This window comes from Shewanella sp. 8A (assembly GCF_023475945.1).
GTDB classification, from domain to species: domain Bacteria; phylum Pseudomonadota; class Gammaproteobacteria; order Enterobacterales; family Shewanellaceae; genus Shewanella; species Shewanella xiamenensis.
In genome coordinates, this window is record NZ_JAMDJP010000003.1 from 115,344 (window position 1) to 173,014 (window position 57,671).

Here is a 57,671-nt window from a genome sequence, read left to right on the forward strand (position 1 = left end):
ACACCAATGCCAATGGCGGAGTGCCGGCTTGCGGGAGTCCATTAGGCAGTAGTTGCTCGGCCGTCTTAGGGCCAGAGGCGGGAGAGGGACGCAACGATTTTAACGATGTGGATGACTATCACGGCTTAACCCAACACGCCACAATGCTCAATTCCAGCCAAACTTATGCAGAGGCCTATCCCAACTATCAACTAAGTGTCACTGTCGCCTTTGGGCCAGCGTCTAATACCAAGTTAGTGACCATTAATGTCACCACGCCAGATAACGAAGTGATCACTTACAATTTGGTAAGGAGCAATTACTAATGCGCTCTTTATCAATGAAGCGTAAGCATTTATGCGCAAAGGGTTTTACCTTAGTTGAAATGGTCACTGTGATCCTGATCTTAGGCATTCTAGTGGTCGGGGTGAGTAGCTTTATTATTTTCGGCACGCGGATTTTTGTGGAGTCGAGTTCGGTCGATCAAGTGCTAAGCCAAAGCCGCTTTGCCATTGAGCGTATGACCCGCGAGCTGCGTAGCGCAGTGCCTAATAGTGTGCGACTCAATGGTAATGGCTTAACCTATCAGTGTGTTGAATTTGTCCCTATTGAGACGAGTACCACCTATTTAGCAATGCCGATTGCGCCGAGTACAGCAGCGCTAACGGGCACTGTGATTTTAGATAATCTGACCAGTAAGATTGCAGCGAACCAATATGTGTGGATTTATCCTTTAACCGATAGTGATGTGTATAACAGCGCGAGACAAAAACGCGCACAGATTAACACCGTTAGCAGCGCCGCAAACCAAGTGACCTTAACCTTTACGGCCAATACGAGGTTTGCCGAAGCCTCTCCGCGGCAGCGGATCTATTTTGCTTCAGCACCTGTGAGTTATTGCTTTGAGAAAGCCTCATCGGGCAATGAGTTAACCTTAACGCGTTATACTGGCTATGGGTTGAATGCCAGCCAGCCAACACCTTCGGATATGAGTTCGGGCGTGCTAATGGCACAGAGCGTGGCTAATGTGTTGAGTAATAACGCCGATTTACCGTTGATTTTAACGCCGTCGAGCCTAGTTAATAATGCGATGGTGCACCTACAACCACGGTTTAATGTCAACGGCGAGACATTTCAATATCGACATCAAGTGCAGGTGATCAATGTCCCCTAACTTAGTTAGCCTATCGCGCTCAGAGTATTGTCAGTCTTCGGTTCGGCGCCAAGCAGGTAGCGCCTTAGTCATCGGTATTTTTGTTATTACCGTGATGTTTCTATTGGCCGCCGCCTTAATCAACATAGTCGAAGATGCCGATAGCGGATTAACTCAAGAGGTGTGGGGAACCCGGGCTTTAGCCGCGGCGAATAGCGGTGCCGATGCCGCATTAGCGCAATTATTCCCATTGAATGCGCCTGCCAACGCTACGGCGACTTGTACCAGTGTTGCAAACTCTTGGACGCCGCCCGATGTGGTGGGCTTTCATGCCTGTAGCGTCAGTTTAAGCTGCACATCCTATGCAGTTGGCGCTGTCACTCAATATCGGATCAATAGTAAAGCGGTGTGTGAGAGTGGTGATACTCGTGTGAGCCGTCAAGTAGAGGTAGAAGCCCGTGGTTAGACTTTTGATGATATTAAACTTGGCACTACGTTTTCAAACTCATTATATGCGTGGCTTATCGTCTAATTTACTGCTTATATTTTTTATTCTTACCTCATCGCCAACTTATGCTGCAATTGATTGCAATAGTGTATTTCCTGGGCCAATACAGAGTTTTAGTAGTACCGGCGAACTCTATATGCAAAGCGGTGCGCTCATTGAAAATTATAATGTTTTAGATGTTTGCTTTAAAACGGTAAAAAATTACCATGAAATGAATGCGAATGCTTGTGGTATAGGGAGGTGTCAGATTTCGGGGACTCCCAGTTTGGCAAGGGCAGCACCCACTTTTGTCAGTAGCTCTACCTCTGCAACCAATACTGTAGCCAATTGGACAACGCCTTCTGTAGAGCTTGGAACGACAGCGGGTTATGGTCAACGATTTAATAGTAGTCGTTGGGATATAGGTACATTAACGATTAATACAGGCGGTAATGTCACCGTATCTGATGCTTATTCAACATATGTTATAAAAGATCTGACGTTTTATAATGCAGCGACCATGACCTTAAAGGCTGGTAAAACTTATATTATTGATGGCGATCTTAACCTGAATTCAGGTACGTTAAATATAGTGGGTACAGGCGATACCAAACTGTATATTAAAGGTAATTTTACCATTGCTCTCTCATCAGTTTTTAATGCGCCCACCTCTGTTGATGTATACGTAGGCAATAGGCTAGAAGTACAAAGTAACGCTCAGATTCAAGGTAGCTACTATGTCGCCGATAATGCGACGTTACTCAATAGTGCGGTATTGGTAGGTAGACTCAGTGCTAAAAACGTCACCCTAGGCAGCAATAGTAAGGTGATTTATGATGCCGGTGCACCTGTCTTACAATGCTTTAATGATACTTTTTCCCAAAGTGCATTAAGCAGTGACTGGGTCGTTTCCCGCAGTAGCGGCACTTTTACGCCATCGATTCGTAGTGGCCGTTTACGCTTAACTGAAGCTTCATCTAATCAATCCACCGCATCGACCTATCAACGATTATTCCCTGCCGCGGCAAACTTAGTGGAGATCCAGTTTGATCATTATGCCTATGGTGGCAATGGTGCCGACGGTATTGCGTTAGTGTTATCTGATGCCGCGATCACTCCCCAGCCTGGTGCCTTTGGTGGTCCCTTAGGTTATGGATTCAAGCCCGGTATTAGCGGATTTGCGGGGGGCTGGCTAGGTATTGGGATCGATGAGTTTGGCAACTTTTCCGGTGAAGGCGGGAGCATAAATCTTTCGGGACAACGGCGTCAGTCAGTTGCTGTTCGCGGTTCTGGTTCAGGCACATCCGGTTACCGTTATTTGCGTGGGACTTGTAATAATGGCACGACCAATACCAGTGGTAACTGTTTATCTCCCACGGTCGATGGCAACAATGTGTCACCAGCACATAGATATAAAATCACTATCGACTCGCAGGTATCCGGTCAGTCGATGGTGAAGATTGAACGTAATACGGGTTCGGGATTTGTCACCTTAATTCCCGCTTTTAATGCCATCGCGCAAACGGGACAAGCGGCAACACCGAGTGATTTCTTACTCTCGCTTACAGGGTCAACCGGTGGCTCGAATAACAACCATGAAATTGATAACGTTCAGATTTGTGCGTTGAAATCTAATCCTATTGGCGCGCAAATCGATCATTTTGAGTTTGACCATACGGGTCAGGGGTTAACCTGTAATCCCGAAACTGTGACAATTCGAGCCTGTGCAAACGCCAGTTGTAGCCAGCTTTTTACTGACCCTTTGACGGCGACCTTGCTACCTGAATTCGCCTCCGAAGGCGTATGGATTGGTGGTAATCAGGTGAGCTTTAGTGGGGGTACTACGCAATTACAATTACGGCGCAATACTGCTGGCATTGTGACTTTAGGTGTAAAAGGTTCGAGCCCGACAACCAAACCTTTAAGTAAAACCCTTTGCCGTATCGGAAATGGTGGCCTGAGTGAAAACAACTGTTCACTCACCTTTGCCGACAGTGGTTTTGTCTTCGATGTGCCTGATAAGCGTGCGAATCGCCCCGAGCAGGTAGTAGTTAAGGCTGTGAAAAAATCTGATGTGACTCAGCAGTGTGTTCCAAGCTTCCAAAGTCAGACTAAGACGCTGAATTTCTGGAGCAGTTATCAGACCCCAAGTGCGCCTATCTCGCCGAAAGCCGTCACGATCAACAATACGGCAATTAGTAGCTCGAGCGCCTCGCCAACGGCGCTGAGTCTGTTATTTGATACGAACGGACAAGCAAATATTGCGGTGAATTATCCCGATGCGGGTAAATTACAGCTCGATGCGCAATATATTGGTAGTGGTAATGAACAAGGTCTAGTCATGACAGGCTCCGATCAGTTTGTCAGTGTGCCGGCAGGATTATGTGTCAAAGCCGTGGATGCCAGTGCTAGCTGTCCAAGTGCGGATATGAGCTGTAATGCTTACCGTAAAGCGGGGCAGAATTTCGGTATGACAATACAAGCTATGGCTTGGGAAAAAGATGGCGATACGGATTTTTGTTCGGGCAACTTATCAACTCCTAACTTTAGCGACCAAGCCATGAAGCTTATCAGTAAAGTTGTGGCACCAAGTATCGCCAGTGGTGGCCATGATGGGGTGTTAGGCGTCACTTCCTATAGCCATACCGCGCAAACTAATAATCTCAACACCATCAGTAATCAAAGTATTAGCGAAGTTGGCGTATTTCAAATTACGGCGCAGGCGAGTCCTAATTATCTTGGCTCAGCCAGTAGTTTGAATATTCCGATTGGCTATTCAGCCAATATTGGTCGCTTTGTGCCCGATAGATTTTTAGTGGGAGACGTTTCTGTCTTACCTGCCTGTGGCAGTTTTAGTTATATGGATCAACCTTTTCCCATGTCAATGAGCATCAAAGCCTTGAATATCGGCGGCGCGGTGACACAAAACTATTTCCCACCATTCTCCCTCGCAACCGCGAAATTGGTCGGAGAAAACAATAACAATGGTGTCGATTTACAGAGTCGCTTAAGTGCCTTGCCTGTAAAGATTGATAGTTGGAGTCAGGGTGTGGCGATGGTCGATGGTACTTATCGCGCTTATTTAAACCGAGTAACCCCAAATGTGACGACGAATCTTTATCAAGACGGTCCCTTCGAGCTGCTCGATATTGGCGTGCAGTTGATGGATAACGATCCTCGGCCAAATGGACTTTACAGCTATGTGGCCTCGCCCGATATGGATGCGGCAACCACGGGTAATTGCACTAACTGTAATGCTAAGAAAATCACCACTCAAACCCTACGCCACGGCCGAGTGGTGATGGATAACACCTATGGCCCAGAGACTGAAATCCTTAAAATGCCGACAAGAGCTGAGTATTGGAATGGCACTAGTTGGGTTATAAATGGGAATGATAGCTGCACGATTGCCACCTATGGCCTAGGTTCGCAGGTGGATAATACAGGGCTGGGTTATAACTTTGACCCGGATTTAGCCACGGGGCAGAGTATTACTCGCACTGGCGCTACTTCAGCATTTCAAGTGGGGCAATTTGATTTGCTGTGGCGAGCCCTCACCTCTAGTGGCAACTTATATCGCGGTCAAGTGACCGCACCTTTAGAGGTACCGACTTGGTTAGAATGGTATTGGAACTGGAATGGGGTGTCTCCAACCAGCTTATCCGATCCCCGTGCGAGTGCATTTTTTGGGCGTTACCGTGGTCATGACAGAATCATCTACTGGCGAGAAGTTAATTAGTGGGGTAGATCGATTTTGCTGAATTGGAATTAGTCCGTAGTGATTTATCGTTATGCGATGCGTTTTGTTGCATGAACTCAAAGCATCATGCTAAGGCTAAAATGCAAGATACAGGTTTTACGCATGTTGCCAGCTTGTATTAAATGGGGTTTTGGGTTGTTTGATTTTTGTTCAATAAGGCGCGTTTATCGATTAAATAGTGTTTTTGAGTGGTCTATTTGAAAAAAAATCACTCCATTAGCGATTGTTAACCTCAACGGTCTTGTGGAATCAGGGTGGCATTGATAAAGTTAGCTGATTTTTCTTTTCTTCTGACTCCACAGAATACAGGCTAGTTACATGTTCAAGAAGCTGCGTGGCATTTTTTCTAATGATCTATCGATCGATTTGGGTACAGCTAACACCTTAATTTATGTTCGTGATGAAGGCATCGTCCTCAATGAGCCTTCAGTTGTTGCTATACGTGGCGAGCGTAACAGCTCTGGTCAGAAATCTGTAGCGGCTGTAGGTACAGAAGCTAAACAGATGTTAGGCCGTACTCCTGGCAATATTCAAGCAATCCGTCCAATGAAAGACGGTGTGATTGCAGACTTTTATGTGACAGAGAAAATGTTGCAGCACTTTATTAAGCAAGTGCATAACAACAGCTTTTTTCGCCCAAGCCCACGTGTTTTAGTCTGTGTTCCCGTTGGCGCAACGCAAGTTGAACGCCGTGCGATCCGCGAGTCAGCCATGGGCGCGGGTGCCCGTGAAGTGTATTTGATTGAAGAACCAATGGCCGCGGCTATCGGTGCTGGTTTACCTGTGTCTGAAGCCACAGGTTCAATGGTTGTTGATATCGGTGGTGGTACCACTGAAGTTGCCATTATCTCCTTGAATGGTGTGGTATATTCTTCTTCTGTGCGTATTGGCGGTGACAAGTTTGATGATGCCATCATCAATTATGTTCGCCGTAATTACGGTAGTTTGATTGGTGAAGCGACCGCTGAGCGTATCAAACACACTATCGGTACTGCTTATCCAGGTGATGAAGTATTAGAGATTGAAGTCCGTGGTCGTAATTTGGCCGAAGGTGTACCTCGTAGCTTTACGCTCAACAGCAACGAAATTTTAGAAGCGTTGCAAGAACCATTATCGGGCATTGTGAGTGCGGTTATGGTGGCACTAGAGCAATCACCACCAGAATTAGCTTCTGATATCTCTGAGCGCGGCATGGTGTTAACCGGTGGTGGCGCCTTATTGCGTGATTTAGACCGTTTATTGATGCAAGAAACGGGAATTCCAGTCATGGTGGCAGATGATCCATTGACCTGCGTAGCGCGCGGTGGTGGTAAAGCCCTTGAAATGATTGATATGCACGGCGGCGATCTGTTCTCCGAAGAAACCTAATCTAACTTCGGTATAGGGCGGCTAATCACCGCCTTAGCTTTCCTATGAAGCCAATTTTTGTTCGTGGTATTTCGAACCAGTTCCGTTTAACACTGGCAATTATTCTGTCGGTGATTTTGCTTGCGGCAAATCACCGCCTTGAGCCTGCCCGTGAATCCCTTTCATCCGCTTTAAGCCCTATTCAATACCTCGCGAGTGTCCCCAGTGCGATCCTCGATTGGTCTTCTGAGAGTTTTGCGACCCGCAATATGTTGGCATTGCAAAATAAAGAGCTGTTAAGGCAACAATTATTAATGAGTGAACGCTTACAGCGTTTCGAGCATTTACGTCAGGAAAACGAACGTTTACGCGCCTTGCTAGGTTCGCCTGCCTATCAGGATTCTCTCAAGATGGTTGCAGAGGTCATGGAGGTTGCCAGCGATCCTTCCCATCATTATGTGGTTTTAAACCGAGGTTCCCGCAGTGGCGTCTTTGTTGGTCAGCCTGTTGTGGATGCGCAAGGTGTGGTGGGGCAAGTTGTGCAGGTCAGTGAGATGACTAGCCGAGTGTTACTACTGTCTGATGTGTCCCATGGCTTACCCGTTCGGATTACCCGTAATGATGTGCGCCTTGTCGCCAACGGGACGGGGGAACTTGATGAAATTGAGTTACGCCATGTTGCCAAGAGTACCGATATTCGTGTGGGCGACCTACTGGTCACTTCTGGCTTAGGTAACCGCTTCCCTGAAGGGTATCCGGTTGCGCGGGTAGTGGAAGTCTTTACCGAAGATGGCCAAAGTTATGCGCGAGTCACGGCTCAGCCACTGGCGGCACTCGACCGTATTCGTTATCTCCTGTTAATTTGGCCATCGCCAGATTCGGGTGTGACACTGCCTAATCAAGTGCCAGTACCGGCCGCAGATCATCCTGCACAAGACGTTAAGCCTGATACCAGTAATGGAACGCCAACGACTCAAGGCGGTACTCAGGGCACAAATGTCAATGTGGTACCCAGTAATCCCAATGCAGCATCCAGTAACGCTAATGGGGCATCTAACGCTGCTACTACCCAACCGCCAGCAGAGGTGCACTAATGAGTTTACAAGCTGCTAATGGACGCATCGCGGTTTGGCTAACCCTATTTGTTGGGCTCTTAAGCCAAATTATGCCACTGCCAGTAATTGTTGAGGCCTGGCGTCCTGATTGGTTACTGATGATTTTGATCTATTGGTCCATTGCGTTGCCCCACAGATATAACATTCTGACGGCTTGGGTTATGGGCTTAGCCCTTGATATTCTCTTGGGCGCGACTTTAGGTGTTCGCTCTTTGGCAATGTCGTTGGTGATTTATATTGCTATTTTACATTGTCAGCGTTTACGTAACTTCCCGAAATGGCAACAGTCGCTGGTCATAATGCTGTTAATTGCTATCTATCACCTCATTGTTTATTGGGTTGAGTTTGTGATGGATGGTGCAACATTCCACTCTGAACTGTTTTTGCCTGCACTATCGGGCCTCGTTTTTTGGCCTTGGATTTTTTGGATTTTACGTCGCATTCGACGTCATTATAAGGTTCGTTAGTTGTGAATTTAGTTTTAGCCTCGACATCGCCGCGCCGGAAAGAATTACTGACTCATATTGGATTCGGACGGGCTGATTTTACGTTTGCGCAAGTAGCACCAGATATTGACGAAACTCCGAAGACAGGAGAGTTACCACGGGATTATGTTCAGCGCCTTGCGGCTGAAAAGGCCCAGGCTGGGCTTGCATTATGCTCAGGTATGTCACAGCCTGCTGTATTAGGTTCTGATACTATCGTGGTGCTTGAAAATGAAATATTAGGTAAGCCAGTTGATGAGGCCGATGCCAAGCGGGTACTGCGTGCGCTTTCTGGCAAGGTGCACACAGTAATGACTGCCGTCGCCTTAGCAAGTGTCAATCATACCGCAGTGCGTTTAGTTGAAACCTTAGTGCGTTTTTGTGTGCTTTCTGATGCAGATATCGATGCCTATGTTGCCTCACTAGAGCCCATGGATAAAGCGGGCAGCTATGGGATCCAAGGATTAGGTGGCTGTTTTGTCGAGTCAATTGATGGTAGTTACTCCTGTGTTGTCGGTTTGCCATTAGTCGAAACTCGCCAACTCTTATCTGAGGCGGGCATTATCTAGTCTGCGGTATTGGTTTTCAGGCTTAGAACATACTGAGATTAATTTAATTTCCCTAATGGGGTGAGTCGTGAATACCAGTCGCTTAAATCCGAATAAAATTCAGCGCAAGATGGGTTCAGAATTACTGATTAATGTAACCCCCTCTGAGGCGCGCGTTGCCTTAGTCGAGCACGGCGTGCTGCAAGAAGTTCATATTGAACGGCGCATGAAGCGTGGTCTGGTGGGCAATATTTACAAGGGCAAAATCAGCCGTGTGTTGCCTGGCATGCAAGCCGCCTTTGTGGATATTGGCTTAGATAAAGCCGCGTTTTTACATGCCTCCGACATTGTGCCGCACACTGAATGCGTCGCCGATGTGGAGAAGGGCCATTTTGTGGTCCGTGATATCGCCGAGCTGGTTCGCCAAGGGCAAGATATTATGGTGCAAGTGGTGAAAGACCCTCTGGGCACTAAAGGTGCGCGCCTAACCACAGATATCACACTGCCTTCCCGTTATTTGGTGTTTATGCCTGGCTCGAGCCATGTTGGGGTGTCCCAGCGGATTGAGCAGGAAGAAGAGCGCAGTCGTCTTAAAAAAATCACTCTGCCATTCGTCGATGAAGACGGCGGCTTTATTATCCGCACCGCCGCCGAGGGCGTAGGTGAGGACGAACTTGCCCAAGATGCGGCTTTTTTGCGCCGAGTATGGTCTAAGGTCTCCGAGCGGCGTCAGCGCCGTGGCGTAGCATTACTCTATCAAGATCTCGCCCTGCCGGTGCGCATTGTGCGCGACTTTGTCGGCACCGAATTAGACCGAATTCAAGTCGATTCGCGCCGCACCTTTGCCGAGCTGCAAGCCTTCGCCCAAGAGTTTATGCCGGAAATCGCCGACAAGATTGAGCACTATTCTGGCCCAGCGCCGATTTTCGATTTGTACGATGTCGAAAATGAAATCCAGCGTGCGCTGGGACGTAAGGTGGAGCTTAAATCTGGTGGCTATCTGATTATCGATCAGACTGAAGCTATGACTACGGTCGATATCAACACTGGTGCCTTTGTGGGCCACCGTAATCTTGAAGAAACCATCTTTAACACTAACCTTGAAGCTACCCAAGCGATTGCACGGCAACTGCGGCTGCGAAATCTCGGCGGCATCATCATTATCGACTTTATCGATATGCTGAGCGACGAGCATAAAACGCGGGTACTCAATAGCTTAAATAGTGCGCTCGCCAAGGACAGAGTTAAGACTAATGTCAGTGGTTTCTCTGGGTTGGGTCTAGTTGAAATGACCCGTAAGCGCACCCGCGAGAGCCTAGAGCATGTGCTATGCAGTGAGTGTCCAGCCTGTCAGGGCACGGGTAGCATGAAGACGGTAGAAACTGTTTCTTATGAAATCTTCCGCGAAATTATTCGCTTGAATCGGGCCTATGACGCCGACGAGTTTTTGCTTTACTGCTCGCCCGCTGTCTATAACAGCTTAAGTGGAGATGAAAGTCATTTGGTCGCCGAGCTTGAAGTTTATATAGGTAAGCGTATTCGCCTGCAAAATGAGCCTATGTATTCCCAGCATAAATACGACGTGGTGATGATGTAGTGGCAACGCTTTTTACTGCTAAAAAACTAAGCCGTTTTTGCTGGCAATTACTGGCACTGATCTTAGTCTTGTTTGCCTTGACGGTAAGCTTGATCCGTGGATTATTGCCTCAGGTCGATGAAGTACGCCAGCAGTTAGTTGAGTATGTAAAAAGCGAATATCAAATTGATATCCAAGTTGGCGAGTTATCCGCCCAGTGGCAGGCCTTTGGCCCAGCGGTAACGGTTGATAATCTAGTGATCCCTACGCAGGACAAGCTCCCTGTTACCGTGTTGGTGAAGCATGTCCAAATCAAATTGGATTTTTGGCAATCGCTACTGACCACCAGTCCACGCATTGAAGATGTCAATTTCGATGGTGTTCATATTGCCCTCGATATCGATAAATTATCGGGTAATAAGGCGCAGGGGAGGTCCAATCAAACGGCGCAAACCGATTGGTTGTATAAATTACTCTTAAAGCAGCTCGAGCGTTTCTCGCTGACGGATGCTTCGGTGCAACTGCTTAGCTTGCAACATGAATATCGACCCATTCATATTCGTCACCTCAATTGGCGTAATAGTGGTGAGCGCCACCGCGGCGCGGGGGAAATTTACCTCGATAACAATACCTTGGTTAAGGAATCGCTCAGCCTGCAACTCGATATTAACGGCGATGCTACAGCGCCCGAGAGTTTAACCGGACAAGTTTATCTGGCGGCTCAGTCCTTAGATTTGGGCGAATGGGCATCACGCCAACCTAATCCCTATGATCCAAGCAAAAAACTGCCCTTAGAAGGGATAGTCAATCTTAAGGCGTGGTTTGATTTTGCCCATCGAAGTTTACGTTCTGGACTCGTGCAGTTTGAGCCCAGTTGGTTGCAGTGGTCGATGCAAGGACAGCCACAAAAGTTTGAAATCCAATCCGGTAGTATCCGTTGGGAGCCCAAGGCGACAGGTTGGGAGATCAGTAGCGCCGATTTAGATTTTGTCACTAATGGTGAGCATTGGCCTGAACTAAAATTAGCGGCGAAACAACAAGATGATGCTTTGTATGCCTATGTGAGCCGTGTAGATTTACCGACCTTATTTCCATTGTTGCCGCTTTTCCCCGATGTCGATTTAGCCGTACTTGAGCAATGGTTCCATCTCGCGCCCGAGGGCAGTATTGGGCCTATTCGCCTCTATCAAGCTGCCGATCAATCTTTGCTAGCAAGTACTAGCGTCAAGCAATTACACTGGCAGAAAGTGGAGGGAATACCCAATACCCAGCCCTTAGATCTTAAGTTGCAATGGCAGGATGAAACGTTAGTTTTTTCGCTCCCCGAGCAAACTTATACCCTCGATTTTGGCGATGAATTTTCAGCTCCCTTAGTGTTCCAAGGCGCTGAATTAACTGGTGCATTTGATACTAAGCGTGCGACTTTATCTATGCCCCATGTTCAGCTTGCAAACGATGACCTTGGCCTCTCTGCCGCCCTAAAACTGGATTTTAGCACTGCAGCCAGTTTGTCCCTCGCTGCTAATGTTGCAGTCAAAAATGCCGCTAATGCAGATAAATACTTCCCGATCAAAGCCATGGGTGAGTCACTGGCCGAGTATCTTGATGGCGCGATAAAAGCGGGACAGAGTCAAAATGCGCAAGTATTGTGGCAGGGGGCGTTATCGAGCTTCCCCTTTGAGGATAATAGTGGCGTGTTCCAAGCGGCATTTACCTTAAACAATGCCGAATACCAATTCCAACCTGATTGGCCTGCGGTCACAGATCTTTCCCTTGATGCGTTATTTGAAAATGCCCGCATGGATATCTGGGTTAACCAAGGTAAGTTGATGAATGTGGTTGCCGATGGTGCCCACGTGTTTATTCCCGAGTTAGGCGAGCATTCGCTGTTAAAAATTCAGGCCGATCTTGCGACCCAAGGCAGTGCTGCGACTCAAGTGCTACAGGCTTCTCCCCTTGCCGATACTGTGGGCAAAACCTTAAAGGTTGTGCAAGTGCAGGGCGCGGTAACGGGCAGCTTAGATATTAGTATTCCCTTGTATGAGGGTGAGGCTGAGGATATCCGCGGTCAAATTATGTTTGATAACACGCCGGTGTTTATTGCGCAGCCAGGTTTACAACTCAAGGCGGTGACGGGCACAGTGCAATTTGCCAACGAGATAGTCGAAGGCAAAGGGATTAAGTCTCGCCTGTTTGAGCAGCCCTTGGAGTTTAGTTTTGCCACTCAACCCGAAGGTAAAGATTTTGCGCTGAATGTGGATATGAAGAGTCGTTGGGATCTCAGTCGTTTACCCTTAGAGTTACAAAATCCCTTAAGTAAGTTTTACCAAGGTAAAGTCGCTTGGGGCGGTAACTTGAGCATGATATTCGATGAGCAAGGCTATCAAATTCAAGCCAATTTAGGTTCCGATCTGGTCGGTGCCACCTTAACATTACCTGGCATTTTCGCAAAACCTGCTGACGAGCCTAGGCCTTTAATGGCCGAGTTTTCTGGTGATCAGCAGACTTCAACCCTGAGGGTAAAACTCGATAAACAAGCTGAGTTTATTGGCGGCTTTGAGGCTGAAAAAGGTACGCAATTCAGTTATTTTGATCTGCTATTAGGGCGACTCTTCGAGGCTACCGAGGTGCCCAATACCGAGCTTGGACATATTAAGATTGATGTAACCAGTGGCAAGTTAGCTAATTGGTTACCCGTAATTAATGCCTTTGTTGCTTCAGATAACAAACCGACTCGCACTGGTATTTTGGTGGAAGAGGTAAATAACGCTAACTTATTCCCTTCAGTGGCTGGGATTGATGCAAATATCGGCAAGTTTGATTTATTAGGGCAAGGGCTTACAGAGTTGAGACTCAGCGCCAAACCCAATGAAAATGGTTGGCGCTTCGATGCCAAAGCCAGTGAGTTTGAAGGAACGGTAGATTTTTACCCTAATTGGTTGACGCAAGGCTTAAAAGTGACTGCCAGTAAGTTCTATTTTTCACCCAATGTGAAGCCTGAAGGTGAAGCGGATTTTGCGGCGGAGCAGGTGCTCACTAATTTGCCGCCCGTTGCGGTGAATGTAGAGGATTTTCGTTTTTTCGATAAGCCATTTGGCCAGTTAGTGGTGCAAGCAAGTCCGCAAGCCTCGGGTTACCGCATTCAGACGTTATCTTTAACCACTCCAGAGGTGTCTTTGCAGGGGAATGGGATTTGGCAACAGCAGAATGGTCAAAATCAAACCGAGTTATCCGTCAGTTTGAATGCTAGTCAGTTTAGCTATTTGAGTCACCAACTTGGGATCGATCCCGGTGTAAATGAAGCTCCATTGAAGGTGAATGCCGAGCTAGCTTGGCAAGGTGCACCCTATGCGTTTTCCCTTGAAACCTTGAATGGTAAAGTTAAATTTGAATTGGGCAAAGGCCATTTATCCCAAGTGAGCGATAAGGGCGCACGGATTTTCTCACTGTTTAGCCTCGATTCATTAGTACGTAAATTGTCCTTAGATTTCAGTGATGTATTTGGTCAAGGCATGTACTTCAACTCCTTTACCGGTAATCTGCAAATCGATAATGGTGTAGTGAAAACTACGGACACTGAAATGGATGCGATTGCAGGTAATATGAAGGTGCGCGGCTATACGGATCTCACCAGCGAAAGCTTAAATTACGATATTCGTTTTGTGCCGCAATTGGCGTCGAGTGTGCCGACCGTGGTGCTGCTGAGTACCAGTGCGTGGACGTTGGGGCTTGGTGCATTTGCACTGACCAAAGTGCTCGAGCCTGTGATTGAGGTGATCTCTGAGATCCGTTTCCGAGTAACGGGCACTATGTCTGAGCCTGTGGTAGAGGAACTGGAACGTAAGAGTAAAGAGATTGAAATCCCCGAGTCTATTCTGCCTATGGTGGGGGGCGAATTGCCAGCACCAACCGAGGGTGCAGAGCCGAATGATGCGCCACCCCTCAAGAATAGCGCCCCGACCAAGACAGACGCTAAGCCGCCCGTCGAGCCTGAAAAAAACAACGAGCAACCTGCGCTAGATGCTGATAAAGCTAAAGAGAAACCTGTAAAAGCTGTTAAGGAAGAGACATCGCCGCAAGCGCCGATTCTGCCCAAGGTCGAACCTGCAGAGCCGCCTAAAGCCGAACCAGAACAACCTAAGCCTGTGAGCCCCAAGGTGGTATTGTCGATAAACACAATTCAAGGAGATAGTCATGCGCATCAGCCTGTTGCAATGTCAGAGCAGTCGCGACGTCAGCGCGAATCTGTTGTTTATCGAATCGCAGCTTGAGGAATTAACCTGTGATCGCCTGCAATGGGACAAAGATGCCCCGCATTTAGTGGTGCTGCCAGAATGCAGCTTGCTGTTTGGTGGCCATGAGAGTCAACAACTCGCCTATGCGGGTGATAGCCATCTTAGCCCGTTAAAATCCGCCTTAAGTGCCTTAGCCGCCCGTTACTGCGTGTATATGGTGGCGGGAACCATCCCCGCGCTGGCGGCGGATGGGCGCGTCTACTGCCGCTGTTATCTGTTTGATGATAAAGGTGATACCTTAGGGCAATACGATAAACTGCATCTGTTTGATGTGGATGTCGCCGATGGCACTAAGCAATACCGCGAGAGTGAAACCTTCTGCCCCGGCAATCATATCAGTGTCATCGACACCCCTTTTGGCAAAATTGGCTTGACCATCTGTTATGATTTACGCTTTCCGGACTTATTTAGGGCGCTGCGCCTTGCGGGAGCCGAGATTATTACCGTGCCTTCGGCTTTTACTAAGGTCACGGGAGAAGCCCATTGGCAGGTGTTATTACAGGCCAGAGCCATTGAAACCCAATGCTTTATTTTGGCCGCAGCCCAATGGGGCGCTCATAACGAAGGCAGCCGCGAGACCTGGGGGCAGAGCATGGTGATAGGCCCTTGGGGCGAGGTAATTGCCGAGCAGAAAACCGGTACAGGTTGGGTGCATGCCGATATCGATGTGGCCGAGGTGCACAGCATACGCAGTAAAATGCCCGTGGCGCAACATAATCGCTTTACTGCACCGAACCTTAAACCTTGAACAGATTAAGCCTTCAACAGATTTAGATGAAATAGACTCACAGCGAATTTAAGTTATTTAAAAATGAGTGAGTTGCCAATTTTAGCCAAGCTTTCAGAGAGAACCGCGATGCCTTTTTTAGCACAAGTAGAGCAAAGTTTATTAAAGGGTGGCTTAGCCCTAGATGGGTTACAAAGTTATTTAAACACCATACATCAACATAAAGTCGATTTTTCCGATCTCTATTTCCAAGGCAGTCGCCACGAATCTTGGGTGCTCGAAGATGGCATTATTAAAGATGGTAGCTTCCATATCGAACGTGGTGTCGGTGTGCGTGCTATCAGCGGCGAGAAAACCGGTTTTGCCTATGCCGATGATATTACGCCAGCGGCCTTAAGCGCTGCGGCCGAGGCAGCGCGCGGTATTGCGGGAGCGGGTGAGCAGGCCAAGGTTCAGGCCTTCAAACGCCGACAAGCCTTGGCGCTGTACGATAGTCTTGACCCTATCGCCGCCATGGAGGAAGTGAAAAAAATCAACCTGCTGAAAGAGGCCGATGCTTATGTTCGTAGCCTCGATAGCCGCATTATTCAAGTGGTGATTAGCCTCGCGGGTGTGCACGAAGAAATCTTGGTCGCTGCTAGCGATGGCACCTTGGCTGCCGATATTCGTCCCTTAGTGCGCTTTAATTGCAGCGTGATTTTAGAAGAACATGGCAAGCGTGAACGTGGCAGTGCCGGTGGCGGTGGGCGTCACGATTACGGCGTGTTTATGGTGAATGATGAAACCGGTTTACCTATGTGCTTTGCCTTCGCCCGTGAAGCGGTGCGTCAGGCACAAGTTAACCTCAATGCTATCGATGCGCCAGCCGGAGAGATGCCTGTGGTGCTGGGTAATGGTTGGCCGGGCGTGTTATTGCACGAGGCCGTGGGGCATGGTCTGGAAGGCGACTTTAACCGCAAGGGCAGCAGCGCCTTTAGTGGTATGGTCGGCGAGCAAGTGGCTTCGAAACTGGTGACTGTGGTGGACGATGGCACGCTTGCGAATCGTCGTGGCTCATTGAGCATCGACGATGAAGGCGAACAAACCCAGAGAACCGTGTTAATCGAAGACGGTATTCTCAAAGGTTACATACAAGATAAATTAAATGCGCGCCTGATGGGCGTAGCACCAACGGGCAATGGTCGCCGTGAATCTTATGCGCATCTGCCGATGCCGCGGATGACCAACACTTATATGACGGCGGGCGAGTCTGATCCGAGTGAGATCATCAAGTCGGTGAAGAAGGGCATCTATGCGCCTAACTTTGGTGGTGGTCAGGTCGATATCACCTCGGGCAAGTTTGTGTTCTCGGCCTCTGAAGCCTATTTGATTGAAAATGGAGAAGTGACTCAAGCGATTAAGGGCGCAACCCTGATCGGTAATGGCCCTGAAGCCATGAGTCAGATTTCCATGGTGGGTAACGACATGGCGCTGGATAAGGGCGTTGGTGTATGTGGTAAGGATGGTCAAAGCGTGCCTGTGGGTGTCGGTCAACCGACCCTTAAGCTCGACAAGCTGACCGTAGGCGGTACTGCGTAAAGCTAGAAGCTAGAAGCTAGAAGCTCCTACGTTGATTGGCTAAGTGCTTATTTTAGAACCCATCTTACACTTCCAGCGGTGGGTTCTAGCCGCCTTCCATGATGGATGTTATCATTTGCAAAGGAAATTAGAGTAACTACTCTAGAGGTGTTAATGAAACTATCACGTTTGGCATGGCTGTGTTTATTGCCTTTGCCCTCACTATTGCCGTTAGCGGCCTATGCCCAGCCCAGTAGCTTTACTGAGGCTTGGCAGCAAGTGCTTAAGGTGAGCGATAAACTCCAGGCTCAATCCCAAGAGGTGAATCGCGCCAAGGGCGAGCAAGAGGCGGGCGAAAGTTTAAATCTGCCGTCCCTCAGTCTGAATGGCAGTTATACCCACCTCGAAAAACCAATTGAATTAGATTTAAGGGATCTCAATCCCTTAGCCTCGCTTGACCCCGCGACCTTGCCACCCGCACTTGGCGGTGCACTGGCGAGTATTCCGGGTTCATTATTTGTCACGCCCTTTACCGAGCAAGATATTTTCCGCGCCAGCTTACAGGCGATGTGGCCGATTTATACCGGCGGCCAGATCACCGCGGCTCAAGGCATTCATGCCGCTATGGTGGCCGAGAAACAACAGGAATTACAGTTAGCAACCCGCGACTTATTCACTCAGTTGGTTGACCGTTATTATGCCGTCGATGTGACTCAATCCCTTGTCAGCACCCAAACTGAGCTGGTGGCCTCCTTAACTAAGCACGTTGACCATGCGCTGGCGCTGGAGCGCGAAGGGCAAATCGCTAAGGTCGAGCGCCTGAATGCTCAAGTGGCTTTAGACAACGCGAAGGTCAATTTAGGCAGCGCCCGCCGCCAGCATGAAATGGCCGTTATCGCCCTATCGCGTATGTTGCAACGAAGTGATGTCAGTACTAACTCGCCGCTATTTGTGCTGCCACAGGCGCCGTCATTGGGGGACTTGACCCAAATGACCTTAAATCAACACCCGGCGCTTAAGCTACTTGAGGCTAAAGAGGCGCAGGCGAATGGTTTGGTTTCCTTAGAGAAAGGTAAATATCACCCGACTGTGTTTCTCTTTGGTAATTACACCTTATACGAAGATGACAGCTTGTTTTCTAAGGTAGAACCGGACTGGATGGTCGGTGTCGGTGTAAAAGTGCCCTTGCTGAGCCGCGATGGCCGCAGCGGTAAAGTGGAAGCGGCTAAGAGTGCCTTGCTGCAAGCCCGTTACACTAAGGCGCAGACACGCCAAGACTTAAGTTTGCTGCTCGACCAAAGTTACCGCCAGTTATTACAGGCCGAAGAAGAGTTCAAGGCCCTGAATACCTCACTCGAACTGGCCACTGAGAACCTGCGTTTAAGGGAAATCGCCTTTAATCAAGGGCTTTCAACGTCTATTGATAGGGTCGATGCCGAATTAAAACTGAGCGCCGTTAAAACTCAGCAGCTTGGTGCCAGTTATCGCTATGTGCAAGCCTATGCCAGATTAATGGCCATCAGTGGTCAATTAGATGAATTTATCGGTCGCAGTGCCACAGGCACTCAATCGCAGGAGACTATCAATGCGCGCTAACAGAATTCTTGCTCTCACGGCGTTGGTCGCATTAGGCCTTATTTTAGCCTATGGGCTCAAACTGGCTTATAGCCCAAAGCCGAGTGTGTTGCAGGGGCAGATTGAAGCCCGCGAATATAACGTATCCTCTAAGGTGCCAGGACGGGTCGAGCAAGTGCTTGTGCGCCGTGGTGATAGTGTCAATGAAGGTGATTTGTTATTTGCTATCCACAGCCCTGAGCTAGATGCCAAGTTGATGCAGGCCGAAGGTGGCCGTGATGCAGCCAAGGCCTTGCAACAAGAGGCAAATAATGGTGCCCGTAGCCAAGAAGTGATGGCGGCTAAGGAACAATGGCTCAAGGCGCAAGCGGCGGCAACACTGGCAAAAACTACCTATACCCGCGTAGAAAACTTATTTGCCGAAGGTGTTGCCGCACGGCAAAAACGCGATGAAGCCTTTACCCAGTGGCAAGCGACAAAATACACAGAACAAGCGGCGTTAGCCATGTATCAAATGGCTGAAGAAGGCGCGCGGGTCGAAACCAAAGCTGCTGCTGCGGGGAATGCGCGTATGGCCGAAGGCGCGGTGAAAGAAGTCAGTGCCATTATGGCTGATAGCCAAATGCGTGCGCCTAAATCTGGGGAAATTAGCGAAGTATTATTGCAAGCAGGTGAACTGGCGCCGAGTGGTTTCCCTGTGGTGAGTCTGATTGATATGCAGGACGCTTGGGCGGTACTCCAAGTACGTGAAGATCAACTAAAGCGTTTTAAAAAGGGCGATAAACTGCAATTAACACTGCCAGCGCTGGATAAAACGGTAGAGTTTACTGTCTCCCATATCAGTGTGATGGGGGATTTTGCGACTTGGCGTTCGACCGAAAGCGGCCACGATTTTGATATGCGCACCTTTGAGGTTGAATTACGCCCAACGGCGCCAATTGCTGATCTGCGCGTCGGTATGTCTGTGCTGCTTAGTGCAGAGTAACGACTGTGACCAAGTTATCGAGCGAGCCTAAGCCATTGAGCGAGCATGGCACTAACGCCAATGCGACAGAGTCTGCCTCCGTAGGCTTTATGGCGTTGTTCATGGCATTGGTGCGCCGCGAGCTTAAGGCGCTATGGCGCGATCCTTGGCAACTAGCCCTTATCAGTTACATTCCGCTGCTGGGGATTTTGTGCCTGTGGTGGTTATTTAGTGCGGGTTTACCGCGGCAGTTACCCGTGGCGATTGTTGATCAAGACCATAGCCAACTCAGCCGGATGCTGACCCGTCAACTCAAAGCCAATCCTGTGACCGATCCCCAGAGTTTTACCGATCTCTCCTCGGCCGTCGAGGCTATGCAGCAGGCGCAGGTCTATGCGGTGGTAGTATTTCCCTATGATATGAAAAAGGATTTGCTTACCGGCCATACACCCACAATCGATGTGCGCTACAACAGCCAGTTTTTGCTGGTGGGTAAGCTGTTGTCGAGTCAAATTCAGTTGAGTCTCGGCGATGGGTTGTTGCAGGTCGCAGGCCTTAAGCAACTGATGACGGGCACGCCAAAATCACAAGTGGCGGTGAATTTAAGCCCGGTCAAAAGCCAGACCACGGCATTGTTTAATCGTAACAATAACTATATTGGCTTTTTAGTGCCGCCGGTATTGGTAGCCCTTTGGCAGTTGTTATCTATGCTGGTGATGGCTAACAGCTTAAATCGCGAGTTACACCTTAATGCCGCGCAGTCAGAGGAGGGGATCTCCAATCAATTGACCGAGCATTTTTGGCCTAAGGTGTTGGCTAAGATCCTGTTGTTTACCCCTATCTTGATGTTACAGGGTGGGTTTATCCTCGCTTGGTTGTATTTGTATCTGGCCCTGCCTTTTGCGGGTAGTATAGCGCTGCTGCTGTTTGCCCAGTTGATCATGTTGTTGGCGGTTTGGAGTTTGGTGTTACTGGTGTTTGTGCTGATGCGTGATAGCGCGCGGGTCATCAGTTTTTGTACCGCATTATTCGCACCAGCCTTTGCCTTTATGGGGATCACTTTCCCTACCCACGAAATGCCACAACTTGCCCAGTGGTGGCGGCTCATTATGCCATCGAGCCATTATATTGAGTCCCATGTGAGTGTGGTCAGTTACGGTGCTACTTGGTCAACGATGGCGCAGCAATTGAGTAGTTATTGGGGATTTATTTGCCTGCTCCCCGTGATTTATGCCTTGGCGAGCAAACTACTGCCGATAACGGTAACCCCCAATTCGGTAGCGGCTGACACCGATGCATCTCTATCAGTGAAGGGGCAATAACATGAATTTATGGCAGTTAGTGCTCACTGAATTAAAGGCGATTGTTAGCGATAAGGCTATCGCTGTGACCCTATTTGGCGGTGTGCTGTTTTATTCGGTGCTCTATCCCTTGCCTTATTTGCACCAAGTCCCAACAGAACAGCAGCTTATCGTGGTGGATTTAGACCATTCTTCCCTGAGTCGTCAACTTATTCGCCATGCGGATGCCAGTGCAAAAATCCAAGTGATAGGCCAAGTCGGCTCTATCTCCGAGGCGAAACGCTTTATCGAAACCGGTAAGGCGCACGGTTTATTGGTGATCCCCGAAGGATTTCGCCGCGATTTGTTGCTCGGTAAGGGCGTAACCTTAAGCTACGGCGGTGATGCCAGTTACTTCTTGATTTACTCTGCTGTGGCCGAAGGTCTTGTCAGTGCGGGGATGGATGCCGGTAAACAAATTCAATGGATTGGCATGCTCGCCCAGGGGAAAAATCCTAAAGAGGCCGAGCAGAACCTCAACTCGCTGCACTTAAATAGTGTTCCTGCGTTTAACCCAAGCCTAGGTTATACACCTTATGTCGTCCCGGGATTATTTTTACTGATCCTGCATCAAACACTGCTGATCGGTACTGGCATTTTAGGTGCAGGCCAGTGGCGTCATCAGGGTTATTGGCAGCAGGTGTCGCCACTGCAATTGGTTTGTGGTCGAATTTTAGCCTTTATGCTGATTTATACTCTGTTTACCAGCTTTTATGTGGGCTATTGCTACCACTGGTATAACGTCAGTATTCAAGCGCGCTTTGGCCTGGTCGCACTGTGGCTATTACCGTTTTTACTGGCGACGGCGGCGGCTGGAGTCGCAATGAGCACCTTGTTTACCCGCCGCGATTTGCCTACTCAAGTATTGCTATTAATTTCAATGCCAATCCTGTTTGTCTCAGGCTTTGTCTGGCCGATTGCCTTAATCCCTGAGCCGCTTGTGCTGGGCTCGCAGATGATCCCTGCCGTTCCGGCCATTATGGGCATGTTAGAACTCAATCAAATGGGCGCTAGCTGGGCGAGCGTGTTACCAAAGTGGTTACAGCTTTGGGGCTTGTTTGCGGTATTTTTTGGCTTAGCTCTCTTAGGTATTCACCGCCGGGCGCGGGCTTGGGTTTAGCTTGTGAACTGGTGGCGAGAGTGTGCTTAGGAAGATTTTTAAGGGCGAAATTTTACTTTGGTATTGAATTGCTTGTGAGATGAATCCAAAGATTTGCCCTTTGGCATCACAAGATGCCGCAGGGCTTGTTGTCAAAGTAATATGACCGCAACGCGAGTATTAATGCTTAGTCCACGCATCTTGCCAAGCGCTGCCAGTGCCTGGGGCATAGTAAGGCGCTGAGCCGCTACACCATCCGCTGTTTGGCCAAGGTCGGCATTGGTAAACGCCACCTGCGTTGGTAACAATATCACCGGCTTGGTATTGGGTACCTGCACTGTATGCTGGGCATTCTCCGGGCTCGATACCGCCGTCATCTGCAACTAAGGACAGGGCAAACTGTTGTTTGAGGCTGTTATCTTTGTTGCTGATGATGAGCTGATAAGCTCCTGCGTCGAGTGATGCTCCCTGCAATACCATGGCGCCATTACCATTAATGTTAGCTGTGCTGCTCGCGTGGATGCGCTCATCCTGCACAAGGCTAGCCGTTAATTCCATCGCTTGATTGGTATTGACGTTAAAGTTAATGCTAACTTGCCCTTGGGTGAGTGGGTAGCTCGAGGCTAAACCGCTTATCGTAAAGTTCGGCGTGATAACCGGAGGCAAGCCTGAATCGCAATCACTGTCACCTTGGGATTTCCACACGCCCCATTGACCAGCTAAGTCTGGTTGCTCACCTTGAGTCCACCAACCCGCTAACCAGATTTTGCCTGCGTAGCTAACCGTATCACCGCCTAAGTAAATCTTGCTTGGATTCCATAAATTTTCGCACACTGCACCTTGCTCTTTGACGGTTACGATACGCACTGCGCGGGATTGCTCGCCAGCACTGTCAGTTACGCTGTAGACCAGCTCATATTGGCCGATACGGTCGCTATTGACTTCACCTTCAATACGGATGCTATGGGTCAGATCGCCATCTTCGGCATCGGTGGCGCTAACGCCTGCCATTGGATCGAAGGGGGCTGAGACTGTGATGCTAGTATTATGGATGCCACTCAACTCAGGTTTAGTGTTATACACCTCAACAGTGCGTACTTGCTCCGTAGTGTTGTTATCTGAATCGGTGACTTTATACGTTAGTGGATAAAGGCCAAGTTGCTGAGTATTCACATCACCAGTCACTTGGATGTCGGCCGTCAGATCTTTATCTTCGGCATCATAGGCGCTAACGCCATCCAGTGGATTAAATACGCCACCTAATTTGACCCGAACATGGCCTAGGCCGCTGAAAATGGGTTTGCCGTTTTCTGGTTCTGGTGGGGTAATGTCTTGATTGTGGATGAAGGGCCCGTACGCCTTAATAAATGATTCATTATAGGCTTGGCCTGCAGCATTTTTCCCCATATCCCAGTTGATCGACCATGTCATTACGCCACGGAGTGGCTGCCCTTGATTTTTTAATTGTTCGAATGCGGCAAACAGTTTTTGTGGATCGCTCACATAGCCTGTGGCTGCCGCATCAATATTAGTCGGGATGCCAAAGACCAGTTTGTCATGGGGAATTTTTGTGAACCCATGGCTGCCATTGGCGAGTGCATTAGCGATATGGTAGATAAACTCTTGTTTTAAATTGTCATTATTTTGCGCAATCCAGCCTATACCATCGATATAAATACCATCGCCACCTTGGTTATAAAATTGCGGGTTAATCCAATCGTAATAGCCCTCAAGGGCGTTGATATAAGGTACATATTTCCCGCCGGTGGTGAGGTAGGGGAATTCAGGCGCCATAGTGATTAAAAAGTTTTTCTGCTGCTTACGGTAATGATCTTTAACGATCCTTAGCGCCGCGGGAATGACGATTTGATTGTCTGCAGCGGTGACTGCGGCTTGTTCGAGGTCGATATCAAGCCCATCAAAGCCATATTTTTCAACTAACCGAATGATTTCATTTGCCAGATCTTGCTCTTGGCCATTGCGCAGTTCAATGTGAGCATCCGCGCCACCTAAGGCGATTAATACTGCTCGGCCTTGACGATTGAGCTCACTAATTTGATCAATAAATTGTGCCTCAGTTAACCCAATTGCGGGGTCGAGTTTGAAGGTCGGAATGCTGCCGTTGGCACCATAGCTTTTCATAAATGAAACATCGACAACATTATATTGAGGGTTCACCTGCGCCAAGCTAACACATGGAGCTACGCCACCTTTATAACCTGCGCCATCACACCAGTTATGCCAGTATCCCACGACGACGCCAGCTTGAGGGTTAACCATCATTGAACCCTGTGCACTTGCAGGGGAGGCTAATACTGCGGTGGTGAGTGCTATGCAACCAAACAGGGTATTGAATTTAAAAGATTTCATTGAGTCTTGCCTTTTTTAACGATAAAAAATTAACCAAAATAATCTAAAGTCTTAATTTCTGTTTAGATGGGTAAAAATCAGTATTAACTTTGACATATTGGTGGTTTAAGTGAACTTTTATTGATTTATTATATTTGCTTACCTTATGGTTATTATGCATAAAATCTTTAAAGTTTATATAAAAAATGATTTTGTAGTTTATTTTATTTGAAGCTCGCATTTATCTGTCATTTGTTTGGCGGTGTCAATTTTGTGGTTAATGTGACTTTTAGCCTTTAGTGGCAACAATGTGATTTAGCAAAGACGTGAAAAAGCCAATTTTTGAGACAAAGATTAGGACTGTGAAGCAAACGAAGGTTTTTTGCTTGTTTTCCAGCTTGTTTAAGGCGAAAATGCGCGCCGAAAAAATAACCGAGGTATTCAGTGCCTCGGTTATTTTCTTTTTGAATATATGGGTTTTAAACCAATAGAGGCCGGTAAACATCCGGAAATGATACGAGGTTCGCTTGAACCTACTTTACTGAGGACAATTCAATGGGGCTGTTGTTTACCGGATTTTCGGTCATTGCCGTCAATCAAGATGTCGCGTTAGTCATTCCACCGACTGCACTCGGAGGTGGTATATGAGCCAACAAAAACCGGGCTTAAAGCAAAGCCTTAATCTATGGCAAGTGGTTGTGATGGGGCTCGCTTACCTCACGCCTATGGCCGTGTTTGACACCTTCGGAATTGTCTCTGAGATCACCTCTGGCCACGTGGCCACCTCTTACTTGCTCGCATTAGCGGGTATCCTGTTTACCGCTTTTAGCTACGGTCATTTAGTGCGTAAATATCCCTATGCGGGGTCGGCTTATACCTATGCCCAAAAAACCTTTAGCCCAAATGTCGGTTTTATGGTGGGTTGGTCATCGCTACTCGATTACATGTTTATGCCGATGATCAACATGCTATTGGCCAAAATCTACCTTACTGCCATGTTCCCCAACGTGGAGCCTTGGATTTTCATCTTTGGTTTAGTCACCGTCATGACGGTACTCAACCTGAGAGGCATTGATTTAGTTGCGAATTTTAATGGCGTTATCGTATTTGCTCAGATAGCCATTATCTTAGTCTTCATCGGTTTAATGGCCCATAGCTTGTCCCTTGGCGAAGGTGAAGGAGTGATTGCCAGCGTGCGTCCATTCTATTCGGAGCAGATAACCTTAGCGCCGCTCTTTACCGGTGCAACCATTCTGTGTTTCTCCTTCTTAGGCTTTGATGGCTTAAGTTCATTGAGTGAAGAAACCAAGGACGCTAAGCGAGTGATCCCCCGCGCCATTGTACTGACAGCGCTGATTGGCGGGGTGATTTTTGTGAGCGTGTCCTATTTCTTACAACTCTATTTCCCTGATATTTCTCGCTTCCAGCAGTTAGACGCTGTGCTGCCTGAGATTGCCCTGTATGTGGGTGGTAATTTATTCCAGTCTATCGTGCTGGTGGCGACAACGATTGCGGTGCTAGCATCGGGCATGGCGGCTCATGCGGGGGTGGCGCGCATCCTCTATGTGATGGGGCGCGACAATATGCTGCCCAATAAAGGTTTTGGTTATGTTCACCCTAAATGGCGTACTCCGGCATTTAACGTGATTCTGGTGGGGTTACTGGCGCTTTCGGCGGTGTCATTTGATTTAGAAATGGCCTTGGCTTTGGTCAATTTCGGCGCCTTAGTGGCTTTTACCTTCGTTAACCTGTCGGTGATAGTGCAGTTTTATATTAAAGAAAAACGTAATCAATCCCTTAAGGAACATTTGCAGTATTTCATCTTGCCCCTGTGTGGTGCGGCGACCATTGGCGTGCTGTGGATAAACCTCGAGCCTCAGTCCTTAGAACTTGGCTTAATTTGGGGAGCTGTAGGGATGTTGTATTTGGCGCTGCGCAGCCTACGTTTGCGCAAAGCGGTAGAGTTGCAGAGTTAACTAAGGTATTGACTCATAAAGTAACAGCACTGAGGTATGCTAATGTCGTTTGCTTAAGAGTGAACGACATTTTTTTACGCCGACTGGAGACGCCATGTTGTTCGTTTGCAAAACTCGTGGATAAAATTTTCCCAGTTTTGTTGACCCATAGAAAGCAAGGTTAGAGACATTAACTTTTGCTAAATCGCGCCTAGCGCCTAAGGCAATATTCCGAAGTGCGGGGATTGGGGCGTGTTGACTTTCAGGGTTATTTTGCAGCCATATGCTGGCCAAGAGGGTGTTCTGGCAAGCTCTTACTCTTACTTTTAATCATAAGAGCCGCCCGTCATTTGAGTTGAATAACGGTGTGTTATCCCTCGCTTCGCGAGCTAGAGCTTGCTTGAACAGTAAAATGTAATCTCAAAAACTCAACACGCTAGTCTTGGATTTCGCTGCGTAAATATTTAAACAGCTCTTTTGAGTATTTAGACTCAGGACCTTTCGCCAGCTCTTTGGTTGCTTGGCGCACTAAGGTACGCAGTTTTTGTCTATCCAACTGTGGGTAATGTTCCACTAAGGTTTGGATTTCACCGTCGCCTTGGGTGAGTAAACGCTCACGCATTTTCTCGAACATTTGCAACTTGGCGGTTTCGTTGCTGTTTTTGTTAAGCACGACCGCGAGCGACGCCTTGATAGGTTCAATATCGACGTTACGCATCAGCTTGCCGATATACTGCATATGGCGGCGATAGGCTTCGGTCTTTGGCTTAATCTTATGAGCTTGCTGAATGCTGTCGTACAAGTGCTCGTCCAGCTCGATTTTATCTAGCTGGGTTTTGCTGAGTGAGACCAGTTCCATACCGACTTTTTGAGCCGCTTCGCAGTCACGCTTATCCTCAGTTTTACTGACATAATCGTCGTTACTGTCATAGGGCTGTTTAAAATGTTCTGAATCACCAACAATCTTCATATAGATAAAACCTCAGTTAAATAACGCGCTAATAATAACATCTCCCGCCAAAATTCGCCTAGCTAAAGCGCGATTCAATCAGTAAAGCGCGCAATAAATAATGAGAATGGGATAGGTGTTTGTTATGCTAGCGGCATTGCCTATAACGAAAGAGTTGCTTTGTGTCTTTGAACAGAATCGATAGTGAATTGACCGCGCTGAAAGATGCGGTTGCTGTGGCCCTCGAATATGCGAATAAATTAGGGACAAATGCCGCTGAAGTGGCGATCAGTAAACAACAGGGATTATCGGTTTCAACCCGTTTAAAGGAAGTTGAAACGGTAGAGTTTAATAAAGATGGCGCCCTCGGTATTACGGTTTATCGCGATGGTTGCAAGGGCAGTTCATCTACCTCAGATCTCAGTCCTGAAGCCATTGCTCTTGCGGTTAAAGCGGCAGATGATATCGCCCGTTACACCTCGGCCGACCCGTTTAGCGGTTTAGCCGATAAAGCCTTAATGGCGACCGAGATCCGCGATCTTAAACTCTATTATCCTGAAGATATTTCCCCCGACGAATTAGCCCAATTGGCCATTCGCGCCGAAACCGCAGCGCTCGATGCCGATCCGCGCATCAATAATTCTGATGGCGCCAGCGCAAACGCCCATACGTCGGTTAAGGTTTACGGTAATAGCCACGGCTTCTTAAATGGCTATTGCAGCTCGCGCTATAGCTTAAGTTGCAGCGTGATCGGTGAAGACAGTGACGGCAACATGCAGCGGGATTACGATTACACTATCGCCCGTAAATTCAATGAGATGCTTTCACCTGAATTGGTGGGGCTAAAAACCGCCGAGAAAACCGTGAGCCGTTTAGGGGCACGTAAGATTGCCACCACCCGTTTGCCAATATTACTGGCGCCAGAGATTGCGACTGGCTTAATCGGCCATTTGATTGGTGCCATCAGTGGCGGTAGTTTGTATCGTAAATCAAGTTTCTTACTCGATGCCATTCACACCCAAATCTTCCCTGACTGGTTCAGCATTGAAGAGCAGCCGCATCTATTAGGCGCACTCGCCAGTGCCAACTACGATAGCGAAGGCGTGGCGACCCAAGATAGACGCATCATCGATCGCGGCATATTAGAAACCTATTTACTAACCAGTTATTCGGCGCGCAAATTGAGCCTACCTAACACAGGTCATGCGGGCGGGATTTACAACTGGACCCTAGCGCACACTGGTCAAAGTTTTGATGAGTTAGTCAAAGGCATGGGCACGGGCTTGATTGTCACTGAAGTGATGGGCCAAGGCGTGAATATGGTGACGGGGGATTATTCCCGTGGCGCCGCTGGTTTTTATGTCGAAAATGGTGAAATCCAGTTCCCCGTTGAAGAAATTACCATTGCTGGCAATCTTAAGGATATGTTCCGTGGGATTCAGGCGGTCAGTAAAGACTTCGATTTACGTTCGTCTATCCGTACTGGCGGGATTTTATTATCCGAGATGAAAGTCGCGGGTAACTAACTATCGGCGCATAACGGTCAAGTCAATCGAAAAACAAAAGGGCAAATGCAGCTGCATTTGCCCTTTTTGATTTAATTGCTCCATCCTAAATAGCCTTGCCACTTGTTAGCGGCGGTGCTCATTAGAATTTGTAGCTGGCGCCTAATTCAAATGAGCGACCCGAGCCTGCGACTTGGCTAAAGCCACCCGTGCTATCGGCCTTAAATTCGGCAAGGTTGACACCACCCAGTGGCAGTTCGTAGTAAGTATCAAACAGGTTGTTGATTGCAAAAGTTAAACTCAGTTCTTGCCATTTGATACTGCTGCTTAGATTTAACAGCGAATAGCTGTCGGTCTCATTTTCTAAACGGCGATCATCGACCTTATCCTTAGTCGCTACCCATTGCCACGACAGGCGATTTTCCCAATCACCCAGTTGATGGCTAAGGGCTAACTCGGTTTGTAGCGGTTTGATTTGATAAAGCGGCTCGTTACCCTCATCGCGCTCACCACGGGTGATATCGAGCTTACCCTGCATCTGCCATTTACCGCTGTCGGTATTGGCTAATAGGTAGACCGCACTAAACTTCGCGCCATATAAATTGGCATCTTCGTTGGTGAATTTAAGGATATTGCGTTTACCACTGGCAAGGCCAGTACGGTTAAAGCTGCCAATCACCTCGGCATCAATATAGTCTGTCACTGCGCTATACCAAGCCGTGGTAGAGAATTGCCATTCATCGCCATTAAACTTGTAGGCCGCGCTCAGAGTATGCGCCGTTTCGGGCTTAAGATCGGGGTTGCCGACATAGCCGTTACCGTCGCCATACCAGCCAATCATAGTGGTTGCCATCACGCCGCGGCCCCAGCTGTAACGCTCGTACAGGTTTGGTGCGCGGTTTTTACGGGCTAAGCCAAATTCCAATTGTTGTTTGGCCGATAGCTGATAACGCGCTAGCAGCGTAGCATCGATAAGGTTATCGTCACGGCTTCTATCCATGGCATTAAAGGCTTTTGCCGCCTCGGCATCCACATTGGGCATGCCCATCATTGGCATATTGCTGTAAGCCTGCACTTCGCCCGTATCTGTGGTGACATATTCATAACGCACCCCAGCAGACAACCACCAGAGTGGCGTGAGGTTTTGCTGCCACTCGCCATAAACTGCGGCGCGGCGGCGTTCACCGTCGTTGATATTGATATAGTCATTGGGTGCCATCATAGTGCCGGGCACAGCTGGCCAAGTATCATCGAGTTGATAGTTATAAAATTCCTGACCTAGGAGTAGCGTGCTGTTATCGCCCATGGGTAAGCGCCAATACAGTTGATAGCTGTAATCGCTACCCTCTGTATTCATTGGCATTTTGCCGGTTTTTTCTGGGGTGAAGAAGCCCATTTCATGCTTCACACTGTGCCAGTTTAACTGGGCGCTAAACTCACCATCGTTGTCTAAATCCCGCAGATAGCGGACTAGGGCGCCATAACTCTTGTTATCCGTCATATCCATGTATTGGTTTGGGAAACCTTGGAACGGGATAGCCTGGTGCGTTAGCTTAACCGCCAGTTGTTGTGTGTCATCGCGCCATGCCGCGGTTAAGGCGTGGTTTTGGGCGCGATAGAGGGTATCGAGCACTTTATCGCCGTGACCATCGTGGTAGCTATTGGCATCTTCATAGGCGCCTTGATAGCTGAAACTTAAGTCCTTACTGGCAATCCCTGCCTTAGCGCCGAGTAGGAATGCATCGCTGGTGCTGCGGTATCCCGATGAGATTTCACCGCTTTCAAAGCTGAGGTTTTCGCTGTCGTTAAACTTTGGATTGAGGCTATTAACCTTAATCACTCCGGCGATATTGTCACCGCCCGCACTGACAGGGGACACGCCCGCGACCACTTCTACCGAGCTGATTTGGTTAGCGGAAACGTAGGAAAGTGGTGGGTTCATTTGGTTGGCACAGGAGGCGGTGATATCCGCACCATCGACTAACACTTTAATGCGATCGCCCATCATGCCATTGAGCACAGGTAAGGCGGAAACGCCGCCCGCTTCGGAGAAATCGACGCCTTGATCTTTTAGCAAAGCATCGGCCGAGCCTAAGGCATTACGGCCAATACTCTGTTGGCCATGGACTTGAATACGTTCAATTTGAGTTTGATTTGTCTCGTCGGCCATGGCCTGTGAGGCAACTGAAGCGCCTAATGCTAAGGTCAGCGCGCTGGCGATTGCGGAGCATTTAAAGCCGTGGGGGATAGTTGAAGCGTTTGCAGCCATCTTATTGTCTTCCATTCACTTAGATAAATTGCGCTGCATTATAAAGATCATCTAAGTGTGACAAGTGCGGCATATTGTCGCAGAGCTTATAAAGATAAAGCTGAAATAGCGGCCTGAAGTTCTCGCTAGCGCCAAGATGAGGATAAGCTAGCGCCAAGGTGAGGATAATAAGCGGCGTTGTTTAACGCGCCCTAGGATTAACCGAAGTGATTAAAGTAGATCCGCTGGGTTTCCCCTTCTGCATCCATCGCGGCGAGTGCTTTGGCAAATTCATAGGCCTTTGAATCTTCAGCGAGTACGCTTGGGCTGTTATTCGGACTTAAGGGAAGATCGGCGCGATAGTTAGGGTTATGTTGCCCACGAAAATGGCGGCTTTTTTTCGAAAATCCCAGATACATAGCTTGAGGTTGCTGGCAGCAATTAGGGTGTAGCTTAAATTGGCTTGTATCTCGATTTTTAAGGTAATAACTGATGGTTGCTTGATCGTAGATAAAAAAGTCCCCTTGGCCACTAATAAGGTAATCTAAGGCCTTAGGTACATTGAGTTCAGGTGGTTTACGGACCGACATGGTTTCGGATATGCCATTAAAGTCGTAGCTGCCCGGGGCAATTAATAGCGTCATACCGCTCTGTGATAACTGCTCTAATGAACCAACATTTGCCGCACCCGCTCGGCTAATTCCAATAATGCGCTCCGACAGACCGTTAGGAATAAAATAGGTAAATTGGGCACGTTCTTCACTAAAATGCAGCCCAGGATAAAAATCGATATTTCCGAGTTTGAGATCCCGCAAAATACGCAGTTTAGGTGCTCGAATTACCCGTAGTTTACATCCCACTCTTTCGGCCGCGACTTGGTAAATATCGTAGTAAAACCCTTGGTTATTAGGTTCCTGTTCGATAAAGGGGCGGCGTTCACTGGTGCGATAGCCCATGCTAATAACACACTCAGAGCTTGAAAAAGCCTGCGCTAGGCTGGGGGATAGGATGAGTAATAGGCAAAGTAGGCTCAGTAATGGCCGATAAATCACTGCAAACGGCAAAATTAATCACTCCCTATCCTGTGATTACAAAGAGTAATCGTATCGCTAAATAGCGACTTAAAATGAAGGCTTGTTAGCCTAATGTATTATTTTTGTTGGATTAATCTATCATACTTTTTGATAATAAAAAGAGCGATTCTTTGCGGTTTTGCACAAACTCTGTACATCTTTTTAGATTGGTTTATAGTGTCGCCGCTGGCTGAGAATGATTAACTTGGCCCTTGACCAATATAGGATGAATTGAGGATTAATTGAGGAGTCCCTATGACTAAGATAAATGTGGCAAAAGTAACAGCCCAGAGTGTGCAAGAGCATGAAAATGGTCGCGGCACCATTACAGACAATGCACTTAAGGCGCTGGTGACCAGTCCGTTATTTCGGATGCGTACCGAAAAGCCGAAAAAGGGCAAAGGGTCTTACAATCGTAAAGCAGCAAACCGAAAGGGGTATCAGCACAGGGGCGATACCCCTTTCGACTTTATGGGGATGATGTTTTAACGTTTTTGCCGCGTTAGTCCTGATCATTTAATCCCTGCTAGACTCCTCCCTCACATTGCCTTGCGATTTCCTTTTCAATCCCTTTTGTCGCACTATCTAGCCTTCAACTATTGAGAGTTAACCTTCACCTATTGAGAGGATTCGCCAGATTTTGGCCATAAAAAAACGAGCCACAATTGAGACTGTGACTCGTCTTATTAAAACTTGAATGATTTGAAGGCTTAAGCCTCGACTTCATCCTCTGCATCGGCATCCACTAACTCGGCCCACAGATCGTGCTCGTCCGAGTGAGTGATCACGGCGCGAACTAACATGCCGGGTTCGAGTTCAGTTTCACCGTTGATAAATACCATGCCGTCGATTTCTGGGGCATCGGCGAAGCTGCGGCCAATGGCGCCTTCTTCGTCAACATCATCGATCAGAATATCCATAGTACGGCCAACGAAACGCGCTAAACGCTCAGCGCTGATCTCGGCTTGGACTTCCATAAATCTGTGGTATCTGTCTTCTTTGACGTCTTCGCTGATAAGCTCGGCGATAGTGTTGGCGACTGCGCCTTCCACTTCTGAGTACTTGAAGCAGCCAACGCGGTCGAGGCGCGCTTCACGCAGGAAGTCGAGCAGCATTTCGAAGTCTTCTTCGGTTTCGCCAGGGAAGCCCACGATAAAGGTTGAGCGGATCACCAAATCTGGGCAGATTTCGCGCCAACGTTGGATGGCTTCTAACTGACGGTCAACACGGCCTGGGCGTTTCATCATCTTCAGGATGCGTGGGCTGGCGTGCTGCATTGGAATGTCTAAGTAAGGCAGAATTAAACCTTCGGCCATTAATGGGATCAGATCGTCAACCCATGGGTATGGGTAGATGTAGTGTAAGCGTACCCATGCGCCCATCTTGCCCAGTTGGCGAGCAAGGCTGGTGATGTCTTGCTTAACTGGCATACCGTTCCAAAAATCGGTGCGGCCGCCCTTGTCTTTACCATAGGCAGAGGTGTCTTGGCTCACCACAAGGATTTCTTGTACGCCAGCTTCAACTAAACGTTTGGCCTCATCTAATACGCTACCTGCGCCGCGGCTATCTAAATCGCCCCGCAGTGCAGGGATGATGCAGAAGGTACAACGGTTGTCGCAACCTTCTGAAATTTTTAAGTAAGCGTAATGTTTAGGCGTTAACTTAACCCCAGTTTGTGGGATTAACGAGGTAAATGGGTTGTGCTCTGGTTTTGGCACGTACTTGTGTACATGCTTTAACACGGCTTCGTAGCTGTGTGGGCCAGTAATTTCGAGCACATCTGGGTGCACTTCACGGATTTGGTTTTCTTTAGCGCCTAAACAGCCCGTTACGATTACTTTGCCGTTTTCTTCTAGGGCTTCGCGCACCGCATCTAAGGATTCTTCAACCGCAGCATCAATAAAACCACAGGTGTTAACGATTACCAGATCGGCATTGTCGTAGCTGTTGGTGACTTCATAGCCGTCGATGCGTAACTGGGTCAGAATGCGCTCTGAGTCCACGAGGTTTTTTGGACAACCTAAAGACACAAAACCGATGCGATTGCCTGTGGCAGCATTGCCCGTATTAACAGAGTCAGCACTGGCGGCTTCCAATGTTTTGGCAGGGGTCTCAAGCGTGGTAGTTTGCTTAGGATGAAAAGTTTCAACTGTCATGGTGTCTCGCTGATGCTGATAAAAGAGCGCCGTAAAAAGAGCGCGGATTATACCTGAAGTGATTAAAAGGTACAGTGTCTTTGGGTGAAAAGTGTACAGCTAAGAGCGCGTTTCTACCAGTTAGGGACTGACTGGCTCGTATGCGTGCTCGTATAGGAAGTCACTACAGCAGCTTGAGTGCTTGTGGGTGAGGATTTTAGCGATAGGCTGATAAGTTTTGCCAATTTAAAAAGTTTTAAAAAAATTAACCCTTTTTATGTTTACCCGCGTTTATAGGGATAGTTTGTATGATTCGTTTGTATGGCTAGCAGATGGCGAGTCACACTTTTAGCTGATAGCCATCGCATTAGAATCAAGGCAGTCTCGCCTTAAATGATTTAGTTGGAGTTAATAATGAAGCATTCTCTTTTAGCTGTATTAGTGGCTGGTGGTCTTTTCTCTGGTGTATTTACTGCCACCGCAGTGGCTGCGGATGTGGACTTTCCCCATATCGAAACCATGGGCGTAAGCCAAATTCAAGTCGAGCCGGATATGGCTGAGCTTAATGTCGAAGTGGCTGTCACCGAGAAAGACGCTAAGGCGGCTAAAGATAACTCGGATGCGGCGGTGGCGAAATTTATCGCCCGTTTGACGGCCGCGGGGATTACTAAAGAGCAGATCCAAAGCGCCAACTTAAATCTGCAACCCCAATATGTGTATGCGCAGGATAAAGCACCTGAGCTAACTGGTTACACCGCGAGTCGCCAAGTCACTGTGACTATTAACGATTTGGCACGTTTAAATACGATTTTAGACTCCGCCTTGGAGGAGGGGATCAACAGGGTTAATAATATCGCCCTTAAATCGAGCAAAGAGGCCGAGTATGTGGCCAAGGCGCGCCAAGCGGCGATTGTCGATGCCAAACAAAAAGCAGAATCCTTAGCCAAGGGATTTGGGGAAAACCTAGGCAAGATTTGGCAAATTCGTTATTACGATCAACGCCCAGTGCAACCGGTGATGTTACGTATGAATGCTAAGGCCGATGCTATGGGCGCCGCCGAAAGCTATCAATATGGCCAAGTGACTATCGAAGACAGAGTCGAAGTGGTTTATAAACTCAAATAAGTCATAACGAGATGCAATGGATGAGGATTCTTTGGCTCATCCATTGCTGTTATGGGTCGCGATCGGTTAATTCTGAGTCAACATATTTACAATATTGCATGTTTTATCAGAGCAAAGGCACTAAACGCTGGCAAAATTAGCGATTTATCCCCACACTGAGAGAGGATAAGGTTATGGAGACCTATGATGGATTTTCCCTCTCGAATCAAGCAACAAACCTGTTTGGACTGTTTAAGTGGTAAGTCACTCGGATTTGAAATTCGTATGGCATTTCAGCCCATTATCGATTGGCCAAATCAGCAGATTTACGGTTATGAAGCCCTAGTGCGCGGCCCAAATGGCGAAGGTGCTGCTTGGGTGTTTGAGCGAATAAACGAAAACAATAAGTACTACTTTGATCAGGCTTGTCGGGTCAAAGCCATTGAAACCGCCGCTAAGCTTGGCCTTGATAAAATATTAAGTATCAACTTTTTACCTAATGCGGTTTATAACCCTGAAACCTGTATCCGCGCCTCGATTGAAGCCGCCGACCTCTTTGGTTTTAATATTCATAACATCATGTTTGAAGTCACTGAGGGTGAGCAAATTGTCGATAGAGCCAAATTGATCCGTATCTTTGACAGCTACGCTAAACGGGGATTTATCACCGCCATCGACGACTTTGGCAGTGGTTTCGCTGATTTGAGTTGGTTGGAGTTTTTGCGCCCTCAGGTATTAAAACTCGATATGGAGTTAATCAGGAATATCCATTTAGATAAACAAAAACAGTTTGTTATCGATGAAGTGCTCGGGATTTGTCGCACGCTTAACACTCAGGTGTTGGCCGAAGGGGTCGAGAGTAAAGCGGAGTTAGACTATCTTGTTGGCCGTGGTATTAATTATTTTCAAGGTTACTACTTCGCCAAACCCCAACTCGAGTATTTAACTACCTTTGACGCCTTAGATTGTTATGCTGCGCTGTAGCATTGTTTTATTGAATTAATGTGCTCCAAGTGCCTTGCACTCAGATTGGTTGTGGAATTGTGTGTATCGGTTCTGGGCTAACTGATATATCATGCGCCACCCTTAATTGCCCATGCCTTCTCTTCGCTGCTATGTCTTCTAACGCGCTTTATACCGATCTATCCGGTTATTACGATTTAATGTGCTCCGATATTAACTATCAACAACAGAGTGCGAGCATCCATCGATTGCATCAGTTCTTAGGGAATAATGGTAAACAACACCTTGATTTAGCCTGTGGCACTGGCCCACATGTACGGCATTTTATCGACCTTGGTTATCAGTGTAGTGGCCTAGATATTAATCAGCCGATGCTCGATATGGCCATGCGTCGTTGCCCTGAGGCCCAGTTTAATCTGCAAGATATGACGGCCTTTTATCTTGAGCAGCCAGTGGATTTAATTACCTGTTTTTTATATTCCATCCATTACAGTGCGGACATAGAGCGCCTAAAAAGTTGTATCGCCAGTGTGCACAGTGCCCTGAATGACGGCGGGATATTTTGTTTTAACTCGGTTGATAAGCACCGCATCGATAACCGCTTATCGATTAAGCATTTTGCCGAGTTTGAGGGACACCATTTTGCCTTTGAATCTGGCTGGCATTACAGTGGTCAGGGCGAAAACCAGTCATTAAACCTGAGTATTGCAAAGCGTCAGCAGCCTTTTACTCAACAGGCTGATGTAGACGCCGATGCTGATACATCTGCGCATCAGACTGAGTTATGGCAAGACCAACATACTATGGTCGCCACCAGTTTTGCGGAGCTGCAAGCCTTACTCGCGCCGTATTTTGAAGTGCATATCTTTGAACACGATTATGAAAAAATCGTCCCATGGGATTTAAGCTCAGGTAATGCGCTGTTTGTCTGTGTGAAGATTTAACCTTGGGTTGAAGGTGTGGCAACTTGGCGGTTAGCTTTGGCTGCTCTGATTTACACCCATATCCATCTTTGCCTCTCACAATTTTCCTGTGAGTAACTGTTAATTTAATTGCGGCCTAACGGCCGAGGTGAATCAAAGTCGTGGGGCTTCAACCCTCATGCTGTTTAGCACAATGCTATATTAATTGCGGTCTTACGGCCGAAGTGAATCAAAGTCGTGGGGCTTCACCCCACACCCGACCAAGGAGGACTGCTCGTCCTATCCTCCTTGGATGCTCCAAGACGCCCCTAGCGAAGTTACATGCATTAGTTACTGGCTTCGTGCTTATTCGAAAATCGCTAACGCTTCCGATGGGGCGTCCCTTCCCCCCGAAAGCTACACAGACGTCCTGTCTGCGTCACGCGATTTTCTTCAACGCCCTTCAGCAACTTCGCAGGGGATGGTGAACTCCTGATACTGACGTGTTCGCTGTCAATCCCAAAAGAGTTATGCATGTCCCATCTTTCAGCATCAACTACTTTGGCATAGCCAATCCTTACCAAGGGGGGGGGGCGATTTAGACCACTGGATCCGACGTCGAGTACGTATTTGCTACTGGCGTCAATGGCGAAAGCCACGGACTAAGGTACAAAACTTACTCAAACGTGGCGTCAGGATCCAAGCGGCCGTTGCTTGTGGAATTACAAGCAAAGGGCAGTGGCGAAGCTCGAAAACACCAGGAATACAGCAAGCGCTGAGTAATGAGTATCTTAAGAAAGCAGGATTGTATTCACTGAAAGATGGATCGCGGTTCACTATCCGAACCAGAAAACAGGTTAGGCGTTCTAAATGAAGCGCCCTGTGCGGAGCCGCATGCAGGGTGGTGTGGGGGCTGGAGGCTAGCTACCTCCGGCTACCCGATTATGCTAACTTATTCATAACGTGCTGTTGTACTTGAAATCTGAGGAACTGCTCCTGGATTTTTAACTCTTTCACTAGCTAGAAATGCCAACGATTCATCACGATTTAATCTACGAGTCTGTAACATTGCCGATAAAGTGCCTGTGATTTCATAAACGCCACAGTGAGCACATTCATAACGAATTGCATCGCCAAACTGTGGCCCCTCGGATGCTTCAGCCCCGCAAATAACACAAATTAAGGTTGGCATTTAGTACTTACCCTCAGCAATCAACTTACCATCTAATGAATATTTACGGAAACCCGCATCTGTAGTTAAAGAATTTAAACTTGTACAATCCCAGCGTTCAATTCTTGCAACCAACTGACCATTTTCATCTAGCTGCTCATACTCCCAGTATTCATTTTGAGCCATAGTCCCTTTTTGACGAAAGCTTGTTTGCTTTAATTCATGGCTATCTGGAATACCCAAAGTCTTCTTTAATGTCATAAACATCCCCCTTTCAATTAACCGTAATTTGTATATGGGTACTGAGTGGGGAAATTTCAAGGAAACATAACCCGTGCTTAGGAGCCGCAGTTTAGCGCAGCGGAACAGAACAGAGGTCCCTGCGCAGCGACTACAGCACCTTGTTATGTTTTTTGATTAAAATGTCTACTTCGTGGAGCAATTTCTCTTGAACAGCCTCCAAATTCCGAATTTCATCATTTAAAGTACCAAGTACTTCTCGAACGTTCGCAGCGTGGCCTTCATGGGTAAGTACAAGATTGAAATGTCCACCGGACATACCATTAGTCATTACGGATGTTTTGTAATCGTATTTTGCACTCAACTTGGTATTAATCATTGCCAGCTTGATATTGATAGTTTGAATCTCGGAAGAAATTTTTGCCGATTCAGCTTGTTCTTTTTGTGAGGCGCTGCTTTCTTCTAACGCCTTTCTAGTTTCGTGCAGCTCTTCTTTTTGGATAAGAACGGATTTGGTCAACCAATAAAATGCAAATAGAGCGACAATAGGATTAAGGATTCCACCAACATAATCACCGAATGCCCCCCAAATTGAGGGGTCAACTGATAGGGATTGACTATTAATCAAGTAAAACCATAAAAAATAAATAAGTGGAAGCAGTATCAGTAAAACAACCATTAACCATCGACTGGCAGATACTGCTTTTTCAAGACTCTTTAGATCCATTCACGCTCACTCGTAAAACATAACGCCTGTAGCACCGGAACAAATTTTGTGCATGCGAAGCCGGAGCAAAAGTTTTTTCCGAGTGCCTACACTTGTTAGGCGATTTTCAAAATTCATCTACATCACCGCCGCTTTCATGATAATTGTTGTGTAGGTCATAACATATTTGGACAAAAAGTTCTGATATCCACCATTCTTCTATCTCACTGAACTGACTAATGGATTGAAGCCCCTCAAGGCCTTGTGATATACCGTCTGTTAAGTCATGAAATGACCGAGATGCCTGCTGATATAGCCTGACTAACTCATCTATAGGAGGCTCATAAGCAATTTGATGAGCAAATTTATTTCTTAGTCTGTTAATAGCGACTAATACAGATTTCTGCCCTTCATCGATTGAGCCTAAATCATAAGCAAGCTTAATAAGGTTCGCATGTGTCAAGTCATTGGATATGCGAGTCAATTTTTTATCGTAAATTTCAATATTCTTGCGCAATAAGAACTCAATCGCCAAATGTCCACTTAGAAAATATGAAACCAATGTGTCTGGTCCGACAGCTTTCTGATAAAGGTCTGTAAAACTATCCATATTCGCCTAACAGTGTATTACCCGCACTTCCAATAAAACCCAAACCGTATAGAGTTGTACATTGGAATGATACGAATAAATAATTAAATAATGCCAATAAGTTAGCATCAACCCCAGTATGCTATCAATATTTTTATCCAGAAAAATCGAGACCTTATTTACCGAGAAGCATTTTGGCGCGGTAAAAAATAAATCAGGAAAAAAATAAATCAGGCCACCCAAGATAAAACAAGAAAGAATTTAACTAGCCACCCATTATTAAATTTGCAAAGTGTATGCTTGTAAAAAGGCTTACAGATTACTGAAGAGTTGGTTGAATTAAGCATTGGCATGTAAGTGACCGTTGACGGCATGGATGCCGTCGTCGAGCCCTCATGGACGAGTTCACGGCGTGTCACTGGAATGACAGTGCTTAATTATCAGCGTTGTATTGATTAAGTGTTTAAATGACTCAAACAAAAAAGGCGCCTAAGCGCCTTTTCTACATTCTGAGGTTAAGGAAAAACTCCCTACCTCATCGAAATCTGATTAAACAATCAGATCATACTCTTCCCGTAGGATCTTAATAATATCTGCCTTTGGATTCGCTGGCAGCGGGATTGCCGCGCCAGTCACTTTCTCGGCGATGCCGGTGTAAGTGCGCGACACTTGCATCATGGCCTCTAATGGCAGGGCATTATCGCGGGCGAGGGCTTCGCGTTCTGGCATTCTGTCCTTGTTAAGCAGAATATCCGGATCGGGGAAGTGGTTCAGCAGGAACTGACGGAAGCCTTCCTTAGAGTTTTCAAGGATTTTACCATCGCGGTAGGCGGCTCCGTCCCAAATACGGGATGAATCGGGGGTGCCCACTTCATCCATATAGATCAGTTTTGAGTTGCCGTTTTTATCGGTCACATAACCAAACTCGAACTTGGTATCCACAAACACTTGGTCAAGGTCGGCCAGAGCTTTAGCGATCACCTTAAAGCCATCTTTTAACAGCTTCTCGTACAGGTCGATATCTTCTACCTTTTCAAAACCAAAGGCTTGGTAGTTGGCTTCGATATCGCTGCGGCTGATGTTCACATCATCCTGCGCGGGCACACCTGGGATACCAGTTAAAATACCTTTGGTCGAAGGGGTGATCAGCAAATCTGGCAGCTTTTGATCTTTCTCTAAGCCTTCTGGCAGGGTGATACCGCAGAATACGCGTTCGCCCTTAGAGTAGGCGCGCCACATGGAGCCGGTAATGTATTGGCGGCAAATGGCTTCAACTTTAATTGGGCGGGCTTTTTGGACTATCCAAACGAAGGGATGCGGAATATCTAAAATATGGCTGTCGGCTAAACCATTTTCGGCAAATAGCTTAAACCAATGATTAGAAATGGCATTTAATGCCGCGCCTTTACCTGGGATGCCTTTTAATCCGCCTTCACCGTGGAAGATGCAGTCGAAGGCGGAGATGCGATCGCTAATTACCATAATGGCAAGCGGCGTATCTTCGGGCACATTGTAGCCCTTGGTTTTGATTAAACGGCGGCTGTCGGCGTCGGTTAGCCAGTAAACGCTACGTACCTTGCCGCTATGAACTGGGCTATCGGTGCGGATGGGCAAATCGTTGTTTACGGCTAATACGGAATCAGCAAGACTCATGACGAGTATTCCTTTGGATAGAGAGTGTAGGGACGAGTTTTTTATTCGTTGCGGTGTGCTTAAGCATAAGATGCTTAGCCACCTTTTTATTATTGACCAATAGCTTATTGCTCAGTTTGCGTAAAGCCTTGGTGAAGGTTAAGCGTAAAGCGAATAGTGGATTTTCGGGCGATGGGGAGAATAACGTTTGTCTAGATATGGGGTGAAAATGAAACGCAGAGCAAGGTTGGCGCCAGAGTAATACTGGTCTGCTCAAGCGGGGAAACCCCGTGCCATTTTGCTCGAAAAGGCTAACCATTAATCCCAGAGAACCTTGTTAGACAGCCGCGAAAAGTGGCGCCATTTTACCTTTATTCGCAAAATTTTCCACGGCTATTTGTGCGCATCTGTGCGGCGTGTCGGCACAAAGTGAAGGCTGGTAAAAGTAAAAGCTGAAAATGCCTAAAGCGGGAGCGTCGCTCGCAAGCGTTTGAAGCTAGATTGTGGAGCTAGGTTGTTGAGCATAAGTGCTAAGCCTATATTCGATTTATGCCAATTTAGCCATGTAGTGAGTGGCGTTAATCGGGGTATTATCTGCGGCTATAGTGCATCAGCTTGAGGCGCCGCTTCTCGCTTTAACAGCTATTTGTTGTAGATTCAAAAAGACAATTTGCCTATCAGGACGTGCCTAAGCCGTGATGGGGAGTATGGAGCGAGTATGACGACAGATGCAAAAACGCCAATGATGGCGCGCGTAGCCTCACAGGGGCGGTATTTTTTCTCGCAGCAATTTATCGCCTTAGCCGAGAGCCAAAGCCAGTGGCAAGACCTTGAGTTTGAAGAATGCGAGTTCCACGATTGCCAATTTAGCGACAGCACATTCCGTAACTGCAAGTTTATCGATTGCCGTTTTGTCGGCTGTAATTTAAGCCTGCTCAAGGTGCCCTTAAGCCAATTTAACGGTGTGAGTTTTGAAGAATGTAAGCTGGTCGGCATAGATTGGACCCGTGCCGCTTGGCCTAGATTATCCTTTGCGGCGCCTTTTAGTTTTAGAACCTGCATCTTAAACGACTGCTCTTTTATGGGCCTTAAGCTCGATGAAATGGTACTTGAGGGCTGTAAGGCGCAGGATGTAGATTTTCGTGAGGGCAAGTTTAATCGCGCTAACTTTAGTTACAGCGATTTTCGCCACAGCTTATTTGGCCGCACTGAGTTAATGGAGGCGGATTTCTCTGAGGCAACCGATTACGACATTGATATTTTTAACAACAAAATTAAAGGTGCCAAGTTTAGTCGCGATGAAGCGATTCGGCTGTTAAATGGCTTAGATATTACCTTGGTGGATTGACCTTATACCAACCTCATACTGACCTCATATCAGCACCTGTTCGCGCTAATCGGTGCTGGTATTTTATCCTTTTAAATTAACGGGTTTATTGTGACAGCGATATCGCGGTATCACTTTTTAACTTATTGTTTTTAAAATTGCTTTTAGGTTTTTTGATAACTTTTTATTGTGGTGCGTATTGTAAAAATACCTCAAGCGTACGCATCGATACGGCCAATCAACACTATTGATCTTATTCACGAATTTTTAGAACAATTTTAACTTTTAGTTGCCACAGATCACACTCAACTTGCCTATGTGGTTTACCACAATAGCCGCATACCTCTTTCGAGATAACAATCACTCTGGAACAGCAAAATGCCAACGTTTTTTAAGGCATTGGCATTAATAACTAAAAACCTGTGAGCAGATTTAGCCTTTAACCGCAGTGGTGACAAAAAGCCTAAGTTTGCGTGTGCCAATTGGCGCATAAGGGTGGATGAGTGTGATGGAGGTAACCATGATTGAGCTTAATAGGCGAACCTTTTTAAAGGGCGCAGGGGCCAGCGGTGCAACATGTGCATTAGCTAGCTTATTGCCGGGCAGTTTAGCGGCATTAGAGAGCAAGCAGCTTAAGGGCATGGGCAAAGAAATTGCCAGTATCTGTGAGATGTGCTCGACCCGCTGCCCGATTTCAGCGCGGGTGATTGAAGGTAAAAACGTCTTTATCAGCGGTAATAAGGCGGCTAAATCCTTTGGCGGTAAAGTCTGTGCCCGCGGCGGTGCTGGTCATAGTTTGCTGTACGATCCACAGCGGATTGTTAAACCGCTAAAACGGGTTGGCGAGCGTGGCGAGGGTAAATGGGCTGAAATCAGTTGGGATGAAGCCTATCAACTGATTGCCGATAATCTCACTAAAATCAAGCAAGCTCACGGCCCAGAGGCGGTAGCGTTTTCCTCTAAATCTGGCTCGCAAGAAAAACACTTATTCCACCTCGCCACGGCGTTTGGTAGCCCAAATACCTTTACCCATGCATCTACTTGCCCCGGCGGTTATGAAATTGCTGCTATGGCCATGTTTGGCACTAAGGTGAAACGCGATTTAAGTAACTCAAAATACATTATTAACTTCGGCCATAACCTGTACGAAGGTATCAACATGTCCGAAACCCGTGGCATGATGGCGGCGCAAATGGATAAAGGCGCTAAGTTGGTGGTGTTCGAGCCAAGATTCTCTGTGGTTGCCGATAAAGCCGATGAATGGTACGCGATTCGTCCTGGTACCGACGTGGCCGTCGCTTTAGCCTTATGCCATGTATTGATTGAAGAAAACCTTTACGACAAGGCCTTTGTTGAGCGTTATGTCGAAGGCTTTGACACCTTTGCCGCTGAAGTAAAAGCCTATACCCCTGAGTGGGCCGAAACGATCTCCGATGTGCCCGCCAAAGATATTCGCCGTATTGCCCGTGAATATGCGGCTAAAGCGCCCCATGCTGTAGTGGATTTTGGTCACAGAGCCACCTTTACCACCGAAGAGTTTGAAATGCGCCGCGCGCTTTACGCTGCCAACATATTGATTGGCAATATTGAGCGTAAGGGCGGTATCTACCTAGGTCAAAAGCCTAGCGATTATAACAAGCTCGCGGGTGAAGATGTGTCGCCTGTGCTGGGTAAACCCGGCGTAAAAGATATGCCAAAACCAGCGGCAAAACGTATCGACCAAGTGGAAGAGCAGTACGCCATGATGTGGTCAGCGGGCGGGATTTATCAAACCATCCTCGATGCGACCTTAAGTGCCGTGCCCTACCAATTACACGGTTGGGTGATGTCCCGTACTAACCCAATGCAAACCATGACCGACAGAGCGCGTGTGGTCGAAGCCTTGAAAAAGCTCGACTTTGTTGCCGTGTGCGATGTGTATATCAGCGAAACCGCCGCCTATGCCGACGTGATTTTACCTGAGTCAACTTACCTTGAACGCGATGAGGAAATCGCCGACAAGTCAGGTAAAAACCCTGCCTACTATGTGCGTCAACGGGTAGTTGAAACCTTAGGCGATACTCGTCCTTCATGGCAAATCTTTAAGGATATTGGCCACAAACTGGGGCTGAGTGAATTCTATCCATGGGAAAACATGGAGACCCTGCAACTGTTGCAGGTAAACCGCGACACAGAGCTGCTGCGTCGGATCAAAGACGAAGGTTTTGTCAGCTTCGGTAAGCCGATTATGTTGCGCGAACCTAAAATGGTGGCCGAATTTACCAAGGCCTATGCCAATGCCAAACCTGCGGATGAAGACGGCACCTACGGCAGTTTACTCAGCTTTAAAACCCCAAGCGGCAAGATTGAATTGACCTCTGCCAAGGTCGAAGCCATGGCGCCAGGACGCGGCGTCATTAAGTTCCGCGAAGTGCAGCTTAAAAAGCCAAATGAACTCTACTTTATCCAAGGTAAGGTGGCGGTGCATACCAATGGCGCGACCCACAATGTGCCCATGCTGGCAAATTTGATGTCGGATAACGCTGTGTGGGTTCACCCAGATACCGCGAGCAAATTAGGTATCAGCAATGGCGACCCTATTCGCTTAACCAGTAGCGTAGGTACAGAAGAAGGCCATGCGTTAGTCACCCCGGGCATTCGCCCCGATACCGTGTTTGCTTATATGGGCTTTGGCTCTAAAAACAAAGAGTTGGTTAGAGCGACAGGCAAAGGTATCCACTGCGGAAACTTACTGCCCCACATTACCGCACCTGTGTGTGGCATGACGGTACACACCACTGGCGTCACGCTGGCAAAACGCTAATTGGAGGCTCAAATGACGAAAAGATATGTGATGGTGCACGATGAGAACAAGTGCATCGGCTGCCAAGCCTGTAACGTGGCTTGCCGCAGTGAAAACGGCGTACCAGAAGGGGTGACCCGTTTGCAGGTGAGAGTCGAAGGGCCCTATGGCGAAATGCCCAATCTGCACTTTAAGTACCACAGGGTGTCTTGCCAGCAGTGTGAAGATGCGCCTTGTGTGAAGGTGTGTCCAACGGGTGCGGCCTATGTGGGCGAAGATGGCATTGTTTCCATCCACGGCGACAAGTGTGTGGGTTGTATGTACTGCGTGGCGGCGTGTCCCTACAAAGTGCGTTTTATGAATCCAGAAACCAAAGTGGCTGACAAGTGTAACTTCTGTAAGGACACGCGTTTGGCCCGTGGTGAAGAGCCAGCCTGTGTGACTGTGTGCCCGACCGATGCCTTAGTGTTTGGCGATGCTAACGATCCACAAAGTGAAGTGGCCACACTGCTCAACACTAAGATCACTTACCAAGATAAGACCCATTTAGGCACTAAACCTAGGGTATATCGCGTTCCTACCAAAAGAGGAGGGATTTGATTATGAACAATACTTGGGGCGATATGGCGCAATATGATCCCGTCACTTGGCACTGGGTCATCGCCGTGTATCTATTTATGGCGGGTTTATCCGCCGGAAGTTTGCTTATTGGTATCGGTTTGCGTTGGTTCAATCAAGAACAAACACAAGTTGAGAGCAATATCCTCAAGGCCGCAGCAATTATTGGCCCTGTGGCAATCAGCTTAGGCTTGGCTTGTTTAGTGTTTGATTTAACTAAGCCTTTCCACTTCTGGTTGATCTTAATTAACTACAACTTCCAGTCCGTTATGGCGATTGGGGTATTAGCGCTGCTAGCTTACTCACCCTTGGCATTTGCCTACGCGATTTTAGTACTGCGTGACGATTTGCCAAAGTGGGGCTTAGGTTTCCTCGCGCCTATCGCTAAGCTGCTGATGCCCTTTAGAAAGCTGATTGAAGTGCTGTTGTTTGTCCTCGCGATTGGCGTAGGCGCTTACACTGGCTTCTTAATCTCGGCGATGAATGCCTATCCGATGCTAAACACTGCGGTATTGCCTGCACTGTTCTTGGTATCTGGTTTATCAGCGGGCGCTGCGGCCAATGCGGTGCTGGCGCTGGTGATGTTCAAAACCGATAGTCACGACAAGACCTTAGCCAAAATGCATGGCTTAGAGCTGCCAGTGATGGCAATCGAAATCATGTTCCTGTTTATGTTGTTCTGTGCCTTGTACTTTAAGGGCGGAGCGGCGGCTGCGGCGCTGGCATCACTCACCTCTGGCGTGTGGGCAAGCGTATTCTGGATTGGTGTCGTCGGGATTGGCTTTGGTGTGCCATTGCTGTTTATGCTGCTTCCCGCAGCGACTCGCCACACTAAGGGCGCAATGATTATGGTGGCCTGTGCCAGCTTAACTGGCGTGCTCGCCCTGAGACACTTTATTGTGTATGCAGGCCAAAGTTACTTAAGCTAACGTATTGATGCTAGCGCACTAAGCATCACTTAAATGCGATTAAGTGATGCTCGAATGGATGACAACTCGTATCCACAGCAACAAAAAGCACCGTTAAACGGTGCTTTTTTTATGGCTGCGATTGGCATGAGGTTATTGCGGTAATAACTCAATCACTGATTTGACCGTGAGCACTAAGGCGCTGATAGCGCAGAGGGCTAAGGTCGCCATCTTGGTCTTATGTTTATCCACATTTCCCACCAGTTTGCCCGCCACGAGATAGCCTAAAAAGACCGAGGGCAATAGCATTAGCGACAGCCAAAAGTGCTTGATTTCGAGTAGGCCCGTCACCCCAAGAATCGCCAAGGCAATGGTCGAACTAAAGATAAAGAAGGCCGATAACGCCGCGCGAAACTGCGAAGCATCCTTACCCGCCAATAAAATCGCCATCGGAGGGCCACCAATGGCGGCGATATTGCCAAAGATCCCCGAGACGACTCCCGCGCCAAACAGAGTCGCTTTGTTCACCGGCAGACTGAATTTATACAAACTGAGCACCACGGCGACTGCCACAATGGCTGCAATCGCCAGACCAAGAATCGGCTGCGGCGCAAACAGTAATAGGCTGGCACCGATAAAGCCACCGGGCACTCGACCGATGAGTGCGTATTGCAAGCCATTGAATTCTAAATGGCCGCGTTCACGCAATAGGGTGAGTAGCGCGATGGAAAATCCCATCACAATCACGGGGGCAGGCACTAATTGGGGATCGACGATATACAGCAGCGGACTGGCGACCACGGCTAAGCCAAACCCAATCAGACTCTGGGTGAGGGCACCTAAAAACACAATCACAGACGCGATGGCTAGCGTTTGTGGATCGATCAAGGAGAACATAGGATTCCATCAAAACAAAATAGGGATCGTTACTTTAACCCATCACGCCGGATGAGCATTAACGATCCCTAATAATTAGTTACGGCAGGATTATGGACGCTTAAGCGTTATTCCATGTCTTCCCACTCGATCCCCATTTCGTCCATCAACCGCTTCGCTTCAGCGGGGATGCTGTCTGGGCACTCTTTCGACAGATCTGCATCATCAGGCAGAGGCTGGCCGGTGTAGGCATGCAAAAATGCTTCGCACAACAGTTCGCTATTCGTTGCGTGGCGCAGGTTGTTGACCTGACGACGCGTACGTTCATCCGTGAGGACTTTTAGCACTTTGAGCGGAATAGACACAGTAATTTTCTTTACTTGTTCATTCTTCTTGCCATGTTCAGCATAGGGGCTGATGTATTCCCCATTCCATTCAGTCATTGACTCACCTGTTATAACGCTAAATTCGGGGCAGATTTTAAACCCTTACAGATTACAGTCAAATTATTGCTACTATTTCTTAGCGATTGCAAACAGATTTCTTTATGTTTAGACGTCTAAACGTCTTAACGCCTATTGACGATACCACTGGGCTTAGGTACATTTAGACGTCCAGACATCTCTTTGCGAACTTAGGAGTTCCCGATGACCGCAGGCAAATTAGTGACCGAGCGTCAATTAGCCACATTGGCAGTGCGTCAGGGTATCGAAAGCGATACTCAATATGGCGCCGTGGTGCCGCCAATTTACCTGTCGACGAATTACGCCTTCGATGGTCATAAAAATCCTCGCGAATTTGATTACAGCCGTTCCGGCAATCCTACCCGCAGCATCTTAGGCGATGCCTTAGCTAAGCTGGAAAAGGGCGCAACCGGTGTAGTGACTTGTACTGGCATGGCAGCCATTACCTTAGTGACCACTTTACTGGGCCCAGATGATTTACTGGTGGTGCCTCACGATTGTTACGGTGGCTCTTACCGTTTATTCACCAACCTCGCGAAAAAAGGCCAATTTAAACTGCTGGTGGTCGATCAAACCGACAGCCAAGCACTTGAGCAAGCGATTGCCCAGCAGCCTAAAATGGTGTGGATTGAAACCCCATCCAACCCATTACTGCGGGTGGTTGATATCGAAGCTATTGCCAAGGCAAGCCACGCCGTAGGTGCGTTAGTGATAGTGGACAATACTTTCCTGTCACCGATTTTGCAGCAACCGCTATTGCTCGGTGCCGATATCGTTATCCACTCCACCACGAAGTACATTAATGGCCATAGTGATGTGGTGGGCGGCGCGGTGATCGCCAAAGATCCCCAAATTGGTGAGACCTTACATTGGTGGTCGAACACCTTAGGCTTAACCGGTTCTGCCTTCGACAGTTATCAAACCCTGCGCGGCCTGCGTACTTTAGCTGTGCGCATTCGTGAGCACCAAATTAATGCCGAGCGGATTGTGGAGTTACTGAGTAACAGCCCAGTCGTGAGTAAAGTGTATTACCCAGGTCTTGCGGATCATCCAGGCCATGCCATTGCCGCCAAGCAACAAAAAGGTTTTGGCGCTATGCTGAGTTTTGAGCTTAAGGGCGGCGAGGCCGAAGTGGTCGCCTTTTTAGATGCGTTAAGTTTATTCAGCGTGGCTGAGAGTTTAGGTGGCGTTGAGAGTCTCGTAGCCGTGCCCGCGACCATGACCCACAGGGCGATGGAGCCGCAGGCGCGTTTTGAAGCTGGCATTAAAGACACCCTATTACGTTTGTCGGTTGGTATTGAAGATGCCGACGACTTAGTTGCAGATATTCAAGCAGGATTGGCCGCCGTAGCGGCTTGTCAGTAGAGGAATAATAGATGGCACGTTGTCACTTACATAAATTTGGTGGTTCCAGCTTAGCCGATGCCGATTGTTACCGCCGAGTCGCCCATATTCTGTTAACCCATGGCCACAGTGATGATCTGGTGGTGGTGTCTGCCGCGGGTAAAACCACTAACTTTTTATATAAATTATTGTCCCTGCGCGATAGCAACCAATTATGGCAAGAAGAATTACAAGTCCTTATCAGCTATCAGCAAGGCTTGATTGAGCAATTATTATCTAACGAGCAAGCGCGGGATTTACGCGAACGTTTGACCACGGATAAAGCTCAGTTAATCAGTCTATTATCTTTAGATGTACGCAATGATTACCAAATTAACCATGTGGTGAGTTTTGGTGAGCGTTGGTCGGCGCGCCTGATGGCAGCGCTGCTGCGTGAATCGGGCGTGGCCGCAAGTCATGTGGATGCCTGCTCGATTTTAGTGGCAGATGAGGCCGCCGTGCCGCAAATCCGTGTGCAAGAATCCCGCGCTAAAGTACAAGCCTTACTGGCCGCACACCCTAACGAGCGCCTAGTGATCACCGGTTTTATTTGTGCTAACGAGCGCGGTGATACCTTGCTATTGGGTCGCAATGGCTCTGACTTTAGCGCCAGCTTAATTGCTAGCCTTGCCGATATTGAGCGCGTGACCATTTGGACCGACGTTGAAGGGGTATTTAACGCTGACCCGAATAAAATCAACGATGCAAAATTACTCAAGAGCATGTCCCTTGCTGAAGCGGACCGCTTGGCGCGTTTAGGCTCACCCGTGTTGCATTCACGCACCTTGCAGCCATTGTTTAACACAGAGGTGAGTTTGGCCGTGCGTTCAAGCTATGCCTCCCATACCGACTTTACCCTGATTGCGCCGCACAGTTCCTCAGCGAGTGCGCCCGTGGTGACCAATCTAAATGCCGTGGTGTTATTTGGCTTTAAGATCGCGGGTGATGTCGCCAGTCTGCTCGAGCAATTGGTGGAGGCGGGATTAACACCACTGGCACATTGGGTATCGGCGCATCAACGGCTTGAGCTTGCCTATACCGCTGAAAACCAAAAACAAGTACAAAAATTATTGGATGCGCAGGCCGAAGCCCTCGGCATTAAAGATCTGCAAATTAATACCGAACTCGGTTTAGTGGCGCTTGTGAGTGCCGATGCCGAGCATTATCGCCGCAGCTTTGCCCGTTTACTGAGCCGCGATGCTAAGCCCTTGTTCAGTGGTGATTTAAGTCTTGTGACCTTAGTGCCACAGTCGCAGGTTAATCTGCTGACCCAAAAAGTGCATCGCCGCTGCGCTGGCCCGCGTAAACGCATTGGCGTATTGCTGCTGGGTGTGGGTAATATTGGCGAGGCGTGGGTGAAGCTGTTTAAGTCAGTTTCTCCCTCGTTAAATCAAGAGCTTGAAGCGCAAGTCGAGTTAGTCGGTCTGGTTACTTCCAGTAAAGCTTTGATTAAGTCCACTGGTGTGGATCTGGAAAGCTGGCAGCAGGAATTCGATACTGAAGCGACTCCTTGGCAGTACGAGCATCTATTTGAACAATTAGAACAACTTAACTGTGACGAACTGATTGCATTAGATATCAGCGCCAGTGCCAGTTTAACCCTACAATATCCAGAGTTTTTCGAGCGCGGCATCCATATGGTCAGCGCAAACAAACTCGCGGGTTCTGGCCCACTGCCTTTTTATCGCGAGCTTAAAGAACAACTCGGTTATCGGCGTTTATTCTGGCGCTATAACGCCAGCTGCGGCGCGGGTTTACCTATTCAGCACGCCTTAAACGATCTGCGTAACAGTGGCGATAGCGTTGAAGCCGTGGGTGGGATTTTCTCTGGCACCCTGTGTTGGTTATTTGAGAAATACGATACCAGCAAACCCTTCTCGGAATTAGTGATTGAAGCACGTGGTTTAGGGATTACCGAACCCGATCCTCGGGACGATCTTTCTGGCCGCGATATGCAGCGCAAGTTGCTGATTTTAGCCCGTGAAATCGGTCTGGAAATCGAGCTTGAAGATATTGAGCTGCGCTCCCTAGTGCCTGCCCATTTAGCGGATATTCCGTTGGAGCAATTCCTTGCCCGTATCGGTGAGCTGGATGATGAATTGCTGCAACAATACGGCGCGGCGGCGGAACAAAACAAAGTGCTAAGATATGTCGCCTCCTTGGATAATAGCGGCGCAGTCCTTAAAGCCGAGGTGGGATTACAGTGGATTGATGCGAGCCACCCCTACGCCAACCTCACGCCCGGTGACAATGTGTTTGTGATCCGCTCAGCTTTCTATCAAGGTAATCCTTTGATTATCCGTGGACCTGGTGCGGGCCGCGAAGTGACCGCGGCAGCGGTACAATCGGATCTGACGCAGATCTGTCGCGATCTACTGCAAGAATAGATTTAAATTCAAAAGCTTAAAGGACTCATTTGAGTCCTTTTTTATTGGCGAAGATAAGGACTAAAATCAAGGTGATCAACGAGGGATAAGAAAATGCCAAAAAGGGGGATTTTTTGGCTTGACTTAACTGTCAGTTTCTCTAGTATATGGACATATAGACGTCCAAACGTCCATATGGATTAAATTACTGCATTTATAAGTCGTACCAGTCGCGATAAGTGTCGCACTCGGGCGGTTGAGGAAATACACATGGCTTTTCATCACGCACAACATTCACATTCGCTAAACCAAAGTTTGTCTGAACTTAATGGCGATATTAATGTTTCTTTTGAGTTTTTCCCGCCATCAACCCCCGAAATGGAACAGATCCTGTGGAACTCTATCCGCCGTTTAGAGCCGCTGAATCCTAAATTTGTGTCTGTGACCTATGGGGCAAACTCGGGTGTGCGTGACCGTACCCACGGCGTGATTGAGCGTATTCAACAAGAAACCAACCTAGTCGCTGCGCCGCACTTAACCTTAGTGGATGCCAGTGATGAAGAGCTGTTAGATCTGGCAAAGCATTACTGGAAATCGGGTATTCGCGACATAGTGGCGCTGCGTGGCGACTTGCCTGCGGGTAGCCCAAAACCGACTCGCTTTGCGGTGGATTTAGTGCGCCTGCTGCGCTCAGTGGCCGACTTTGATATTTCGGTCGCCGCTTACCCAGAAGTGCACCCAGATGCGGCTAACGCTCAGGCGGATTTGATTAACCTCAAGCGTAAAATCGATGCCGGTGCGAGCCGTGCAATTACCCAGTTTTTCTTTGATGTGGAATCTTACCTGCGTTTCCGTGACCGCTGCGTTGCGGCGGGGATTGATGTCGAAATCGTTCCCGGCATTCTGCCCGTGACTAATTTTACCCAGTTAAAGCGTTTTGCGGGTATGACCAATGTGAGCTTACCAAGCTGGTTACATAAGCAGTTTGATGGCCTTGAAAATGATGCCGGAACCCGTCAGCTGGTGGGCGCAAACGTGGCGATCGATATGGTGAAAGTGTTGTCCCGCGAAGGGGTAAAGGATTTCCACTTCTACACCTTAAACCGTGCGGAATTGACCTATGCGATTTGCCATACCTTAGGGGTGCGCCCAAAGGCGGTATAACGTTAACAGTATAAAAAACGCCGCTAGTTTAGCGGCGTTTTGTTTTGCTTAAATCCTAAATCCTAAATCCTAAACTGAGCGAGAAGTGTGGTTAAGCGCATCGACAACTGTGCTAACTCGTCTCCTGCCCGCGCCGTTTGCTCGGCACTCTCGGTGGCATTGGTCGTAATATCATTAATATTATTGACGTTTTTATTGATTTCCGCCGACACAGCACATTGCTCGTTGGCAGCGCTAGCTATTTGAATGTTCATTTGACTAATGGTGGATACGGCTTGGGTAATGGCTTCGAGCGCTTCCCCCGCCTCGTGCACCAACGAAACACAGTTTTGCGTGGTGGCGGTACTGGTATTCATGGTACTGACGGTGGATTTGGCACTCTGTTGCAAGGCTTCAATCATCTGCTGAATTTCGCTGGTTGAAGCTTGAGTACGGCTGGCGAGCGTACGTACTTCATCTGCCACCACCGCAAAACCACGGCCTTGTTCACCCGCACGGGCGGCCTCAATGGCGGCATTGAGGGCGAGCAAATTGGTTTGATCGGCAATATTACGGATAACGACTAATACCGAGTCAATCTGCGCTGTATTACGCTCGAGTTCGTTGATGGCCGTGGCAGCATGGGCTATTTCATCCGCCAGCAGACTTATAGTCGAAATGACCTTTTCAACCAGCAACTTACCATGTTCAGTTGACTCGCTGGCGTGGGTTGCTGCGTCGGCGGCATCAGTCGCATTGTGGGCAACTTCTTGTACTGTTGCCGCCATTTCATTCATGGCGGTGGCGACTTGTTCTGTCTCGAGGTGTTGCCGTTTTGCCATTTGCTGAGTTTCATGGGTAATGGCAGACATTTCTTCGGCCGATGTCGCCAGTAAGCTGGTAGAGTCAGAGACTTGAGCAACGGTGGCGTGGATTTTCTCAGCAAAGCGGTTAAAGGCGAGTGCAAGCTGCGCAATTTCGTCTTTACTCTTCACTTCAATCCGGCGGGTTAAATCGCCTTCACCTTCGGCAATGTCATTGAGCGCATTGGTTGTTTCGGCAATTGGGCGGGTAATGCTCTTGGCGATAAACCAGGCAATCGCGGTGCCAATTAGGAAGGCGATAAAGCCTATCATGATGAGTTTAAAGCGAATATCGGACATCGCTTGCTCAGAATGGCTTCTGTCCAGTGCAATATCCAGCACACCAAAGGTTTTGCCCGAGTAGTCTTTCATCCCATGACGATACAGGGCGTAGCTCTTGCCGTCTAAATCGATGGCGCGAATCACTTCAGTACCTTGCATTACCTTGTTGAGTTCGCTGGAGGCGCTGGTGTCGGTGGTAAAGGTGCCACCAAAGGGGACAAAGTTGCCATCCTTAGGCAGCAAAAGAGTTATCTCTGCTTGGTAGGCATTTTTAAAATTGTCGAAGAAGGGCTGGCCAAATGACATACCAAACTCCACCGAGCCCGTATGTTGTCCTTGGTAATTCATCGGCACGAGACCGCGGATACCTAAGCCTTCAACTCCGTATTCTAAGCCACTGAGGGGCTGCTTTTGGGTGTTGGTTTCGACAATGGTTTTACGGATTGCGGTGAGGTCATCACCAAATTTTTCAGGGCGATGCAGGCGTAAAAACGAGGTCGCTGGAGGGGTGTGAAACTGAAATTGCTGCACGGCAAAATCTTGTTTAAGGCGCGTAAATAGCGGTTGGGTGCGTTGAAGTAGTGCTTCACGGTCGCGCTCGGCAAAGTTACTTTGGATCTCAGGTGTGAGTGAGATTAAGGTTGCCATCGCCTGCGCTCTTTGTCCCGATGAGACGATATTTGCCACCGCGGTTTCGTATAACTTATGTAATTCCCGTTGCTCAGACTCCCTTATTTGGCGACTGAATTCCGATAGCACCAGCGGCATGATAAAGCTCATCACCGCAAATAGCAGTAGGCTGATGCCTAACACTATCCGAGTGCTAATGTTTAAATTCTTCACAGTAAACCTCCCGATATCCGTATGTATGTCTGTCTAAATATCTTTTTGAATATTATAGAGATACTGCTTTTTATATTTGCGAGCGGGTGAACCTTTTTCAGTTGTTTTTCGGTTTTTTGCGGATTTCGTGGCAGCGTGCACAGATCTTTTCTGAGCAGAAAATATTTACTTAGCCTGCTAACTAAGTATAATGCTTAGCAGGCTAAGTAAATGAGTAGGCATCATGTATAAAGAACTCGAGCGCTTAAAGGAGTTATCCCTCGCGGAACATTTAGGTCGCCTGCACCGCTTATGGCGTACCGTGGCGGATGTGGAATTAGCACCACTTGGGTTAACCCATCCTCGTTGGACCGCGTTGTGGAAGTTATTGCGTCTAGGTGACAACGTGAGCCAAAAGGTGTTGGCGGATGCGCTGGAAATTGAATTGGCTTCTTTGATGCGTACCTTAGGGCAACTTGAGGAGCAAGGTTTAGTCGAGCGTCATTGCTGCACTAAAGATAAGCGCGCCCGAATCGTGTCGCTAACACCCGCCGGTAAAGACGTATTAAAGCAAGTAGAAGCGCGGATTATCCATGTGCGCGGTGAATTATTAGCGGGCATTAGTGCCACTGAGCTTGGCGAGTTTGAACGCATCATTAGCCTAATTAGTGAAAACGCCTTGGCCAAGTTGGCTAAGAGCACAGATATTCTTGAGTGAGAAATAAGATGACACCGGATCAACAATTTGCCCGTCTTGTCAAAATCGCTATGCTCGGTTTTGTGGCCGTGTTTGGCTATTTTATGTTTGCCGACACTATGATGCCATTAACCCCACAGGCAATGGCAACCCGTGTAGTGACTAAGGTGACTCCACAGATCAGCGGCAAGATTCAAACGATTAATGTGAAAAATAACCAAGTGGTCGCCAAAGGCGATTTACTGTTTCAAGTCGACCCTGCGCCCTTTGAGTTGGCTGTGTCACATGCCAAATTGGCCCTAGAACAAGTGCGTCAGGATAATGCCGAACTTGATGCTGCACTCTTAGCCGCTAAAGCAGAAGTGAATGCGAGTGCGACGACTGCACAACAAAAACGCCGCGAGGCCAAACGTTTAGATGCACTTTATGCGACCCATGGCGTTTCGCAGCAGTTGCGTGATCAAGCCGATAGTGATGCGGCGGCCGCCGAGGCGAATGTGTTAGCCGCTAATGCTCGCCTCGATAAACTCAAAGTGAGCCGTGGTCTCTATGGCGAAGATAACCTTAGAGTTCGCCAAGCGATGAATGCGTTAGAGCAAGCTGAGCTGAATCTGTCTTACACCCAAATCCGTGCCGACCAAGATGGGGTGGTGACCAACCTGCAACTTGAAGTGGGCAGTTTTGCCGCTGTGGGCCAACCACTACTCGCCTTAGTCTCTGATAAATTGGATATTATTGCCGATTTTCGCGAAAAAACCTTACGAGGTGTGAATGCTGCTTATCCCGCATTAATTGCCTTTGACGGTGAGCCTGGTCGTTTGTATCACGCCCAAGTGAGCAGTGTCGATGCAGGGGTGAGTGCGGGGCAGTTTGATGCCAATGGTCGTTTAGCCGCGCCGCAGGAGTCAGACCGTTGGGTGCGTGATGCGCAGCGCTTAAGACTGCATTTAGTCTTAGATGACAGTGTGTCAGACAACAGTGCAATGAATAACCTACCCGCAGGGGCGCGCGCCACAGTGCAATTGCTGCCCGACAATACGCTATTTAGCCTGCTAGCCAAGGTGCAGATTAAGGTTATCAGTCTGCTTCATTATATCTATTAATATCAAGGCAATTTGCATGTTGTTACGCCACAGCCCATTAACCGCCAATGACTTACGCCAGTGCTTGCGCATTGCCACTGGCGGTACCATTGGTTTTACCCTGTGTAAGCTATTTGGTTGGAGTAATGGGGTGTTTTTTACTGTAACCCCAATGTTATTACTGGGTTTAGTCCCTGTGATAAGTGGCCATGCGGTAAGGCAATTATTGGCATCATCTGCCATTGCGGGGCTTGAAGTCGGCCTGCTCGGAGGCTTCTTCGGTAGCCACCCAGGCATAATGACACCTATTGTCTTTCTGCTGTTTTTGTATCGTTTTGCGGCGATGTCCCGCGGTAGCCTGTTCCTCTTTGGTGCCAATGGCGTGCTGAGTTTAAGCATTATGCTGCACTTTGCCAGCTATCCGGGCACAGATCTGAATGATCTGATTTTTAGTAACTTCTGGGCGACAGGGCTATCAGTCATTATCGCCTATTTAATGACTGCACTTTGGCCGGATGTTGAACCCCGCG

45 protein-coding genes (2 of these 45 cut by a window edge) are annotated in these 57,671 nt (G+C 48.0%); 32 read left to right on the forward strand and 13 right to left on the reverse strand.

Going from position 1 to position 57,671, the window contains the following annotated elements:
* The 16 genes from M0413_RS03315 to M0413_RS03390 all read left to right on the forward strand — a co-directional run.
* Positions 1-305: the 3' portion of a type IV pilus modification PilV family protein gene (locus M0413_RS03315; RefSeq protein WP_241406259.1), read on the forward strand. It extends 250 nt beyond the left edge of the window; the window shows 305 of its 555 coding nt (coding positions 251-555); its start codon lies off the left edge, out of view; the stop codon is at positions 303-305.
* Positions 305-1,153 (forward strand): PilW family protein, encoded by an 849-nt coding sequence (locus M0413_RS03320; RefSeq protein ID WP_172589617.1) that lies wholly within the window; start codon positions 305-307, stop codon positions 1,151-1,153. Before M0413_RS03315 ends, M0413_RS03320 begins: the two co-directional genes overlap by 1 nt.
* Complete coding sequence (locus M0413_RS03325) at positions 1,143-1,598, forward strand: MSHA biogenesis protein MshP (RefSeq protein WP_249553179.1); 456 nt, start codon at positions 1,143-1,145, stop codon at positions 1,596-1,598. The genes M0413_RS03320 and M0413_RS03325 overlap by 11 nt, the downstream gene beginning before the upstream one ends.
* Positions 1,591-5,358, forward strand: a complete 3,768-nt coding sequence (locus tag M0413_RS03330; RefSeq protein ID WP_249553180.1) for a DUF6701 domain-containing protein — start codon at positions 1,591-1,593, stop codon at positions 5,356-5,358. The genes M0413_RS03325 and M0413_RS03330 overlap by 8 nt, the downstream gene beginning before the upstream one ends.
* Before the next feature lie 339 nt (positions 5,359-5,697).
* Positions 5,698-6,747, forward strand: a complete 1,050-nt coding sequence (locus M0413_RS03335; protein WP_007651015.1) for a rod shape-determining protein — start codon at positions 5,698-5,700, stop codon at positions 6,745-6,747.
* Between the two features lie 44 nt (positions 6,748-6,791).
* The gene (gene mreC / locus M0413_RS03340) at positions 6,792-7,820 is read left to right on the forward strand and encodes a rod shape-determining protein MreC (protein WP_037422442.1); all 1,029 of its coding nucleotides are present in this window, start codon (positions 6,792-6,794) and stop codon (positions 7,818-7,820) included.
* The gene (gene mreD, locus M0413_RS03345; RefSeq protein ID WP_037422445.1) at positions 7,820-8,308 is read left to right on the forward strand and encodes a rod shape-determining protein MreD; all 489 of its coding nucleotides are present in this window, start codon (positions 7,820-7,822) and stop codon (positions 8,306-8,308) included. Before mreC ends, mreD begins: the two co-directional genes overlap by 1 nt.
* Positions 8,309-8,310: 2 nt before the next feature.
* Positions 8,311-8,895 (forward strand): Maf family protein, encoded by a 585-nt coding sequence (locus M0413_RS03350; RefSeq protein WP_249553181.1) that lies wholly within the window; start codon positions 8,311-8,313, stop codon positions 8,893-8,895.
* A 109-nt stretch (positions 8,896-9,004) separates the two neighbouring features.
* Positions 9,005-10,471, forward strand: coding sequence for a ribonuclease G (gene rng, locus M0413_RS03355; protein WP_051714234.1), 1,467 nt, complete (start codon positions 9,005-9,007; stop codon positions 10,469-10,471).
* The gene (locus M0413_RS03360; protein WP_249553182.1) at positions 10,471-14,721 is read left to right on the forward strand and encodes a YhdP family protein; all 4,251 of its coding nucleotides are present in this window, start codon (positions 10,471-10,473) and stop codon (positions 14,719-14,721) included. The genes rng and M0413_RS03360 overlap by 1 nt, the downstream gene beginning before the upstream one ends.
* Complete coding sequence (locus M0413_RS03365) at positions 14,645-15,493, forward strand: carbon-nitrogen hydrolase family protein (RefSeq protein ID WP_249553184.1); 849 nt, start codon at positions 14,645-14,647, stop codon at positions 15,491-15,493. Before M0413_RS03360 ends, M0413_RS03365 begins: the two co-directional genes overlap by 77 nt.
* A gap of 108 nt (positions 15,494-15,601) precedes the next feature.
* Positions 15,602-17,050 carry a metalloprotease TldD gene (gene tldD, locus M0413_RS03370; protein ID WP_249553186.1) on the forward strand — a complete coding sequence of 483 codons (1,449 nt, stop codon included), beginning with the start codon at positions 15,602-15,604 and terminating at the stop codon, positions 17,048-17,050.
* Between the two features lie 153 nt (positions 17,051-17,203).
* Positions 17,204-18,625 carry a TolC family protein gene (locus tag M0413_RS03375; protein ID WP_037422462.1) on the forward strand — a complete coding sequence of 474 codons (1,422 nt, stop codon included), beginning with the start codon at positions 17,204-17,206 and terminating at the stop codon, positions 18,623-18,625.
* The gene (locus M0413_RS03380) at positions 18,615-19,589 is read left to right on the forward strand and encodes an HlyD family secretion protein (protein ID WP_249553188.1); all 975 of its coding nucleotides are present in this window, start codon (positions 18,615-18,617) and stop codon (positions 19,587-19,589) included. The genes M0413_RS03375 and M0413_RS03380 overlap by 11 nt, the downstream gene beginning before the upstream one ends.
* A gap of 89 nt (positions 19,590-19,678) precedes the next feature.
* Complete coding sequence (locus M0413_RS03385; RefSeq protein ID WP_249553223.1) at positions 19,679-20,890, forward strand: ABC transporter permease; 1,212 nt, start codon at positions 19,679-19,681, stop codon at positions 20,888-20,890.
* A gap of 1 nt (position 20,891) precedes the next feature.
* On the forward strand, positions 20,892-22,028 hold the full coding sequence (locus tag M0413_RS03390; RefSeq protein ID WP_249553190.1) for an ABC transporter permease: 1,137 nt from the start codon (positions 20,892-20,894) through the stop codon (positions 22,026-22,028).
* 159 nt (positions 22,029-22,187) lie between these two features.
* On the opposite strand, the gene M0413_RS03395 is transcribed toward M0413_RS03390, so the two are convergent.
* Positions 22,188-24,377, reverse strand: a complete 2,190-nt coding sequence (locus M0413_RS03395) for an immunoglobulin-like domain-containing protein (protein ID WP_249553191.1) — start codon at positions 24,375-24,377, stop codon at positions 22,188-22,190.
* Positions 24,378-25,000: 623 nt separating this feature from the next.
* Between M0413_RS03395 and M0413_RS03400 the strand changes: the two genes are divergently transcribed.
* Positions 25,001-26,332: an APC family permease gene (locus tag M0413_RS03400; protein ID WP_037422470.1), complete on the forward strand. Its 1,332-nt coding sequence runs from the start codon at positions 25,001-25,003 to the stop codon at positions 26,330-26,332.
* 415 nt (positions 26,333-26,747) lie between these two features.
* Here the strand turns inward: M0413_RS03400 and yjgA are convergent, their stop codons facing one another.
* A complete protein-coding gene (gene yjgA / locus M0413_RS03405) occupies positions 26,748-27,281 on the reverse strand; it encodes a ribosome biogenesis factor YjgA (RefSeq protein WP_249553193.1) in 534 nt (177 codons plus the stop codon).
* 161 nt (positions 27,282-27,442) lie between these two features.
* Between yjgA and pmbA the strand changes: the two genes are divergently transcribed.
* A complete protein-coding gene (gene pmbA / locus M0413_RS03410; RefSeq protein WP_099457381.1) occupies positions 27,443-28,786 on the forward strand; it encodes a metalloprotease PmbA in 1,344 nt (447 codons plus the stop codon).
* Positions 28,787-28,907: 121 nt separating this feature from the next.
* On the opposite strand, the gene M0413_RS03415 is transcribed toward pmbA, so the two are convergent.
* Both M0413_RS03415 and M0413_RS03420 read right to left on the reverse strand, forming a co-directional pair.
* Positions 28,908-31,049 (reverse strand): TonB-dependent receptor plug domain-containing protein, encoded by a 2,142-nt coding sequence (locus tag M0413_RS03415; protein WP_413739666.1) that lies wholly within the window; start codon positions 31,047-31,049, stop codon positions 28,908-28,910.
* A 182-nt stretch (positions 31,050-31,231) separates the two neighbouring features.
* A complete protein-coding gene (locus M0413_RS03420) occupies positions 31,232-32,077 on the reverse strand; it encodes a substrate-binding periplasmic protein (RefSeq protein WP_037422483.1) in 846 nt (281 codons plus the stop codon).
* A 264-nt stretch (positions 32,078-32,341) separates the two neighbouring features.
* On the opposite strand from M0413_RS03420, the gene M0413_RS03425 reads away from it, so the two are divergent.
* On the forward strand, positions 32,342-32,575 hold the full coding sequence (locus M0413_RS03425) for a ribosome alternative rescue factor ArfA (RefSeq protein ID WP_088586631.1): 234 nt from the start codon (positions 32,342-32,344) through the stop codon (positions 32,573-32,575).
* A gap of 221 nt (positions 32,576-32,796) precedes the next feature.
* Here the strand turns inward: M0413_RS03425 and rimO are convergent, their stop codons facing one another.
* Positions 32,797-34,242 (reverse strand): 30S ribosomal protein S12 methylthiotransferase RimO, encoded by a 1,446-nt coding sequence (gene rimO / locus M0413_RS03430; protein WP_037422487.1) that lies wholly within the window; start codon positions 34,240-34,242, stop codon positions 32,797-32,799.
* Between the two features lie 393 nt (positions 34,243-34,635).
* Here rimO and M0413_RS03435 point away from each other — a divergent pair, with 393 nt between their 5' ends.
* The 3 genes from M0413_RS03435 to M0413_RS03445 all read left to right on the forward strand — a co-directional run bounded on the left by M0413_RS03435 (position 34,636) and on the right by M0413_RS03445 (position 37,232).
* The gene (locus tag M0413_RS03435) at positions 34,636-35,346 is read left to right on the forward strand and encodes an oxidative stress defense protein (protein ID WP_037422489.1); all 711 of its coding nucleotides are present in this window, start codon (positions 34,636-34,638) and stop codon (positions 35,344-35,346) included.
* 186 nt (positions 35,347-35,532) lie between these two features.
* Positions 35,533-36,309, forward strand: coding sequence for an EAL domain-containing protein (locus M0413_RS03440; protein ID WP_249553224.1), 777 nt, complete (start codon positions 35,533-35,535; stop codon positions 36,307-36,309).
* 131 nt (positions 36,310-36,440) lie between these two features.
* Positions 36,441-37,232: a class I SAM-dependent DNA methyltransferase gene (locus tag M0413_RS03445; RefSeq protein WP_218678301.1), complete on the forward strand. Its 792-nt coding sequence runs from the start codon at positions 36,441-36,443 to the stop codon at positions 37,230-37,232.
* 910 nt (positions 37,233-38,142) lie between these two features.
* On the opposite strand, the gene M0413_RS03455 is transcribed toward M0413_RS03445, so the two are convergent.
* From M0413_RS03455 to M0413_RS03475, 5 genes are all read right to left on the reverse strand, one after another.
* Positions 38,143-38,382, reverse strand: a complete 240-nt coding sequence (locus tag M0413_RS03455) for a hypothetical protein (protein ID WP_139062844.1) — start codon at positions 38,380-38,382, stop codon at positions 38,143-38,145.
* On the reverse strand, positions 38,383-38,622 hold the full coding sequence (locus M0413_RS03460) for a hypothetical protein (RefSeq protein ID WP_001985524.1): 240 nt from the start codon (positions 38,620-38,622) through the stop codon (positions 38,383-38,385).
* A gap of 130 nt (positions 38,623-38,752) precedes the next feature.
* The gene (locus M0413_RS03465; protein ID WP_144344838.1) at positions 38,753-39,328 is read right to left on the reverse strand and encodes a hypothetical protein; all 576 of its coding nucleotides are present in this window, start codon (positions 39,326-39,328) and stop codon (positions 38,753-38,755) included.
* 106 nt (positions 39,329-39,434) lie between these two features.
* Positions 39,435-39,917 (reverse strand): hypothetical protein, encoded by a 483-nt coding sequence (locus M0413_RS03470; protein ID WP_144344839.1) that lies wholly within the window; start codon positions 39,915-39,917, stop codon positions 39,435-39,437.
* Positions 39,918-40,445: 528 nt separating this feature from the next.
* A complete protein-coding gene (locus M0413_RS03475; protein ID WP_037422501.1) occupies positions 40,446-41,549 on the reverse strand; it encodes a phosphoribosylaminoimidazolesuccinocarboxamide synthase in 1,104 nt (367 codons plus the stop codon).
* Between the two features lie 697 nt (positions 41,550-42,246).
* Between M0413_RS03475 and M0413_RS03480 the strand changes: the two genes are divergently transcribed.
* The 4 genes from M0413_RS03480 to nrfD all read left to right on the forward strand — a co-directional run bounded on the left by M0413_RS03480 (position 42,247) and on the right by nrfD (position 47,184).
* Entirely contained in the window at positions 42,247-42,876 is a 630-nt protein-coding gene (locus tag M0413_RS03480) for a pentapeptide repeat-containing protein (protein ID WP_140907414.1), read from the forward strand.
* A gap of 499 nt (positions 42,877-43,375) precedes the next feature.
* The gene (gene phsA, locus M0413_RS03485) at positions 43,376-45,658 is read left to right on the forward strand and encodes a thiosulfate reductase PhsA (RefSeq protein WP_249553197.1); all 2,283 of its coding nucleotides are present in this window, start codon (positions 43,376-43,378) and stop codon (positions 45,656-45,658) included.
* Between the two features lie 12 nt (positions 45,659-45,670).
* The gene (locus M0413_RS03490) at positions 45,671-46,237 is read left to right on the forward strand and encodes a 4Fe-4S dicluster domain-containing protein (RefSeq protein WP_011073773.1); all 567 of its coding nucleotides are present in this window, start codon (positions 45,671-45,673) and stop codon (positions 46,235-46,237) included.
* Positions 46,238-46,239: 2 nt separating this feature from the next.
* Positions 46,240-47,184, forward strand: a complete 945-nt coding sequence (nrfD, locus tag M0413_RS03495) for an NrfD/PsrC family molybdoenzyme membrane anchor subunit (RefSeq protein WP_037430671.1) — start codon at positions 46,240-46,242, stop codon at positions 47,182-47,184.
* A 132-nt stretch (positions 47,185-47,316) separates the two neighbouring features.
* Here nrfD and M0413_RS03500 read toward each other — a convergent pair whose 3' ends face one another.
* Positions 47,317-48,060 carry a sulfite exporter TauE/SafE family protein gene (locus M0413_RS03500; protein WP_037430669.1) on the reverse strand — a complete coding sequence of 248 codons (744 nt, stop codon included), beginning with the start codon at positions 48,058-48,060 and terminating at the stop codon, positions 47,317-47,319.
* A 107-nt stretch (positions 48,061-48,167) separates the two neighbouring features.
* Positions 48,168-48,482: a met regulon transcriptional regulator MetJ gene (metJ, locus tag M0413_RS03505; protein ID WP_011073770.1), complete on the reverse strand. Its 315-nt coding sequence runs from the start codon at positions 48,480-48,482 to the stop codon at positions 48,168-48,170.
* Positions 48,483-48,704: 222 nt separating this feature from the next.
* On the opposite strand from metJ, the gene metB reads away from it, so the two are divergent.
* From metB to metF, 3 genes are all read left to right on the forward strand, one after another.
* Complete coding sequence (metB, locus tag M0413_RS03510) at positions 48,705-49,868, forward strand: cystathionine gamma-synthase (RefSeq protein ID WP_249553225.1); 1,164 nt, start codon at positions 48,705-48,707, stop codon at positions 49,866-49,868.
* A gap of 11 nt (positions 49,869-49,879) precedes the next feature.
* The gene (locus tag M0413_RS03515) at positions 49,880-52,273 is read left to right on the forward strand and encodes a bifunctional aspartate kinase/homoserine dehydrogenase II (RefSeq protein ID WP_240292944.1); all 2,394 of its coding nucleotides are present in this window, start codon (positions 49,880-49,882) and stop codon (positions 52,271-52,273) included.
* A 249-nt stretch (positions 52,274-52,522) separates the two neighbouring features.
* Entirely contained in the window at positions 52,523-53,416 is an 894-nt protein-coding gene (gene metF / locus M0413_RS03520) for a methylenetetrahydrofolate reductase (RefSeq protein WP_037422525.1), read from the forward strand.
* Between the two features lie 62 nt (positions 53,417-53,478).
* Here the strand turns inward: metF and M0413_RS03525 are convergent, their stop codons facing one another.
* The gene (locus M0413_RS03525) at positions 53,479-55,383 is read right to left on the reverse strand and encodes a methyl-accepting chemotaxis protein (RefSeq protein WP_156312300.1); all 1,905 of its coding nucleotides are present in this window, start codon (positions 55,381-55,383) and stop codon (positions 53,479-53,481) included.
* A gap of 223 nt (positions 55,384-55,606) precedes the next feature.
* Here M0413_RS03525 and slyA point away from each other — a divergent pair, with 223 nt between their 5' ends.
* The 3 genes in view from slyA to M0413_RS03540 are tightly spaced (at most 16 nt apart) and all read left to right on the forward strand, a layout consistent with a single transcriptional unit that may run on beyond the window.
* A complete protein-coding gene (gene slyA, locus M0413_RS03530) occupies positions 55,607-56,080 on the forward strand; it encodes a transcriptional regulator SlyA (protein WP_037422531.1) in 474 nt (157 codons plus the stop codon).
* A gap of 8 nt (positions 56,081-56,088) precedes the next feature.
* Complete coding sequence (locus M0413_RS03535) at positions 56,089-57,162, forward strand: HlyD family secretion protein (RefSeq protein ID WP_037422534.1); 1,074 nt, start codon at positions 56,089-56,091, stop codon at positions 57,160-57,162.
* Positions 57,163-57,178: 16 nt separating this feature from the next.
* A protein-coding gene (locus M0413_RS03540; protein WP_055647064.1) for a DUF2955 domain-containing protein crosses the window boundary here: on the forward strand, positions 57,179-57,671 show its 5' end (the start). Its footprint extends 536 nt past the window's final position; 493 of the gene's 1,029 nt are visible here — the first part of the coding sequence; the start codon lies at positions 57,179-57,181; the stop codon falls past the right edge of the window.

What these genes read in the sequence shown, in the direction of transcription:
- M0413_RS03320 (WP_172589617.1), top strand. Translation starts at nt 305, where the DNA reads ATGCGCTCTTTATCAATGAAGCGTAAGCATTTATGCGCAAAGGGTTTT.
- M0413_RS03325 (WP_249553179.1), top strand. Translation starts at nt 1,143, where the DNA reads ATGTCCCCTAACTTAGTTAGCCTATCGCGCTCAGAGTATTGTCAGTCT.
- M0413_RS03335 (WP_007651015.1), top strand. Translation starts at nt 5,698, where the DNA reads ATGTTCAAGAAGCTGCGTGGCATTTTTTCTAATGATCTATCGATCGAT.
- mreC (WP_037422442.1), top strand. Translation starts at nt 6,792, where the DNA reads ATGAAGCCAATTTTTGTTCGTGGTATTTCGAACCAGTTCCGTTTAACA.
- mreD (WP_037422445.1), top strand. Translation starts at nt 7,820, where the DNA reads ATGAGTTTACAAGCTGCTAATGGACGCATCGCGGTTTGGCTAACCCTA.
- rng (WP_051714234.1), top strand. Translation starts at nt 9,005, where the DNA reads ATGGGTTCAGAATTACTGATTAATGTAACCCCCTCTGAGGCGCGCGTT.
- M0413_RS03365 (WP_249553184.1), top strand. Translation starts at nt 14,645, where the DNA reads ATGCGCATCAGCCTGTTGCAATGTCAGAGCAGTCGCGACGTCAGCGCG.
- tldD (WP_249553186.1), top strand. Translation starts at nt 15,602, where the DNA reads ATGCCTTTTTTAGCACAAGTAGAGCAAAGTTTATTAAAGGGTGGCTTA.
- M0413_RS03375 (WP_037422462.1), top strand. Translation starts at nt 17,204, where the DNA reads ATGAAACTATCACGTTTGGCATGGCTGTGTTTATTGCCTTTGCCCTCA.
- M0413_RS03380 (WP_249553188.1), top strand. Translation starts at nt 18,615, where the DNA reads ATGCGCGCTAACAGAATTCTTGCTCTCACGGCGTTGGTCGCATTAGGC.
- M0413_RS03385 (WP_249553223.1), top strand. Translation starts at nt 19,679, where the DNA reads ATGGCGTTGTTCATGGCATTGGTGCGCCGCGAGCTTAAGGCGCTATGG.
- M0413_RS03390 (WP_249553190.1), top strand. Translation starts at nt 20,892, where the DNA reads ATGAATTTATGGCAGTTAGTGCTCACTGAATTAAAGGCGATTGTTAGC.
- M0413_RS03395 (WP_249553191.1), bottom strand. Translation starts at nt 24,377, where the DNA reads ATGAAATCTTTTAAATTCAATACCCTGTTTGGTTGCATAGCACTCACC.
- M0413_RS03400 (WP_037422470.1), top strand. Translation starts at nt 25,001, where the DNA reads ATGAGCCAACAAAAACCGGGCTTAAAGCAAAGCCTTAATCTATGGCAA.
- yjgA (WP_249553193.1), bottom strand. Translation starts at nt 27,281, where the DNA reads ATGAAGATTGTTGGTGATTCAGAACATTTTAAACAGCCCTATGACAGT.
- M0413_RS03415 (WP_413739666.1), bottom strand. Translation starts at nt 31,049, where the DNA reads ATGGAAGACAATAAGATGGCTGCAAACGCTTCAACTATCCCCCACGGC.
- M0413_RS03425 (WP_088586631.1), top strand. Translation starts at nt 32,342, where the DNA reads ATGACTAAGATAAATGTGGCAAAAGTAACAGCCCAGAGTGTGCAAGAG.
- rimO (WP_037422487.1), bottom strand. Translation starts at nt 34,242, where the DNA reads ATGACAGTTGAAACTTTTCATCCTAAGCAAACTACCACGCTTGAGACC.
- M0413_RS03435 (WP_037422489.1), top strand. Translation starts at nt 34,636, where the DNA reads ATGAAGCATTCTCTTTTAGCTGTATTAGTGGCTGGTGGTCTTTTCTCT.
- M0413_RS03440 (WP_249553224.1), top strand. Translation starts at nt 35,533, where the DNA reads ATGGATTTTCCCTCTCGAATCAAGCAACAAACCTGTTTGGACTGTTTA.
- M0413_RS03445 (WP_218678301.1), top strand. Translation starts at nt 36,441, where the DNA reads ATGTCTTCTAACGCGCTTTATACCGATCTATCCGGTTATTACGATTTA.
- M0413_RS03455 (WP_139062844.1), bottom strand. Translation starts at nt 38,382, where the DNA reads ATGCCAACCTTAATTTGTGTTATTTGCGGGGCTGAAGCATCCGAGGGG.
- M0413_RS03460 (WP_001985524.1), bottom strand. Translation starts at nt 38,622, where the DNA reads ATGACATTAAAGAAGACTTTGGGTATTCCAGATAGCCATGAATTAAAG.
- M0413_RS03465 (WP_144344838.1), bottom strand. Translation starts at nt 39,328, where the DNA reads ATGGATCTAAAGAGTCTTGAAAAAGCAGTATCTGCCAGTCGATGGTTA.
- M0413_RS03470 (WP_144344839.1), bottom strand. Translation starts at nt 39,917, where the DNA reads ATGGATAGTTTTACAGACCTTTATCAGAAAGCTGTCGGACCAGACACA.
- M0413_RS03475 (WP_037422501.1), bottom strand. Translation starts at nt 41,549, where the DNA reads ATGAGTCTTGCTGATTCCGTATTAGCCGTAAACAACGATTTGCCCATC.
- M0413_RS03480 (WP_140907414.1), top strand. Translation starts at nt 42,247, where the DNA reads ATGACGACAGATGCAAAAACGCCAATGATGGCGCGCGTAGCCTCACAG.
- phsA (WP_249553197.1), top strand. Translation starts at nt 43,376, where the DNA reads ATGATTGAGCTTAATAGGCGAACCTTTTTAAAGGGCGCAGGGGCCAGC.
- M0413_RS03490 (WP_011073773.1), top strand. Translation starts at nt 45,671, where the DNA reads ATGACGAAAAGATATGTGATGGTGCACGATGAGAACAAGTGCATCGGC.
- nrfD (WP_037430671.1), top strand. Translation starts at nt 46,240, where the DNA reads ATGAACAATACTTGGGGCGATATGGCGCAATATGATCCCGTCACTTGG.
- M0413_RS03500 (WP_037430669.1), bottom strand. Translation starts at nt 48,060, where the DNA reads ATGTTCTCCTTGATCGATCCACAAACGCTAGCCATCGCGTCTGTGATT.
- metJ (WP_011073770.1), bottom strand. Translation starts at nt 48,482, where the DNA reads ATGACTGAATGGAATGGGGAATACATCAGCCCCTATGCTGAACATGGC.
- M0413_RS03515 (WP_240292944.1), top strand. Translation starts at nt 49,880, where the DNA reads ATGGCACGTTGTCACTTACATAAATTTGGTGGTTCCAGCTTAGCCGAT.
- metF (WP_037422525.1), top strand. Translation starts at nt 52,523, where the DNA reads ATGGCTTTTCATCACGCACAACATTCACATTCGCTAAACCAAAGTTTG.
- slyA (WP_037422531.1), top strand. Translation starts at nt 55,607, where the DNA reads ATGTATAAAGAACTCGAGCGCTTAAAGGAGTTATCCCTCGCGGAACAT.
- M0413_RS03535 (WP_037422534.1), top strand. Translation starts at nt 56,089, where the DNA reads ATGACACCGGATCAACAATTTGCCCGTCTTGTCAAAATCGCTATGCTC.